Source organism: Sulfitobacter sp. SBS6, from assembly GCF_048285585.1.
GTDB classification, from domain to species: domain Bacteria; phylum Pseudomonadota; class Alphaproteobacteria; order Rhodobacterales; family Rhodobacteraceae; genus Sulfitobacter; species Sulfitobacter pontiacus.
On sequence record NZ_JBLWBA010000003.1, the window covers coordinates 1 to 57,671 of the forward strand.

Genomic DNA, 57,671 nt, shown 5'->3' on the forward strand with positions numbered 1-57,671 from the left:
TGCGGATCTGGTTCAGCTCGGTTTTGATGGTTCATATGAGCGTGTCGCGGCCTTCGTGCGGAACTGGAAGGGCGAACGACAGCGTGCTCAACATACGACTGACCGTGGTGTTTTCGTGCCGTTGGTCTTTCAGCCAGGCGAGGCGTTCCAATTCGATTGGAGCGAGGACTGGGCCTATGTCGGGGGCGAGCGCCTCAAGCTTCAGGTCGCCCATATCAAGCTGTCACACAGCCGCGCATTTCTGGTCCGGGCCTATCGGCTGCAAACGCATGAGATGCTGTTCGATGCCCACTGGCATGGCTTTCGGATGTTTGAGGGTGTTCCGGGGCGTGGCGTCTATGACAACATGAAGACAGCCGTCGACCGGATTGGCGTCGGAAAGAAGCGCGATGTAAACGCACGGTTCCTTGCGATGACCAGCCATTATGTCTTTGACCCTGAGTTCTGCAATCCCGCGGCAGGGTGGGAGAAAGGTCAGGTTGAGAAGAATGTGCGCGACGCCCGCCATCACGCCAAACGCGTGCCTGCAGCACGACGGCTTTGGCAACTCATGCCCGCCTTTCCGAACCTCAATGCGCTGAATGAATGGCTGGAGGAGCGCTGCAAGCTTCTGTGGACCGAGACACCGCATGGCAGATTGCCTGGCAATATTGCGGATGTCTGGGACGCCGAGAAGGCCGCGCTGATGCCACTGCCCAAAATGTTTGACGGCTTTGTCGAGCAGAGCAAGCGGGTATCCCCCACTTGTCTGATAGCATTCGACCGTAATCGCTACTCAGTGCCTGCCAGCTTTGCGAACCGCCCTGTCAGTCTCCGCATCTATCCTGAACGGCTGGTCATCGTCGCCGAAGGCCATGTGGTCTGCACGCATGAGCGCATTATTGAACGCTCACACCGTCAGCCAGGGCGCGTTATTTATGACTGGCACCATTATCTGGCGGTGGTTCAACGCAAACCCGGCGCGCTGCGCAACGGGGCGCCCTTCGTTGAGATGCCAGAAGGGTTCCGGAAGCTGCAGGATCATATGTTGCGTAGGCCAGGTGGTGACCGCGAGATGGACGACGTCCTGTCCTTGGTGCTCCACCATGACGAACAGGCCGTGCTTTGCGCGGTGGAAATGGCGCTGGATGCGGGCGTGCCAACAAAAACCCATGTCTTGAACCTACTTCACAGGCTGGTGGATGGCGCACCGGTAGACCAGCCCGATGTGACCCCGCCTGCGGCCCTTTCTTTGAATAAAGAGCCCGAGGCCAATGTCGCACGATATGACGGGCTACGCACTACAGGAGGAACACGTCATGCGTCATGATCCCGCCGGCGCTGCCATCGTCATTATGATGCGCAGCCTGAAGATGCCGGGCATGGCACAGGCCGTGCAGGACCTGCATGAGCAGGGATCGCCCGCTTTCGATGCAGCGATCCCCATGTTGTCGCAGCTGCTTAAGGCCGAAATAGCTGAACGTGAGGTGCGCTCCATCGCCTACCACATGAAGGCAGCACGCTTTCCGGCATACAAAGACATCTCTGGCTTCGACTTTGGTGCCAGCGAAGTCCGTGAAGCTTTGGTCCGCCAACTTCACCGATGCGAGTTCATGGAGGCGGCTGAGAATGTAGTGCTGATCGGGGGCCCTGGAACGGGAAAATCACATGTCGCTACCGCCCTCGGCATTCAAGCAATCGAGCATCATCGCAAGCGTGTGCGCTTCTTCTCCACGGTCGAGTTGGTCAATGCGTTGGAGCAGGAAAAGGCCCAAGGCAAGGCAGGAAAGATCGCAGAGGTGCTGGTGAAAGCTGATTTGGTGATCCTCGATGAGCTCGGATATCTGCCGTTCAGCGCTTCCGGTGGCGCGTTGCTGTTCCACCTTCTGAGTAAACTCTACGAGCGCACCAGCGTCGTTATCACAACCAACCTGAGCTTTAGCGAATGGGCCAGCGTGTTCGGTGATGCCAAGATGACCACCGCGCTCCTCGACCGCCTCACACATCGTTGCCACATTCTCGAGACCGGCAACGACAGCTATCGGTTCAAGGCCAGCTCGACGACAGCCAAACAAAAACGAAAGGAGAAAGCGGCATTGACGCCATCATAAAGCAAAGAACATAACAACTGGGTGGGTCAAGTCTCGGTGAAAATGCCGGGTCAGTTCTCAGTGACAATCAACAGATGAGAAACGATATTTTGTCTCTGAATCATCGGTTTACCGCATCCTGAAAGCCGCTGATCTGATTACTGCGCCTGACTATGTGGTGATCAAGGCCGCCGATGAGTTCACGGACAAGACCACCGCCATCAACCGGACGGGGCAGACTGACTTTACCTACCTCAAGATCATTGGCTGGTGTTTGTATTACCTGTCCACCATCCTCGACGACTACAGCCGCTACATCGTCGCCTGAAAGCTCTGCACGAACATGCGGGCCGAGGATGTGACCAGCACGATCGCGCTGGCGCTTCAGGCAAGAGCTGCGACCAAGCCGTGGTCCGACACAAACCCCGTCTGCTCAGCGACAACGGCTTCTGCTATATATCTGGCGATCTGGCCACGTGGCTGACCGATCAGAAAATGGACCACGTTCGCGGAGCACCATTCCACCTACAAACCCAGGGCGAAATCGCCTCTCGTTCACTGCTACGCAGTACCCTGCCGGGCAGTGGAGCGCTGGCACCAGACCATCAAGAACCGTGTTCTGCCGGCAAATTACTACCTGCCCGGTGATCTCGAGCGACAGATCCGGGCCATCGTCGACTACTACAACAAACAGCGCTACCAAGAGAGCCTGAAGAACGTCACCCCGCCGACGTCTACTTTGAACGGGACAAAGCTATTCTGATAGAAAGTGAGAAGATAAAGAAACTGACGATCCGACAGCGCCGCTTGCAAAATCAAAAACAAGCCGCATAATCAATCACGCAACCGAACCCGAGCCTCCAATGTTCAAGCCGCTCTAATATCCCATTTTGTATGACGACACACATCCTGTCCTAAAAACTGGTACCACTTCATCGCTACGGATATGAACAGATTACCTGGACGTAAGCGGTGATAATCAATAGTATATCAAAGTCTTAGAGCCATTTCGCTTCGTGGCAGTATGCCCTTAACGTCGAAAACGACCGATTCACTTTTTTTATTTCTACGTATAGTATCACCCTGACCGAATACCTCATGGGCAACTGCCACAATTACCGCGTCATACACCTCGTCATCCGTTGTTTCGATTAGCTTTACGCCATATTCGCGCTTCGCTTCAGCCACATCAACCCACGGATCATACACGTCGACCTCAATACCATATACTTCAAGTTCAAGGATAATATCAATCACGCGTGTATTCCGTAGGTCCGGGCAGTTCTCCTTGAACGCTAGCCCCATAACCAAGGCTCGCGAACCTTTTACCGGTATATCACGAGCGATCATTTCGCGGACTGTGCGGCCAACGATGTAGCAACCCATGCCGTCGTTGATGCGGCGCCCGGCGAGGACGACTTCGGGGTGGTAGCCGACGGATTGAGCTTTTTGCGTCAGATAGTAGGGGTCTACGCCTATGCAGTGACCGCCGACGAGGCCGGGCCGGAAGGGAAGGAAGTTCCATTTGGTGCCTGCCGCGTCGAGCACATCTTGGGTGTCGATGTCGAGCTTGTTAAAGATCAGGGCGAGCTCGTTAACCAGCGCGATGTTTACATCGCGTTGGGTGTTTTCAATTACTTTCGCGGCTTCTGCGACCTTGATGGACGGCGCTTTGTGCGTACCCGCAGTGATGATCGAGGCATAGAGCGCATCAACCTTATCGGCAATTTTAGGGGTGGATCCGGAGGTAACTTTTACAATATTGGGCAGGCGGCGGGTTTTGTCCGCCGGGTTGATCCGCTCGGGTGAATAACCGGCGAAGAAGTCTTGGTTGAAAGTCAGACCGGAGGTTTTCTCCAGCACGGGTACACAGTCTTCTTCGGTGGCTCCGGGATAAACCGTGGATTCATAAATCACGATATCGCCGCGTTTTAGAACTTTGCCGATCGTTTCAGATGCTTTGAGTAGGGGGGTCAGATCGGGGCGTTTATGTTCATCGATTGGCGTCGGTACGGTAACGATAAATGTAGTACATTCCTTAATATCATCCAGCTGGTCAGTATACGAGAGATGCTCGGCGTCGGCCATCTCCGCAGCATCCACCTCAAGCGTACTGTCCTTGCCAGCCCGCAGTTCGGCGATGCGTGCGGTGTTTATATCAAAGCCGACGACTTTGCGATTCTTGCCAAATTCGACCGCCAAGGGCAGGCCAACATATCCCAAGCCGATCACGGCAATGGGAGCATCATTTAAGGTCGGCATCGCAAACTCCTAGTCCAAAAAACTACTTGGCGTAATAGTCGCGGAACCAAGCTACAAATTCCCGAATACCATCCTTGATATCGGTCTGTGGTTTGTAACCCGTAAGGGTCTTTAGCAGTTCCGCATTCGCCCAAGTCGCGGGCACATCGCCCATCTGCATTGGCATGTAGTTACGGATGGCCTTTTGACCAAGCTCTTCCTCGATCGCTTCTACGAAATCGAGCAAGCGCACTTTGTCAGAATTCCCGATGTTCACGATACGGTAGGGGGCCACGGGGGACAGGCTGTCGCCCTCGGGCACCTCGCGGTTATCGGGGCGGACAGGGGGCGTATCGATCAACAGACGGATGCCGCGGACCAGATCGGTTACATAGGTAAAGTCGCGGTACATATCGCCGTGGTTGTAGATATCGATGGGGCGCCCATCGAGGATCGCGTCGACGAATTTGAACAGCGCCAGATCCGGGCGTCCGAAGGGACCGTAGACGGTGAAGAAGCGGAACATTGTCGTTGGTAGATCCCACAGATGCGCATAGGAATGTGCCATCGACTCATTCGCCTTTTTCGTCGCGGCATAGAAGGTGAGGGCAGTATCAGCCTTATCCGCCTCGGCAAAAGGCATGGCTTCATTGGCACCATAGACCGAGGAGGTCGAAGCCATTAGCAAGTGGTCGACCTTCAAGCGTCGTGCGGCTTCCATCACGTTGAATGTACCGACAAGGTTGCTGTCGAGATAGGCACGCGGATTCTCGAGAGAATAGCGAACGCCCGCCTGACCCGCGAGGTGGACAATCGCATCTGGCGCAAAGTCATCGGTGACTCGCGTGATCAGACCATCGTCCTCAAGCATTCCTTCGGTCATTGAGAAATTCGGATTCTGCATCAACATCTGATGCCGACGCTGCTTCAGCTTAACGTCATAGTAATCCGTCATGCCATCAAAGCCATGAATGCGGAACCCTTCGTCAAGCAGAAGTTGTGCAAGGTGGAAACCGATGAAACCGGCAGTGCCAGTAATGAAAACTTTTCTCACGTTAGTGTCCAATACGATAAAAGTAATTTGTTTCGCGCGCGAAACACTTTGGGGCTGATGGCTATCTCAACGAACTATTTAGGTTACTTAAATAAACACCATATTCGTTTTTTTCAAATAGTTTGGCCCGCTTTGATAAGGCGTCTGCGTCGATCCAACCTAGACCAAACGCAATTTCTTCAGGGCTCCCCGTCTGCAGCCCCTGACGTGTCTCCAGAGTTCGCACAAAGTTCCCTGCATCCAGTAGGCTCCCGTGCGTCCCGGTGTCCAGCCAAGCATACCCACGCCCCATGCGCTGAACGTTCAGCGATCCGTCATACAAATATGTCTCGAGCAGCGTCGTGATCTCCAACTCTCCCCGCGCCGATGGTTTGACCGTCTTGGCGCGCTTGCTCGCAGTGTTGTCCAAAAAATACAGCCCCGTTACTGCATAATTCGACGGCGGCACTTTGGGTTTCTCGATAATCTGACGAGCCTGGCCATTCTCGTCAAAATCCACCACGCCATAGCGTTCCGGGTCGGACACGCGGTAGCCGAAGACAGTGCCGCCGGTGGTTTGTGCATCGGCTTGGGCGAGGATCTCGGGCAGGCCGTGGCCGAAGAAGATGTTATCGCCAAGCACCATCGCGGACGGCGCTTTGTCGAGAAACTCTTCCGCCAAGATGTAGGCCTGAGCCAGTCCATTGGGGCTGGGCTGCGTGACATAGCTCAGCGAAATGCCCCATTGGCTGCCGTCTCCTAAAGCCCGCTTGAATTGGTCAGCGTCTTGAGGCGTGGTGATGATCAGTATGTCCCGGATACCGCCCAGCATCAGCACGCTTAACGGATAGTAAATCATCGGCTTATCATAGATCGGCAGCAGCTGTTTCGACACGGCAATCGTGATTGGATAAAGCCGCGTGCCGGAGCCGCCGGCGAGGATTATACCTTTGCGTTTGGGCGTCTGGGTCATGGGAAATCAGTCCTTGGGAAAATCAAGTTTGAGCAAAATATGGGTGAGGCTTTCGTGCCAATCGGGGCGGGAAATGCCAAAGGCTGTTTCGGTCGCGCTACAGTCCAGCCGAGAGTTCAGCGGACGCTTTGCGGGGGTAGGGTAGTCGGACGACGGGATATCGGTGACAGCGCAGGGGATCTTGGCGGCGTCGAAAATCGCGCGTGCAAAATCCGCCCAGCTCGTGTCGGGCACGCCCGAGAAGTGGTATATGCCGGATTTTTCAGGCTCAGACACGAGAGTTTTAGCGATCTTTATACAGGCCGGTGCGATCTCAGCAGCGCCGGTAGGGCCGCCGATCTGGTCAGCAACGATGGTTAATGCTTCGCGTTCCGCCCCAAGGCGCAACATGGTTTTGACAAAATTATTGCCATGGGCCGACACAACCCAAGAGGTGCGCAACACGGCGTAGCGCCCGCCTGCCTTTACAATTTCGACCTCTCCGTCACGTTTGGTGCGGCCGTAGACGCTTCGCGGATCGGTAGGGTCGGCGGGCACCCACGGCGTGTAGCCCGCGCCTGAAAACACGTAATCGGTCGAGATAGAGACGAAAGGGATGTCGTGCACGGCGCAGGCGCGGGCCATGGCGGCGGGGGCATCGGCGTTGATAATCTGCGCCGTTTCCGCATCGCTTTCGGCCTTATCTACGGCGGTGTAGGCGGCGGCGTTGATCACAGCGTCAGGTGCATGGGCATTGATCGCCGCGGCGCAGGCGGCGGGGTCGGTTAAGTCCGCGTCGGCGCGGACGAGGGCGGTGATCTGGACGTCATCGCCGTCCAGCGCGCGCAGTTCCGTGGCGACCTGACCGCTGTGACCGAAGACGAGGATCTTCATGCCTTGCCCAATCGCTCGCCAACGCCCTGGCGATTTTGCAGCGCGCGCCACCAATCCTTATTCTCAAGATACCAATCCACGGTGCGGGCCAGCCCTTCTTCCACCGTGACCGAGGGGCACCAGCCAAGCTCTGTCCGGATACGTGTCGGGTCGATGGCATAGCGCTGGTCATGGCCGGGGCGGTCGGCGACGAAGGTGATCAGATCCGCATGCGGCGCGCCTTCGGGGTGGCGGTCGTCCAGCAGGGTGCAGATCATCTTGACCAGCTCAATATTGCTGACCTCGTTTTCACCCCCGATATTGTAGCTGCGGCCCAATTTCCCCTTGCTGAGTACGGTCAGCAGCGCATCGGCGTGGTCTTCGACAAACAGCCAGTCACGTACGTTAGCGCCATCACCGTAGACCGGAATGGGCTCTCCGGCGAGCGCTTTGAGGATGACGACGGGCACCAGTTTTTCGGGGAAGTGGTAGGGGCCATAGTTATTGCTGCAATTTGTAAGCACTATCGGCAGGCCATAGGTCTCGCCCCACGCGCGCACCAAGTGGTCGCTAGCCGCTTTTGAAGCAGAGTAAGGGCTGCGCGGGTCATAAGGCGTATCTTCGGTGAACTGCCCCGTCGGCCCGAGCGAGCCATAAACCTCATCAGTTGAGATATGGTGAAATCGGAAACCATCGGGCTTGCCAGCCCCTTGCCAATAGGCGCGCGCGGCCTCGAGCAACGTATAGGTGCCGGTGACATTGGTCTGAATAAACGCCCCCGGCCCGTCGATGGAACGGTCCACATGACTCTCGGCCGCGAGATGCATAACCGCGTCAGGCTGATGTGTATCAAAAATCCTGTCCAACGCTTCCCGATCACAAATATCCGCATACTCGAACGCATAAAGCGGGCTGTCCGCCACGCTCGCCACGTTATCAAGACAGGCCGCATAGGTCAGCGCGTCAAGATTCACCACACTATGCCCTTGGGCAATCGCCAGCCGCACTACAGCCGAGCCAATAAATCCCGCGCCGCCTGTTACCAATAGCTTCATTTATAGACCCTCAAATGTGAATGGACTGTTAAGGTCAGCCAAAGAGGGCGCATTTGCGTCCTTGTCCGACAAAACCGGCATCATATCTCCCAAACCCCAGTCAATTCCGACCGCAGAATCGTCCCAAGCGACGGCACCTTCGGTCTCCTGCGCATAATAATCCGAACATTTGTAGATAATTTCGGTCTCTGGCGCGCGTGTCACAAACCCATGCGCGAAGCCCGCCGGCACCAGCAATTGCTTGCCGTTCTCGAAGCTCAGCTCGACCCCGAACCACTGCCCATAGGTCGGCGACCCTTTGCGGATATCAACCGCCACGTCAAAAAGCGCACCGCGCCCGCAGCGTACCAGCTTGTCTTGCGCGTGGGGCGGAGCCTGAAAATGCAGCCCGCGAATGGTACCCTCAGTCATTGATAGGGAGTGATTGTCTTGCACGAATTGGGTTGTAATCCCGTGCCGGGCGAGGGCTTTGGCGCTGTAGCTCTCCGAGAAAAATCCCCGGTGATCGCCGAAGCGCGCAGGGGTGATGACGACGACGCCGGGGAGAGAGGTTTGTTCTACAGAAACGGACAAAAAATGCCCCTATAATTAGGATTATGTTAATTAATCTATAGTGCTGGGAGTTACTCTCGGCTATCATCAATATGTCGTAGCCGCGAACCGTATACTACGCTTATATTTAAGAGTTATCGCAACGCTGTATTCACTGATGCACTCATCATAAAATTGGCCACACTTAAGCAGCGGTATGAAGATAATAGCCACCGCCGCCCTCCAAGAGCTTGCCGCCGGTGAAGTGCTTTCGGTTCAACTGGGTGACATTGGAACGGTACCTTCAGCTGCGGCACCAAACTTTGCGGCATCACGAAGTAGTAAAGTCAGCGGCCATTGTCGATAGTTGGACAACTGATCCAAGCGGGCCTAGCCGTGGGTTTGAACCGCAGCCAAATCCGATCTGCGTGCATCAAAACTTAGCGATGAAGTTCAGAAACACTCCTTCATCGTCGTAGGTCAGATCGCTTAGGTCGTCAGAGAAGCTACCACTATTGTAGCCAAGGCCTAGCTTTACGTTTGATCCAAGATGTCGGTAGATCGCGCCAACGAAAGAAGTTTCTGCTAATCCTGCATCTTGCGCCTCAAGGTGCCGACCTTCAATCAGCAGATCCCATTTATGGGTAAGATGGTAACGCGCGTTTAATACCCCAAGGAAAGCGTCGTTGTCCGCTAATGCGATAGTATCGTCGGGCGCGGATTGCCCCCAGCGTCCACCGACCTTGCCGCCGATTGTCCACGAGGTGTTATAATCGTAGTCGGCATCGAGCGACAGGATATGACTAATTTGCCGTGGACCACGCCCGTCACCTCCATCGATCTCTTGGCCGACGGTGTCCTTCAGGTAGCGATACTTGAACAGAAGGTTCAGCCGATCGTGGAGTATTGGCCGATATGCGTAGCCAACCTGCGTATCTATATATTTGCCCGACACAAAAGAACCACTTTCAGCGTCAATATCCGCATAATCGATCGAGAAGACGAGCCTATGCGCCTCGGTAAGGTCATAACGTGCGCTGCCTACGAACAAAAACGCATCCTGATCGCGGCTTGTGTCAAGGCTATCGCCCCGGTCGCGGCGGAATTCCGCGCGAGCCCTCCAACTCAGCGCACCCTCATCAGTGTAGCGCGCGCCGAGCGAGAGTGCCTTTCGGTCGAGATCTCCGTCGATATTTTCTACAGTACCGAAATCGTAGCTGGCAGACAGCGTCAGAGCGTCTGTGGAGCGATATTCAACTCCATAGGTGCTTGTCAACGCGCGGTAGGAGCCAAAAAGATCATAAGTATTTTCGGCATAGATATCGACGTCTTGGTGTAGTCGTCGTTTGCCGCCGGCGACATACTGACCCCGGTCGCGCCCCGTCGGCGTGGCACCGGTGATCTCCCGGCCAGGGTCCAGACGATAACCCAGATATACACTGTCGTATTCACCGGAGCTGTATTCCAACTGCGCCGCCCCTGCGACGCCGAGCGAACCGTCCGACAGCTCACCGGTGAATGTCCAGTTCTCGGCAAAGCCGTAACTTAGCCCTGCGCCTAGCCTGTCATTTTTTTCAAGCTCGCCTGAGCGCCCCAGCGTGGTCTGACCAAAGACATACCACGAAAAATCTGCGTTCTCTACAAGCGTCGCGCGGACCGCGGCATCGGTTCGGCTACCGGTCTTGTTAGTCGCGCTCAATGGGTCCTCGCGTGTCAGATGCTCAATCCCGAAATCTAGTTTTACCCGCTTGGAGACGACATAGCTCAGTTCGGCACCGCCCTCGCGCTTGCGGCGACCGTCGTCATTCTCAAAACTGTCGAAATAGAAGCGGTACGTCAGCCGCTCCGACGGCTCCGCGCTGAACGAAATGCCCCACAGCTCTTCGTCAGCTGTGGTCTGATAGTCAAGCGTCGAAAACCCCTGATCACGTGTTTCGTAGTAGGCGGCGAACGTGCCGGGCGTCTGCAAACCCACATCGGCGAAATCAAGCTGCATCCGCGCGGCGTAACCTTCGCCGGTGCCATCCGCTACGCCCGCTGTGGGGCGGTTGTCGATGATCAGCCCGCCATCGGTCGAAAAGCTCGAGGCAAAGCCCGGCCCTTCGGTTTCGGCATATTCGAGGCTAAGGAAACTGCGTTCGCTCAACTCCCACAGCAAGTCCACCGATTGCGCAGTCTGATCTGCAATGTCTGTCTGCTCAACGAGCCCGGTATAGCCCATCCGAAGGTTATCTGTGATCCATCCATGCGCACGACCGCCATAGCTCATACCGTCCACATCGCCCGCCACGGGTGTATATTCGTAGTTCACCACGAGCACTACGTCATAGGCCCCGCCGGGATCTGTAACCACCGTCCCCTGCCCCACGCTGCCGTTCAGCGGCGCGTTCAGGACCACCGAGCCTTGCAGGTAATTGACGCGGTAATCGCGCCCCGCCACGAGACTACGGCTTTCGACCACCCGTCCCGTGTCGCGATCGCGGATGTCGACGCTAACCACCTCGCTATCGACGGCAATATCCTGACGTTGTAGGAAATAGACCGACCCGCCGGTGCCTAGGAAACTGTCTCGCCCCGGCAGCTGCTCGGGGTTGGCGGCATAGGCTTCGAGCGTCAGCCGCGATTGCCCGCGCGAGGTCGTCTTAGGGCTGCGGTAAAGCCCTTGCGCGCCGTACAGCGTGCGTTCGTTGCGAAGGTAGTACCCGCCACCTACGCTGGCGACATAGTTACCCCACATGATGTGGCTACCGTTCCGTTCCGCGCGCAGGTAGAATTTGCCATCGGTCGGCGCGCCTTCCTCGAAGGTGCTGTCATCGCCGTAAGTGGGATAGGCGTTCTCGCGCGCCAGTCGGATCAGCACGTCCTGCGGATCTTTCTCGTCGAGATCGCGAAACAGGTCCGAAAGATCATCCTCGCCCGTATCGATAGAGCCGGTCAGCACCCAGCCCGATTGCGTCTTGCCCTTTGCATAGCCCGCGATGCGTCCGTAGCTGTAGCTGCGGTCAAGCGTGCCATCCGCATCATCAAACCGCCGTCCATAGGTCAGATCTACAATGGCGGTCGAGAACCACTCCGCGCGCGGGATCAGAATGTCACGTTCAATGTAGGTGTTCTCACCTGCGCCGCTGACCTGCACGGCCACCGCCTGATCGCCAGCGGGCAAAATGCGCTGCATCACAAAGTTGCCGCTTGCGTCGGGGCGCACCCGCTCGCCCAGCGTATCGATGAAGGCGCCTTGGCGTACGCCGCTGCCGGACACGGTCACTGCCCCGCCATAGACCGGAATGCGCCGGATGCCGCCGAGATCGACGCCGCGTTCCTCATCCGCAAAATCGCCTTCGGCGGCCGTTGCGGATGCAAGCGGCAGGGGCCGCGTTTCGTCAAAGCGGCCGTTGGCGTCATAGACGCGGTAGGTCATCACCAGCGCCTCGCCCTCTGGCACCCGCAGGCTCGCCTTGCCATTGGCGGTAATGGGCGCGGTGGCCAGAACCCGTTCGCCCCCCCGCGCGGCCACGTCGATGATGCGGATTTCACCGCGCTCGACATAGGCGGGATAGTTCATTTCGCTGCGCACCGTCAGCGTATCGCCCGCGCGCGGCGGCGCTGCGTTGGTAATCAGCACGGCAAGGCGTGGGCGCACTTCGAGCCCGTCGAACTGCACACGCAGCTTCGCCCGCTCCAGCTGTCGGTCGGCACGCGCCCGGGGCGTGGACAGACGCGGGTCCCCCGCGACTGCCTGACCGTCGATAGCGATTCTGAAACCCGCATCCTCCTGCGCGCCCGCCGCCGAGCCAAGGGCAAGCGAAGAGACCGTGGCGAGGGCAATTGCCCGTGTTCGTGTTGTTCTAGCGATCATCGTCATCATCCCCTACCGCGTCCTTGTCACGGTTTTCTCGATATCGAGCTTGTAACTTCCACGACCGCGCCAGCGTTGGCGGATCAGCCGCTCCATGGCGCGCAGCCGTTCCCGCGCCAGTGCCGACGGCTCGCCCGGTTCCAGCACATACGTCAGGTTCAGCACCGATGGCGTGTCCGCGATCTGTGTGATCAGCCCTTCGATGGCACCGGACAGACCCGGCTTCGGTTCGGCCTCACCCGCAGCAAAGGCTGCCGCCGTCAGGTCCACATCCACCACGCGCCCCAGTCGCGCACCAAAGTTCAACTTGGCGAATTTACCGGCGGTCAGGCGCACGACGCGTGGGTTCTCCGTGGTGACACGATACCCCGTGGGCAGCGTGCGCGTTTCGAGCTTCAGCATGAAGTTCGACCCGATATTGCGCGGGAGCGCCGCACATGGCACCGAATACCGCCCGTGTTCGTCCGTCGTGATCAGCAAGCCATCCGGCGTCACCAGACGCACACCGGGCAGGCCCGGCTCTGTCTGGTCTTCTCGCCGGGGCGCGCTGTCCAGTTTGCCGAATTTACCGTCCCCGATGTAGCTGTCTTCGATGATCGGGGCTGGCAGCGTGCCCGGCCCGTCCTGATAGCCATTCCCGTTGCGGTCATCAAAGACGCGCCCGATCACGTCCGAACAGTCAAAGACATGCTCAGGATCAATCCGAACCGATGCCTCCGCGATATTCGATAGGATTCGGCCAAATCGGTCCTCCACATGGGCTCGGTTGGTGCGCTCGCCGAACGCGCCCGTGCGCGCCACCCGCACCGACAGGCTCAGCACGCGGGTTTCGTTCTCGCCCAGATCGGCGCGCCATTCCAGACGGCGGCCGTTTACCTCAGGCTCTACCGCGACGCCGTCCAGACGCGCCGAGCCGGGCGTGTAGATCATCCCGACCGGAAGCCGGTCGACCAACCGCGCGGCGGGATAGGGCAGATCGGTCTGGTTGGCAAAGCTCAGCGTGTAGTTCACCGTCTCTCCAAAGACGGCCGTCTTCCGATCCGCGGTCTTGGTGGCTACCACGTCGCGCAGCTCCGCGCATTGCGTCACCGGGATATTGTTATTAATCACGACCGGATCGCCCGGCGCAAAGTTGAAACCAGTGTAGAACGGATTAGCCGCTGCGCTGAAATCTGTCAGCACGCCAGTATCGGCCGCAGGCCCCGCACCGATGACACCGGGATTGTCCGGCAAGAGCCCGGTCACGTCGATACTACCGCGGGTGACCCGTGTGGTTGAGGCGACAGTCCCGTCGGGATAGGTCAGCGTTAATGTATAGTCGCCCGCACGGGTGACGAAAAATTGGTAGTCTCCAAGCCGCCCATCACGCAAAACGGTAATCGGGCCTGTAGTGCCAGTTCCGGTCTGTGTGGCACCGTTTCCGCTTACGGTGATAGTACCACCAGTCAGCAATCGTCCGTCATCTTCGCAGTAGAAAACGCCCGTCGGGTCATAGTCGAAACGATCCGGAACGCCGTCCCCGTCGCGGTCGGCAGTTGGCGATTCCAGTCGGTCCGGGATGCCGTCGCCATCGGTATCGACGGTCGCCACCGTTACCAGTGCCTCTGTCGGTGTCGCCAACTCGCCTGATGTGACGGTCGCCGTGTTCGGCGCCCCAGGCTGGCCTGCGTAGGTCACGGTCACGTCGATACGTCCCGTTTCACCCGGCGCCAATGTCGGATCACCGCCCAGAAGTGCGGTATCCGACAAACCGTTGTAGGTGGGATTGGCCTCACCATTCTCGAAACCTTCAATAGACAGCGTTACCGGGAAATCCTCGCCCAGCAAAACCGCTGGTGACAGGAACGCCGCCAGATCATCGCGGAGATTGATACCGGTCTGGGTAATATTGCCTGTGTTGGTTACTTCGATGGTGAATACGCGCCGCTCTATTGTGGGGAAGACGAACTCAGCCTCGCCGACGACCTTGCTGATCGCAAAACTCGGCAGCGCGGCGATGGGTGCGATGGTCGGATCGTCAAACCCATCGCCGTCGTCGTCGGAAATATCGGTCAGGTCAAACCCCTGCGCTGTGGTACCCCGTGCCACGGCCACGTTGCTGAGTCCGCTGCTGTCGATGTCCGCCTGTGTCAGCGTAGCTGTCGCCGTATACGTCGCGACCTCACCCGGCACCAGCGTTCCCACCGGAGACGCGGGCGCGCCATCGGACCCGACAAAGCTGACCGTCAACTCCCTCGCGTTTTCTTCGTCAAGATCGGTGAGGCTGTCGGTCACGCCGAGATCCGTCACCGTCACATCGCCTGTATTGCGGACCGTAATGGTGAACACTGCTTCATCGCCGGGCAGGCTGCCGATTTCGTCTAGCGTCTTGATCACCTCCACCATCGGTGTGGTCGCAAACGTAATTTCCGCCGGGTCGTCCTCCACGTTACCATCATTGTCGATCTTATTGTCCGAAACGTCTGAAATACGCGCACCGTCCAGCGATATCGCAGACACAGCAGCCGTGTTGCTCAGTCCACCTGCGTCGATGTCGTCTTGCAGCAGCATATAGGGCACCTGCCAGACGGCGCTTTCCCCTGGCTGTAGCGTTTCTGGCACTGATACCGGCTGTGGCTCGACCGGCAGCTGCGTTCCATCTGCCCTCGTCAGACGATCAACCACGTCCAGACCGTTTAAAGCCTGATTACCGATGTTCAGTGCCGTGATTTCGAACAACACTGTCTCGCCCACGCGAGAGGCGGCGCTGCTGACCACCTTCGTCACATCAAGTGCCGGTGCCGCGACCACCACAAAGGCGGTCACGTCATCGATGGTATTGCCGTCGCTGTCGTTGCCATTATCGGACAGGTCGGTCACGGGCCGATCCTGCGGATCTCGTGCAGCGACCGTCACTTGGTTCAACACCCTGCCCGAATTCAGATCGGTCTGCGTCAGCGTGTGTGTCGCCGTGTAAAGCCAGACCTCGTCAAGGTCGAGCACGCCATCTGCGTTGGTATCGCTGCCCGATTGCAGGGCAAACGGCGCATCAAGTGCAATCGGCCCCCCGTTGTTGTCGGTCATCACATCCGCCACGCGCACGTCGGTCAGTCGTACGTTGCCGACGTTCGCAACCTGCAAGGTGAACGGCACGGCCGCGCCCTCAATTGACGGCGCCGCGCCGACCGTTTTTGTCGCTGCTATTGCGCCGCGGCGCTCCGGGCCCGGCACTGTCACGGAACCAGAGGCCTCCGCTTGCGTACCGTCAGGGCCCTTCCCGGCCACACGCGCGGTATTAACAATCTCGCCAGCGTCCACGTCGTCTTGCCTCACCTCTACCGTCAGCGCGCAGCTGCGGTCGGCGTCGCCGGGTGCTAAGCTGGCGATCTCGCAGGTGAACCCATCTACCATCGCGTCGGTCACCATCAGATCGCTCAGGGTGACGTTGCCTGTATTGCGCACCTCGAAGAGGAACCCCAGCGTATTGCCCGCAGCCCCAAAAGGCGAGGCTGTCGGCGCTTTGACCAGCTCAAGCGCTGGCGCAGCTGTGGGCGTCGCGACCCGCAACGAGGCGGCACCGACGATTTCGTCGCCCTGCGGGCTAATCCCCACCACATCGGCAGCGTTGTCGATCCCGCCCGTATCGAAATCTTCCTGGGTGACCGTATAGGTGCCTTCGCAAGTCAGCGCCGCCCCCACGCGAAGCGTTTCCTGTGTGCAGTCGAACCCGTTCAGCATCGGATCGCTGACACGAATGCCTCGCAGCGTCTGATTGCCGACGTTGGTCGCCGTGAGTGTATAGGTCAGCACTTGCCCTACCTCGCGCACGGGCAAAGTCGCGGCCGTTTTCTCCAACGTCAGCGCTGGCGACGTGTCGGCCGCCACCGTTGCAACGCTCGGCTCCGAAGTGATCTGTGCCCGGTCACGCCCGAAAATGGTTTGCGCAAAAGCTTCATTGACCACGCGACCCCGGTCCACATCCGCCTGCGTCACCGTATAGTCCCCTTGGCAGGACACTGTTTCACCGGCGCGCAGATCGGGGTCAGTTGCGGTCGGCGTGAAGCAGGTAACCTCTCCGATCAGCGCGTCGCTTACCGTGACCGGGGCGGCGAAGGCGCGAGTTCCAGTGTTTGTAACGGTGAAGAAGAAAGGCACAATGTCACCCGCAGCGGCAAATGTCGCCCCGTCCTGGACTCCTTTAACCAGTGATAGGGCGGGCACGCCGGTTTGCGGCACCGTGGCGGACGTGAGGGCCGAGGTCGTCTCTCCGTCAGTCGCGCTGGCAAGGTTCACTACGCTGCCCAGATCGACATCTGTCGCCGTAACCGTATAGGGTGCGCGGCAGGTAGTGCTTTCGCCCGGCAGCAACCCTTCATCGGGAAAAACATCGCAACTGATCGCTTCTGGCGCGATAAGGCTGTCGCTTACCGTGATCGGAGCGGAGATCGTTGTATTGCCTGTGTTTGTCGTCACATAGCTGTACTGTACAATCAGCCCCGTCACGAAATCCTCCGGCGCGACTGTGTCTGCTGTCTTAACTAGCGACAGCGACGGTTCCTGCTGTGCTAGGATCGTGATAGCCGACGGTGCGGAGGTCACGCCCTGTGAGGTAGCAGTTGCGATGTTCTCGATACGGCCCGCGTCGACATCTGCCTGTGAGGTCGAAAGCGTACCGGAGCAAAGCAACGCCGCACCGGGGGAAAGCCCGCCTTCTGGCAGCGGCGGACAGGTCAGCGTTCCGCCGGCATCCGTCAGGCGCGCGTCCACGATCTCGATTGGCTCAGTGATGCTCACGTTCCCGGTGTTCGTAACCTCGAACGTATAGCCAATGGTCTGCCCGACTGCGTCGAAGGTATCGACGGTGCCTTTGGCTAGAGATTTGACTAGCGCGAGCGCAGGTGCCGCCTCGATGATCAGCTCGGTCGGATCATTCAGGACATTGCCATCGCCATCGTCGCCGTCATCAGATACATCCGTGAACGGTGCGCCTTGCGGCGGTCCGCCGCTCACGCGGACGCTGTTGCGGATCCCACCGGCATCCAGATCATCTTGCGTCAGCGTATAGGCGACACGGTAGCGCGAAATTTCACCGGGCAGCAACGTTCCTTCGGAAGAGCGAAGCGAGCTGCCTTGGAAGATTGGCGCTGCATCCAGCCCTAGCGTCGTCCCATCAGCGCGTTCGAGGTTCTCTTCCAGGATCGAGACATCCGACAGCGTCACGTTTCCGGCGTTCTCGACAGTGATTTCAAAGATCGCTGTTTCACCCGGCAGGGCAGCGGGCTCCACTACGGTCTTCATCACGTCGAGCGCGAAGGTTTGCGCGATGGGTGTCACAGTCGGGTTGTCCTCGCCGTTGCTTGCAACGCCGTCGTCCGATTGATCGATGACCAACGCGGATTGAGGCGTAGTTGCTCGGGCCTGCGCGGTATTAGCCAGCCCGCCGGCATCCACATCCGCCTGCGTGATCACGACATCAAGCCGGTAGGTCCAAGTTTCACCCACCTCCAGAACATCCGGCTGGCCACCGTCACCACCCGTGCGCCGGGGGCGTTGGGTCAAGGCGACGGGCGTGTTGTCGAGCCGGCGCAGGCTGTCTGTCAACGCCACATCGCGCAGGCTCTGATTGCCAGTGTTGGCCACGACGATGGTGTAAGGAAGCGTTTCGCCCACGACCGGCGGATCGGAAACATCAGCGAGATCAACCGTCTTAATCACGGTCAGTTCCGCAGTAGGAGAGGCGGGCGTGACCTCAAGCGTATCTTCCCCGCTCAGGCTGGTTCCGTCGGGCAGCTGAGCGTTCGCGGTTGCGCGGTTCGTGATCGCGCCCTGCGCATCTACATCGGCCTGGGTGATCTCGTAGGTCGCGGTAAAGCCGGCGCTGTCGTCCGGTGCCAGACGGCTCCACACTGCATCATTCTGCGTGGTATCAATGCTGTCCCCGACCGGGGCCGCATCGGTGGCAAGCGTGTCGCCCGCAACATCCAGCGCGACGGTGCCACTTGAGGAACTGTGTTGGTCGCTGACAGCCACATTCGAAAGCGTGACATTGCCCGCGTTGGTGACCCGGTATCTGTAGGTTACAATCTGTCCAGCGACGACATCCTGCACCGCATCAGCGGTTTTTTCTACAACCAGCGCCGGCGCGGCATTTGAAGGAATTGTCAATTGCGCGGTTTCGGCACCCGGCATTGCCGGCAGCGGCACCTCTTCAGAAGCAACCGAGGCGATATTGGTGACGCCACCACCATCGATATCTGCCTGCGTGACCACATATGGCGCAGAACAGCTCAATTCATCGCCAGGAGCGAGCCCCGTGCCGGGGATGGGCGCGCAGTTGACGTTTGCAATCCGGTCATCGGTTACAATCGGCTGAGAGGTCAGCGTGATGTTGCCCGTATTGGTCACAAGATAGGTATAGATCACCTCGTCGCCCGCAGCCGTGATCTCTGGCACATCTGCAGATTTCACCAGGCTGAAGGCAGGTGCCGGGGCGGGCCCACGCACGAACAGATCGCCACGGCCGTCAACAGGCTCGGCACCCGGGGTCGCTGCCGTGGCGGTACCCGTTGCAACGTTCACGAAACCGGCAAAAGCATCGCCTGCAGCTACCGCATCCACATCAGCCTGCGTCACGGTGTAGGCGACAAGACAGCTTCCGTCCACCTGCCCCGGTTTTAGTGTTTCGACCGCACAGGTCGCAGGCACCGTGGCAAGCGTGTCCGATAATGCGATATCGCGCAACGTCACATTGCCGGCATTGCGCGCGGTCAGCCGGAACTTTAGGACTTCGCCGGGCTGTGTATAGGCCGCAGTGCCATCGGCGGGCACCGGCTCCAGCGTCTTGACGATCTCAAGCGCCGGGGCTGCTTGCTCGATCGGCGCCGCGACCTGCGCGGTTGCCTCGACCGCGTCACCTTGTGGCGTTTGGGCAGCTACTTCTGCGGTATTGAAAAACACACCCGCGTCAACATCCGACTGCTGCACCTTGTAGGAGCCTTCGCAAACTAGGGCGGCACCGGGGTCCAGAACTACACTTCCGACGACAGCGGTCCCGTCGTCGAAACAGCTCAGTCCAGCAATCAGTGGATCGCGAACCGCCACCGCGGACAGGGTCTGGTTGCCGTCATTTCTGGCCGTGATGCGGTAGGTTAGCACATCGTCCAAGCCAACGGTCGCCGGGGCATCGACGAGCTCTTTGCTAAGCGAGACAGCCGGGGTCAACGTGGCATCAACGGTTTCGGTGACAGGCGGCGACAGAACCGCGACCTCATTTAGGGTGCCCGGCGCGAATGTCGTGCTTGCAACCGCCTCATTGGTGACGGAACCGGCATCGAGATCGTTCTGCGTTACCTTATACGTCGCCTCGCAAATCGCAGTTTGTCCGGTTCCGAACACCCCTTCCTCGGACGCATCAAAACAAATGATCGGCGCACCGATGCGGTTGTCGTTTACGACGATATCCTCGGTTAGACCGACGTTCGCGGCATTTTCTACCGTAAACCGATACGTGATGACGTCGTCTACCTGCGCAAATGTGACATCGTCCGGCGTGGCCACTTTTGTCAGAGACAGAGCAGGGGTTGCTCCGACCGGATAGACGGCTTCGTCACTTCCCGAGATGACGGCAGCGTCGTCGAAGGTGCCGCTTGCACTGGCCACATTGGTCGTGGACCCCAGGGCGATATCGCCCGCGCGCAAAGTGTAGCTTCCGCTACACACGTGTTCTGACCCGGGGAGCAAAACCCCATCGGACAGTCCGGAGCAGCTGGCGTTCGTGGCGAGCGTATCATCGATCAGAAGCGGCCCGTCCACGGTCACATTCCCAGTGTTCCTCACGGTAAACCGGTATTCTAGCACCGAGCCCACGTCGAAGGCGTCCGGCGTTGCGCTGACCAGCTCCTTGGTGAAGCCAAGCGAGACGGTCTGTAGCGCCGGGGCCGTCAGGCTCGCCGGGTCTGAGCGGACCTCGTTACCGTCAAAACCGGTCACGGCCGTGGCGGTGTTGGTCACGCCGCCTGCATCAATATCTGCCTGTTCGGCCACCCATGGGTAATCACAGGTCGCTTCCGCGCCCACGCTAAGCGGCCCTGTCACGCAGGCAAGGCCCGTACCGATCCGGTCATCGTCAATGGTTATCGGACCCGGCAAGGTCACATTGCCGATGTTCGTCACGGCAAAGCGGTAGGAGATGGTATCGCCCGCCGCATTGAAGTTTTCCTTCGATCCAGGCGCAAAATCTTTCGTGACTTGCACAGCGGGGGCACGCGTGACCGGAACGCTAACAACGCTGGGGTCGGAGACGAGTGTTACGCTCTCAGGGTCGCCCGGGTTCAATGGCGCGACCGGTTGTACGATCTGCGCGGTCGCGATATTGTCGAAGCTGCCATTGTCAATATCGTCTTGGGTAACGGCATAGCTGCCGGTACAGACAATCTGCGCGCCCGGTGCCAGCGGCGGCGCGGGGCAGCTCACGCTGCCACGGCCCTGCGCATCAATTATCGGATCCCTGACGCTGATCGTTTCGGTCAGCGTCAGGTTCCCTGTATTGGTCACGACAAAGTCGAACGGCACCAGCTGGTCTGGCGTGTCGATCACCATCGGAGCGTCTGCGCTCAACTGCTTGGCGAGGGTGAAAGCAGGAGCCCCCGCCACATTCACAGCGGTCGGATCGTCGCGGTCATTGCCATCGGTATCGTCGCCATTGTCAGAGGCATCCTCGACCGGCGTGCCAGCTGGGGTTTGCGCGCGCACCGTTGCCTGGTTGCGGACTCCGCCTGCGTCGACATCAGCCTGAACCAGCGTATAGCTTGCCGTGTAGGTCCAGGTTTCGCCGACGTCTAGCGTTCCGGCGACACCACCGTCCCCACTGGCTAGTGTCGGCGCAAGGACGAGCGGCGTACCGTCGCGACGCGTAAACTCATCCTCCGGTAAGACCGACGCGAGAGAGACGTTGCCGGTGTTTCTGGCTGCGATTGTGAAGTTGATGGTATCTCCCGCCCGCGCGGGCGTGCTCAGCCCGCTGGTGTCGGCTGTCTTAGTTACATCCAGACCGGGCGACTCTGGAAGGCGAAGCGTCGTGGGATCGTCCGCCTCGTCACCGGCCGTGGCCTCATCCGACAGGTCGCTCACCGACGCGCCATCCGGTGCTACGGAATCGACACGAGCGGCATTGTCGAGCGTTCCGGCATCTACATCGGCCTGAGTCAACGTGTAATCGGCGGCAAAGATCATCGGCACCGATCCGACAGGCAGATCGGCGGTGGGCCCACCGCCCAGATCCGCGCCACCACTTTGCAAGGCGGGGGTTGGCGCAGGGCCGTTCCCGGTGAAATCCGTCTCTACGATTGCGATGTCGTATAGGCTCACATTGCCAAGGTTAGTGACGATATAAGTGTAGCGCACCGTATCACCGACGCTGGCTATTCCATCCACGCCAGCATCGAGCGCCGCTGTCTTGACGAGGCCGATCGCAGGCGCACGCGGCAGTGTGGTGGTAGAGGGATCACTGTCACCAGCCGCATCAGCGCTATCGTCGGACACATCGCTGATAGGCGTGCCCAGTGGATCATTCGCCGTGCCCGTCGCGGTGTTGGACACCCCCCCCGCGTCGATTGCCTGCTGGGTCAAATTGAACCCGGCCGCATAGGTCCAGACCTCGCCTATATCTAGCTGGCTATCACCGTTCAAATCGCCACCGCTAAAGACCGGCGCGTCGGTCAGAGTCAGTGCCCCACCGTCTGCATCGGTCAGTGTGTCCGCAACCCTTGGATTGCGCATCGTGACGTTGCCGATATTGCGCAGTTCAATGGTGTAATTGATGCGGTCGCCCACGGCGACCGGGCTTGACAGCGATGGAGTAGCCCGTTTCACGGTTTGCAAAACAGGTGTGCGGTTCAGCAAAATCGGCGTCGGGTTGTCGGCACCCGTGTTTACCGGATCTGACAGATCACTCAACGTTGCAACGTCAGGGTCGGTCACACTTGCCTGCGCCTGATTGCTGACGCCTCCCGAGTCGATATCCGCCTGCGTCAGTTGGTAGGTTGCGGTGAAGACCACGGTCCCGCTGCCCGCAGGCAGATCGATTGTCCCCGCATCGCCCCCCAAGAAAGCGCCACCGCCCTGGTATGCGGGCACCGGCGCGGATCCCGTACCGGTAAAGCTTGTCTCGGCCAGCGTCACGTCATAGAGGGTCTGCGATCCGGTATTCGAAACGGTGAAGACATAGGTCAGCGTATCTCCGGCGTCGGCCCTTCCATCGCCCCCGTCGTCTAGCGTCACGGACTTGAGAATTGCAACTCCCGGATTGACCGCGAGCGGCACAACCGTCGGGTCGTTCGCCAGGTCTCCATCCGCATTGCCATCGCTGCCGCCCGCATCGTCGTCCGAGGTATCGCTCAGCGGCGTGTTGTCGGGCGTTGTCGTTTGCGCCAGAACAGAGTTCGACACCGCCTCGCTGTCGATCGCCTGTTGATCTAGCGTGAACTGCGCTAAGTAGGTGAAGGCCTCGCCCACATCAAGCGCGCCATCGCCATTTGCGTCCCCGCCCGAAAAGCTTGGGCCGGAGGAAAGGACTAGCGCTGCCCCATCGCCGTCCAGCAACGTGTCGGTTATCACGGGCGCAGAGAGCGTCACATTTCCGGTATTGGCGACCGTGATGGTGTAGGCGATGGTCTCGCCCACCTGCGGCAACGCCGAGAGACCCGAAACATCAGCCCGCTTTTCTACCACCAACCCCGGTGCGGCACCCAGTGGAGTCACCGTCGGATCGTCGGCCCCTGGTGCGATGCTTTCATCGTCCGACACATCCTCAGCGGAGATGCCGGCTGGGCTGGCCCCGGTTGCTGTCGCCTGATTGCTGATCGCGCCGGCGTCAATATCGGCCTGGGTCAGTGTATAGGTCGCTGAATAGATCAACGCCCCTGCCCCAACTGGCAGATCGGGAAGGCTCGACGCACCGCCGATCTCCACACCACCACCGGTCAGGGTAGGCACGGGGGTCGACCCGCTCCCGCCAAAGGCAGTTTCGGAAAGCGTTACATCCCACACCGTCACGTTGCCGGTGTTCGACACGGTGTAAGTGTAGCCGATCGTATCTCCCGCATCGAGGGTGCCGTCGCCACCGTCATCGGTCACTGCGGTCTTGACGACCGCAATGGTTGGCGTGTTGTCGATAGTAACCGGCGCAATGACATCACTGTCCGTTAGGGTCTGCCCCTGCGGATCGAAGGCTTCGACAGTGACACTATTATTGAAACCGCCCGCATCGATCGCCTGCTGAGTCAAATCGTAGCTGGCGACATAGGTCCAGACTTCGCCCACGTCGATGCGACTATTGCTATTGGCATCCCCGCTGTCCAGATCAGGCCCCGCCAGCAAGGTCAGCGTCGCGCCCTCCGCGTCGGTAAAGCTGTCGTCAATGCTAGGCGCACTCAACGACTGATTACCGGTGTTCGTGACAACAATGGTGAACGACACCCCTTGCCCGATCACCGCTGGCGCGGTGATGGCACTGGTATCAGCGGTCTTTGTCACCGCGAGACCCGGCATCTTCTTCGCTACGGCTACGGCGGCATTGTCTTGGGCAACGGGGGCTGTTTGCCCCGCAGGCGGGGTGGCCGTCACGGTTGCGAGGTTGCTCAACGTGACCTGCTGGTCGATATCGTCGGCATTGACGGTATACGTCGCTGTAAAGGTGATTTGGTCGCCCGGTGCCAATGTGCTCCAGACGCCCGGTCCGGCGGTATCGGTGGAATCGCCCGCAGTGTTGACATCATCGGTAAGCGTGTCGTCATCAATGGGAAGATTTATCAATCCCGAAGCTGACTGGTGCCGGTCCACTAAAGTGACGTCCGTTAGAGTGAAATTGCCGATGTTGCGGACGACATAGGTATAAGTCACGTCCTGCCCGGCAGCCAATCCGCTGGTGGCCGAGGGCGTCTTGACAAGACTCAGCGCAGGGTCGCCGCCCGAAGGAATGGTCAAAGTTGCTGTATGTGCGGGTTTGGGTGGCACTTCGGAGCTGGTGGCAGTCGCGACATTGGTCACACCACCGGAATCGATGTCGGCTTGCGTGACCGTATCAGTCGCGCGGCAGGTAAAGCTGGCTTGCGGGGCCAGCCCGCCCGCCGGCAACGGCCCGCAGCTGAAAATGCCGATCCGGTCGTCATCGATCTGCGGTGCTTCGGTCAGGCTCACGTTGCCAGCATTCACGATCCGGAAGCTGTAGGTTATGGTCTGCCCGTCGATACTGATCTGGCTTGAGTCGGCAGATTTCGACAGCAGGAAGTCAGGTTCGCGCAGCGGACCGCGCACGAAGACATCGCCGCTTTCGGTGATCGTGCCCACATCCGGGTTCGCTGGCGTCGCAATGGCGGTCGCGACATTGGTGAAACCGCCAAAAGTATCGCTGCCTACAATGTTGACCGTATCTACATCGGCCTGCGTGGTGACATAGGTAAAGCGGCAGCTGTCATCGGTCGCGCCCGGTGCGATCGGGCCAACGGTACAAGTTGCCGGGCGCACGTCGCGCGCATCGGTGATCTTTGCTTCGGCAAGGGTAATGTTGCCGGTGTTCTCGATCGAAACGGCAAAAATAATCTCTTGTCCCGCCACGACAAAATCGTCGGTAGGGCCGACCTCACGCAGGACACGTTTGGCCACGGTCATGGCCGGCGCGGGCGTCGCCAATGGTGCGGCAACATCATCCGTGCCGCGTAGCGTGTCCCCCTGCGGATCGGTCCCAGTCGCAGTGGCCGTGTTGGTCAGCGTCTGACTGTCGAAATCGGCCTGCGTAACCTCGTAGCTGCCGGTACACATTAACGCGGCACCCGGAGCCAGTGTCACGTTCGCCGGTGCCGCGGCCCCGCCGGGGGTCACGGTACAGCTCAGATCGGGAATCAGCGGATCGGCAATGCCCACGCCGCGCAACGTCTGGTTTCCGTCATTGCTAGCGGTGATACGGTAGTCCAGTGTCTGACCCGCGACAGCACCGCTGGGCACTGCGGTGGTCAGTTCCTTCAGCACGTTGAGCGCAGGGACTTCGTCCAGCGACACAGTGGCATCGGCATTTCGCGACGACACAGTGGTCGGCATGGAGCCACCGCTGGCGTAGGTCGTGCGCGCGGTGGCGTTATTGGTGACAAAGCCACGGTCCAAATCAGCCTGCGTGATCTCGTAGGGGAATTCGCAAACAAAGACGTTGTTGGGGACAGAGGTGCTCAGCGGCGGCACGCCTGCGCCGGCAGCAGGTTTGCATGCCAGCGTACCCATGCGGTCATCCTCGATCGTAATTGGATCGACTAGGCCCACATTGCCGGTATTGGTCACGGTAAAGCGGTAGGTGATCACATCGTTCACCTCCGACAGCATGGCTGGATCGCTCAGCGCTTCCTTTGTCAATGTGATCGCAGGCAGCGCATCTACCGGATATATCGCATCATCCGCAGGCGACACCACCGGTTGCCCGCCAAAGCTGCCGCGCGCGGTTACAACATTCGTCGCAGCCCCGAGGTCGAGATCATTCTGCGTGACCGTGTAGCTGGCTATACAGGTATAGCTGCCACCTGGGTCTAGCACACCGCCCGCCAGCGTATCGCAGGTGAACGCGCTCGGGAAACTGATCAACGTATCGTCAAGACTGATCGGCCCGTCGATCGACACATTACCGGGGTTCGTTACGACATAGGAATACGATAGCACATCGCCGACGTCGAAAAAACCGGGCCGTGAGGTGCCGGTAAATGTCTTCTCGATCATCAGCTTCGGGTTTTGCACCGCGTTGATCGTAACGCTGTCGGGATCCGACGTTTCCTCGGAACCATCAAAGACAGTCGACGCGGTGGCAATATTGGTCACTTCGCCATTGTTCAGCGCAATCTGATCGGCCTCATAGTCCTGTTCGCAGGTGACGCTACCCCCAGGAACTAGCGGCGCGGCGGTGCAGGTCAGAATACCTGGGATCTTATCGTCGCTAACGGTGATCGGCGCCGTCGTTGTCACATTGCCAGTATTCGTGACGACGTATTCGAAGGTCACCAAATCATCGACCGCCGCGATGCTGGTCGCCGAGCCGGTCTTGATCCGTTTCAGGATCGACAGCTCCGGTTCTTGGTCCGCGTCAATGCGCAACGTATCCGCGGGTGACGTCGCAGTGATCGAAGTCGGCCCGCCTACCGTCTGTGGGATCACCGACTGCGTGACCGACGCTGTTGCAGTATTCTCAACAAACCCGTCGTCTAGATTCTGCTGTGTCACCATGGTCGAGGCAGTACAATCGATGAATCCACCGGGCGCAATACCTGCCGTCGGAATGGTCGGGCAGAACACGTTCTGGATCCGGTTATCGTTGACAGTAATCGGGTTGGTCAGCGTAATGTTGGCCCGGTTGAAGACCCGATAACCGTAGGAAACGCTTTCTCCGACCGCCGAAATCAAACCGCCAAAGTTCGAGGTCTTGTCAATCTGTAGCGCAACGGTCTGCGTCGGGCCGTTCACGGTCGCGCTGTCACTGTTGCTAACCGGAGTGCCGCCTACAAGGCTTTCACCGGACACAGTTGCAACGTTGGTATAACCACCGCGATCCACATCCCCCTGGTCAAATACCCTGGTCGCGGACAGGGCAGAGCCGTCGTCACATTGCGTCGTCTGCGCGCCGGGCGCGAGATCTGACAGAGTGCAGGTGAACCCCAGGTCCGTGTCTGTCACCGTCAGGTTGGTCAGCGAGACATTACCGGTATTGCGCACGATAAAACTATACACCTCACTGTCGTCGACCGAGGTAAAGGCCCCGTCTGTACTGTCTTTGGTGATCGTGACGGCGGGCGCGGCATCCGGGCCATCCACCGTTACCGAGGCGGTCTGGGTCGCAGGCGGTGTGACCCCCTCAGGCGCGCCCACGTCAGCCGAGGCGCTATTGATGATCCCGCCGCGATCCACATCGGCCTGATCCGTTCGGTAGGTCGCGCTGCAACTGCGATCAGCGGCACTAGGAGCGAGCGTGGCAATCGTGCAGGTGAAGGTCGGATCAAAGAACGTATCGGTGATGACCACATTGCTCAAAGTCACATTGCCGGTATTGCGTACAAGAAAATCAAACGTCACGTCCTGCCCCGCCGCCGCGAATGCGGCCGGCGCTGATTTTTCAAAAATGAACGCTGCGTTTCGTGCCGGACCGTTCACAGTTTCGCTGTCGGTCTGCGCGGTAATCTCTGAGCTATCAACAGTGGCGCTGTTAGAGATCGAGCCCCGGTCTATATCTTCCTGAGTCACCCTTACTTGGAAGGTGCAGCTTCTGTCGATCACACCCGGCGCAAGGCGCGGAATTGTGCAGTTGAACGATGAGTCGAGCGTATCGCTCACAGCAAGGTTGGTAAGGGTCTGCGTACCAGCATTCTCTACTGCGAGCGTGAATGTTATCTCTTCACCTACAATCGAGAACGCGGCGCGATCCGCAGTCTTGTCGAGGCTGGCGATCTTAGTCCCCGTGCCCGATGCCAGCGTTGCTGACGACTGCCCAGTATCGCTTTGCTGTGCCCCCAAAGCAGGTTGGGCATTGACTTGGGCCGTGTTGGTAAAAGCTTCGTCATCGACGTTTTGCTGAGTGACTGTATATTGGCCAGTGCACTCTTGGAAGGCACCCGGTGCGATGTCCGACAACGTACAGTTCAGCGCCGGGATCAGCGGATCCCTTACCGTCGCGCTGCGCAACGTCACGTTGCCGGTGTTGGTCACACGGAAAGTATAGGCTAGAGTTTCGCCGGGGGCGTAGCTCGATGGCCCCACCTTGGTCAGCGTGACGGCGGGGTTGCCCACAACGGGCACGCTAGCCGTTGATGCATTGGATGTCACCCGCGTGGTCACACCACCGTTGAGGAAGTCAAACCGCGCTGTTGCCTCGTTGTCGATGCTGCCGCTGTCGAATTCAGTCTGCGTCACCCCATTGCGCGACCCCGTACAGGTGAAGGTTTGATTGGGGGCAACCGGGGATGGTTGATTACAAACCGCAGGCGCGCTCAGCAGCGGGTCATCGATCGTGATCGGAGAGAAGATGTTGGTGTTGCCCGTGTTCCGGACTTCGAAGCTGTAGGAAATAGGGTCGTTGATTGAAGAGATCGACGCGGTCGTCGCTGTCTTGGTTAAGGAAATGCTCGGGTCAAAGGTCGGCGCGATGATCGCGGACACCTGCTCAGATGTGAAGGTGCCAATATCGGACGTGCCGGTGCCTTCTGCCGTCGCGGTGTTCACCACCACCCCGGCCGTGACATCATCCGCCGTCAGCGTGTAATCGCGGTTACAGCTGCGGGTCTGGCCGCGCGTCAGGTCGCCGGTGAAGCAGGTGAACTGACCAATCTTGTCATCGTCGATGATGATCTCTGCGACACCGATATTGGCGCCGATCCGAACATTGCCGATATTGCGCACCTCAAAGGTGTAGCTAACGACCCGGCCCGCGGTATAATCCTCCGCAGGAACGTTCGGCGCAGTCTTGTTTAGTTCAATTTCGGGACGCTGAAGTGCCGGAACGGTCACACTGTCGGAATTGGAGACAACAGGTGATCCGGTCACGGCCTCGGTAGCGTTGGCGGTGGCCGTGTTTGTGATGCCGCCGTTGTTCACGTTTCCCTGCCTCGTGGAATAGATCGCTGAAGAGCAGGTAGTGGTGTTACCGGGTGCCAGCGTCGACACCGGGCAGTTGACTGCCACGCGGTTATCGATGACCGAGATGTTCTCTAGCGTGACGTTGCCGGTATTGGTCAGCAGGTAGTCGTACTCAAGGCCAATGCCCGCAGCGTCAAATTGGCTAGGTGATGCGGGATCCAGTGACTTGTCGAGACTCAGCCCCGGCGTCCGGGTGGCCGTCACCGTTGCGCTGTCATTTTCCGTGTCGGTCTGCCCCGCCACAGTGATAGTACCACTTGCGGTATTGGTAAAACTGCCATTGTCGATATCGTTCTGCGTAACGCTGTAACTGGCGGTACAAGTTGTGGAATTGCCAGGCCGGATGGCCCCCGCCGGGCAGCTGACCGTGCCCGCTTCAGGGTCGGTCACTGTCGGCGGGGCCGGGAAGGTGACATTGCCCGCGTTGCGCAACGTGATCTGGTAGTTCAGCGTATCACCTTCGGCGGCATAGCTTGTCTCGATCGCAGTTTTCGTCAGCTCCAGGTCCACCACCGGCGCGGGGCCAGGCAAATCGAGCGTATCGGTCTCGCTGATCCGTCCGTCGCGAGGCGTGTCAGCACTCACAACAACGGTGTTGCTCAACTGGTCGGCGTTGTCATCAATGTAGTCATCCACATCCGATTGAAGCACCGTGTAGCTGCCCGAACACTGGAAATCATCACCAGGTGCCAGATCGGGTACATTGCAGACCAGGGTCGGGATCAGACTGTCGCTGACTGTGAAATTGCTCAGCGTAACATTACCGTCGTTGCGAATGAGGAAGCTGTAGGGAACGCTCGTTCCTGCGTTGCCAAAATTGCTCAGCGTGCTGGTTTTTTCAATAAAGAGCTCGGGCGAGGCATCTGGCCCCCTCAAGGATAGCGTGTCTGTCAGTTCACCAAGGGTGCCATAGTCCGGCACCCCGATCGCGTTAGCGACGTTTGTCACCTCGCCCGCATCAATATCCTCTTGAGTGATCAGGTAGGGCGCCTGGCAAGTGGCAAAATCGGCGGTGCCGCCCGGATCGGTGTCTAGGATTACGGATTTGTCGCAGCTCACACTACCGATCTTGTCATCCCCGACCGATAGCTGACGGATCGGTACCGAGCCGATGTTAGTCACTATATAAGAATAGGTGACGGTCTCCCCTACCGCAGCGAAAGCTGGTCGGTCCGCGCTTTTCTCAATGGTGTAGCCGGGCGCTACCGTTACGATATCTTGGTTACTCAGGTTGTTACCAATCCGGAAATCCCAGTAGTTATCGTTGGGATCTCGGTCAAAAACCTGCGTGGTTGTCTGCCCCGTCGACAGGATATTGGCTAGCAACGCGGGGTTCGTCGATGTAAACCAGCCGGTGTTAAGTGTCTGGTTCCCGAAACCTTGCACTTGCCCGAAACCGTTTAGCCCGGATTCGTCGGTAATCTCCGTGGTGATGGCGCTCCAATTGCCTACGTCGAAACCATTGAGCCTAAGGGAAATATCGTTCTGATCGAAACCGCCGACCTGCGTATCCCCGTCGTAGGCGGTAAAGCGGATATAGGCGGTCTGGATCGCTCCACCGAAATAGACTGAACAGTCGGAAAACCCGCAGTTCAGCGAAATCGGATCGTTAATTATAAACGGGTTGCCCCGAAACCGCGCGGGGTCGCCGCTATTCTGAAATCCGCGAAAGGCACCCTGCGGGTTAGAGAACTGGTAGTAGACATTGCCGTTCACACCGATGAGCACTGTGGCTACGCCACCCGCTTCAGGATAATCGCTCGGCAGTGTCAGGTTGGTGGCTGGAACTGAGCGCGTGAATTGTGTCGTGTGCCCCTGATGCGGGAAAATTGTGATTAAGCCTACAAAAAGAGCGCAAAAAGCCAGAAGTCTTCGAAACTGCATAGAACCCCTTTTGCCATTCGGCAACAGGTGACATTCACCTGTTTACCAATTGAGATAGACTAACTATCCAAAAAAATTTAGTTGGATATTGGTTTCACTAACTCAGTAGGCGGAAGTGTTGCCCTTTACCAACACCGGCCGGAAGATATTAAGGGTATCTGCAACTCGTCTGGTGCAACCTGGAAGGACCTGCGGGACCGTTTAAGGGTTGCTGTAGCTTGTCTCTGAGAGCTTCGTAAGGGGTTTGCCCATTGTGGGTACCGTGCGGACTGGCGGAGTCTTAAAAACCCTTTCCAAGCGTCGAGTTTGAGCTTGAGATCAACGTCACCTTTGTAGATGAGAAATTGGTAAAATTCATGCTTATCGGATTGATGTGTGGGCTCCACTTTGCCGTTGAGCTAAGGAGTGCCGCGTTTGATGTAGGCGTGTCTGATGCCGAGGTTTCCGACATGTCAATTTAATTTAACTTGGAACTCGCGGCCGCTATTTTTCCAAATTTAACGGATGCGAGACGAGAACTTTTCGATAATGTAAACAATGAAGTCGACCGCGCTTGCCTGCGTGTGTTTCTCATAAATCTTGAGAGCACGAACTCGGGTTGCGTCATCGATGGCAGTGAATTGACATAGGCGCAAGTTGTCGCCGCTTTTTTTCTTCGAGGTCAGAAACTTAACGTCCATTTGGTTATGATGTCCGGTCACCTGCTACCGATAGTGCTTGGTGTGTAGCTTACGCATTTGCGTGCCTCTGGGCAGCCGAATGAGGCCATTGCGCTCGAGAGTACGGTAGCCCCTCGGATCCGAGATTTTGAACTAGACCTGTCACGCTGTTGTGCCGCTCCATGTGTTCGTCTAAGCCACCTTCCCTTCGAATGCGACGGGGCTTTTTGCAGCCCAATGCAGAGTGGCGGCGCCGCGGATTATAGAACCAATTGATGTATTCAAAGATCGCTACCTCAACCTGCCGTCCTGTTTCCCATAACCGTCGCCAGATCAGTTCGGCCTTGATGGTTTTGAAGAGCGTCTCGACATCAGCATTGATGCTCCTAAATTCGTCAAGTGGCGATTTAAGCCGTTTTCGGCGCTAAGAGCTGGCTGTAGAATTCCCGAACGAAATAACGCTTCAAACAACTGTTAACCGCGAGGTTTTTCAATACTTTACTCGCGCGGTGAAGGCGCTTCAGTTTTACCGACCGATCACGCTTAGGTTTCCTCGGAACGGTCTGTCGCGGGCGTTGGTTTGGGACTCATCTGCGAAATCTCCTCGTAAATCCCTACTGACAGGTCGAAAGTCAACGCATCCAGCGACGGCTGCAGCTGTCCCACATTCCGGCCTGAAATGAGTGTTGAGGTTACAGCCGAATTCCGGGCCACCCAAGCAACGGCGAGCGTTGTTGGCGCAATCTCCATACGCTGCGAAAGCGCTGCCAAATCACGGGCGGTCTCATGCATCCATGGCTGCCCATAGCGGGTGGCATAGACCTTGTCCTCCTGCAAACGACCCTCGGCGCCGCTGGCGTATTTGCCTGTAAGTAAGCCGCCCCCCAAGGGCGAGAAAGGACAGACGGAAATATCTTGGTCCTCACAGGCCGGGAGAATCTCTACCTCTACCTGCCGCTTCACAAGGTTATACATCGGCTGGCAGGCATCAATCTGGGTGTCGATGACCTTACACACCGCTTGCGCCTTCATGATCTGCCAAGACGCAAAATTTGACACGCCGATGTAGCGGATCGCTCCTTGCGACTGCATCTCGGCCAGGGTGCCAAATGTCTCTTCAAAAGGCGTCTCTGCGTCGAAGCGGTGCAAGTAGTAGATGTCTACTGCATCAATCCCCAACCGTTTGCGGCTTTCGTTTAAGGCGGCGCGCAGGTTGTCCGCAGTGGCGGGCCGGTCATTCGGTGCTTTGGTCCCGATGATCAGATCATCGCCCCTCGCCCTTAAGATCTGCCCCAACATATGCTCAGACGAGCCACCGTTATAACTAAAAGCTGTATCGAAGTGATTGATCCCCGCCGCGACGCAGGCCTCGAACATCTCTTGCGCGCTGCGGGCATCCGCCGTGCGACCAAATTGCATGGTGCCAAATCCCAAGCGGGAGATAGGGGTTCCATTCTTGGTTTGAATGCGGCTCATCAACATACTTTCATTTGGCAGAAGGCTAGGCTTTCTTAATCACACCGGCGGCAGGTTCGGCCCGCGATCCAGCCGCACAATGTGATCAGCCTTGTCACGCGGGAAGGACGACATAATCAATGGGTCATGTCCGGGCACGATCAACTCAGGCTGACTGGCGAGCCGCTCAATCGTTGTGAACCCTTCCAGCATGTCCTGCATATCGACCACGATGGGAAAGGGCTTGCGCCTTTGGAAGTTCTCATAAAAATGCGCCGCATCAGAGGCTAGTACGAGCCAGCCCGCCGATGTGAGCACCCGCACCGCTTGCAGCCCCCGGCTATGCCCGCCGATGCGGTGAACTGTTACTCCATCCGCGACCTCGGCATCACCGTCATGGAAGATCACCTTGCCGGAATAAAGTCGTTTCACCGTCTCGCAAATATGACCTGCCGAAAAGGGCATACGAAGCATATCATGGCACATGCAAGGCCCGGTGGCGTAGGCCATCTCAGCCGCTTGAATATGCAATTTCGCGTTGGGGAAAAGATGCAGCCCGCCGGCGTGGTCATAATGAAGATGGGTGACGATAACGGTCTCGACCGCTTCAGGAGCGACTCCCAAAGGTGCCAAGGCGCGGCGCGGATCAAGCCGGATCGGCCGTCCACGCGCGTCAGCTTCAGCCTCGTCATAGCCCGTATCTACAAGGATCACCCGCTCTCCTTGGCGCAAGACCCAGATGAAATAGTCCATCGGGTGAGCCACATCGTGGCGGCCATCAAAAACGAAACTATCGCCTCTTACACGCGCGTTGCGATCGGCGTATTTGACCGCGTGAACCTCCCATTCGCTCATGATGCTACAGTGCTCCAACTTGTGACCTCTTTGCCCGCCACCATATCAGCGGTGGCCGCACTAAACGCTTTGAATTGGGCGCTGTCGCAATGGGCGTCAAAAGCTGCGCTGTCTGCATAGAGTTCATAGAGAAACACCTGACCAGGCTTATTTGCATCTGTAAGCACATCAAAACGATGGCAACCTGCTTCCAGGCTTTTGGATGCCGCAGCATTTTCGAGCATCAGGGGCATGAATGCCTCCATCTGATCGGTTTTGATGCGAAAGGTGACGCAGATAGCAAACATTATCTTTTCCTCATTTTTGCGAATGCCCGGCGGACCACGGGCATCTGCCCGGCAATCAGCGCCACGTTCAGCGCCAGCAGAACCGCCGCGGTTGGACGCGTGAAAAAGCCTGACAGGTCGCCATCGCTCAAGAGCAAAGAGCGGCGGAAGGTTTCATCAAATAGTCCGCCCAGAATGACGCCGATGACCAGCGGCGCAATGGGATATCGCATCAGGTTCATAAAGTAAGCCAGCGCACCTACCCCCAGCATGAGATAGAGATCGTTGATCCCGCCTCCCACGCTGAAACTACCAATGGTGGTCAAGATTAGTACGACAGGCAGAAAGACGGTCTGCGGCAGGCGCAGGATCTGGATGAATACGCGCGCTGTGAACAAGCCCATGATGAACATGGTAAGCGACGCCAGCACCATGATTGCGCAGACCCGGAGGATGATCGAAGGGTCAATCGTCGGACCTGGAATGATATTGTTGAGTTTGAACGCACCCATCAGTGCCGCTGCGGGAGGCGAGCCAGGAATGCCTAAGACCAGCAAGGGGATCAGCGCGCCACCGATGCAGGCATTGTTTGCCGTCTCGGACGACAGCAACCCTTCGATTGATCCCTTTCCGAAATTTTTGCCATCGTAGCTGGCCGATTTGCCAACGCCGTAGCTGACCCAGCCTGCCACATCCTCGCCCACGCCTGGCAGCGCGCCAACGCCCGTACCGATCACGCCTGAACGCGCAATGGTGGGCATATGCCGCCGAATGGCTGCAAAGTTAGGCAAGATGCGCCCGGTGAGCGCGATAACTTTGCCCGTATCAACTTGGCGCAGCCCGTCGATAATCTGCGGAATCGCAAAGGCGCCCATCAGCACCGGCACGACTTGGAAGCCCGACATCAGATAGGACCAACCAAATGTATAGCGTGGCTCACTCAGCAGCGGGTCCAGCCCGACCATCGCCATTGCCAATCCAGCAAGTCCCGAGATCCAGCCTTTAACCACGAGATCTTCGGACATTAGCGTCCCGGATAGCAAGATGCCGAAAAGCGCCAGCAGCGCCTTTTCAGGACTGGCGATGGATTGAGAGATCAGCAAAAGCGCCCAAACAAAGACCAATAGGGCAGCCGTCCCGATGAGCGTGCCGATAAAACTTCCCGTGGTGGTCAGACCCAAGGCCTCGGCCCCCCGCCCCTGTTTAGCAAGTGGATGGCCATCCATCGCCGTGGCCGCGCTGGCTGCCGTGCCGGGAATATTAAGCAGGATCGAAGGGTAAGACCCACCGTAGATTGCGCCGACATAGGCGCCCAACAGGGCAATCAGCGCATAATCAAGCGGAATCTTATTACCGAAAAAGCCTGTGAGGATCGTAACTGCCAAGGTCGCCGTCAATCCCGGCAATGCGCCAAAGACAATGCCCAGGAAAACCGAAATTATAATATAGGGATAGGTAATCGGATCCGTGACGAGAGCAGAAAAAGCCCCTCCGAACCCTTGCAGTTGCGACAGGAAGAATTCCATCAGTCTCTCCAAAGCGGACGAAGGGTGACGTAGTAGTGATACTCAATCTGTGAAAACAACAGCCCGCCCCGGTTCGGCACATTTTGCCGAAAGCCAAAAGCCATTGCGGTCACGAGTATCAAAGGTGTCAACAACGCAATCCAAGGGGTAGCCCTTGCAATGCGGCTGCGATCGTGGGCTAACATCCAGATGGTCAGCAGCATCCATGCTGCCAACACGACCCAATCGTCGTCATGAGGTTTGTTCCACTCCGCTTGCGGAAAATGCATAAAAATCGCGTATATCCCGGGCAATGTCACAGCACCTGCCGCCTGCAACATTCGCCCGACGCGCCCTGCGTGGAACCCGTAGATCAGCGCATTAATCACCAGACCACCGGCAAGAATGAAATCGACACGTGGTACGAGAGCAAAAATGAACATGCCCATGATCACCGCAATTGAACCGATGCGGATAGCCTCTTGCCGGTTCCAGCCAAGACCCACGGCGGACAATGCTCGCTCAGCGCCCCCTGCTTTGATTGCTATGCGCAGCAGCACCAATCCGAGCAAAAGCATGGCCAGCCAGATGCCAAAGGGAACGATCGCGGCGGAGTTGTACCACTCTGCGCCACTCACCCCGGCGCGGTTCTCTCCTAGAAAGGGGATGAAGCTAGTGCGCCAAAGGAAGAAAACCGCACAGCTGATCAGCGCCAAAGCCCCCCAAAAATCGCGGGCACGGAGCATCTCTAAGTCTTTGTTGAGTTCTGCCTGTAGTTTTTCGATATCCATTTCGCTCCCCCCATTCGGCAAAGCGGGGCGCAGAAGTGCGCCCCGTCTACTTTTGTTATTAGTGGCCTTTAAGGCTTTTCGATACCAAGGCTTTCCGGGTCGACTGTGGTCGAGCCGAGCTCTTTCAGCGTATAGGCAAAGGTGCTCTCCAGCTTGGAGAAAATTTCCTGTGCTTCCTCGCCGGATTGGCCGCCGATGTCATAGTAGTTTACAGCGGCCCATTCAGCCACGGTATCCGACGCCATCGCTTTGTCGAACGCTTCGGTTAAAGTGGCTTTCACCTCGTCAGGGGCCGAATTGGCTACACCGAAACCGATGGATTGCTTGAGCGGAAGGTAGGCTTCAAGCCCGTCATACATGTCGAATGCGGACGGGATCGTGGTTTCTCCCAACTTGCCTTCTTCGGGGGTCAGCATCGCCAGCGGACGCAGCTTACCACCTTCGATCAAAGGCGCCTGCTCCGCCAATGATGTTACGACCAAAGCCACTTCGCCTGCCATAGCCGCTTCTTGCCCCGCGGCGGAACCTTCATAGGGGATGAATTTGAACGAGACATCCGCACCTTTCTCAATGGCGAGCAGGTTTAGGTGGTGGATCGACCCCGCCCCGGATGCCGCAGCAGGGATTGAGCCAGGCTTTTCGTTTGCGGCGTCAACAAGTTCTTGCAGTGTGTCATAGGGGCTATCCACGGGAACTGAGATCAGATCGGGCGAACCACCGATGATGAAGGGGTACCAGAAATCAAACTTCTGATCCCAGCCTCCTTGAACGGCAGCCGTCACATTGGATTCTGAAATGCCCGCCAGCGTATAACCGTCGTCGGCTTGGTTCTGGACAAAGACCATACCATTGGAACCAGCCACGCCACCTGTTTGGTTGGTGACGTTGATCGACACTGGAAGATGTTTCTCCATCTCGGCCATGATCATCCGGTTGATGCTGTCGGTACCGCCGCCCGCGCCCCAAACGACAACGTCTGTGATATCGCGGAATGGGTATTCTTGCGCCTGCGCCTGAACGGACAGTCCGGCGCCTAGCGTCGCGGCAAGCGCGACCAGTGCAAATTTGGTTTTCATCTCATCCTCCCAATGGATATGGTGCCTATTGCATTTATCTGCGTATGCATTAACTCATGTGTTGTCAACTCACACGTCGGTTCATAGGGGCGTTTCTATCCGCTGCCCCCGTCCTAGACAGGCCGCAAGAGTTGCTGGAGAACAGGGGTGTTGGTGCAACAGAGGGTATAGAGCAAGCAGTACCCGCGGGGCGCGCGAGGAAAGAAAAAAGGAATGAAGATATGACTTTACGGATCGCCTGCTTGGGAGCCGGCTATTTCAGCCAGTTTCACATCGATGGATGGCAGCGTATAGAGGGGGTGAGCCTTGTTGGCGTTGCTGATCGCTCTTGGGAGAAAGCAAAAGCTTTTGGCGCCCCTGCCTTCGACAATATCGATGCCCTGCTGGCGACCAACCCCGATATCGTCGATATCATCTTACCGCCTGTTGGGCACGCAGAAGCCATTCGCAAGGCACTTGGCCAAAGCCCGCAAGCGATCATCTGTCAAAAGCCTTTCTGTACTTCTTTGCAAGAAGCTCGCGAAATTACCCAACTGGCCGAGGATGCCGGTGTGCCGCTCGTCGTGCATGAAAACTTCCGCTTCCAACCTTGGTACCGCAAGATCAAGGCCGCGCTTCAAGCGGGTCAGATCGGCACCACGCTACAGGCCAGCTTTCGGCTGCGCCCGGGCGATGGTCAGGGGCCGGCCGCCTACCTCGCCCGCCAGCCGTACTTTCAAAAGATGGAGCGCTTCTTGATCCATGAGACCGGCGTTCACTGGGTCGACACCTTCCGCTATCTTTTTGGTGAACCGAGCCACGTCTACGCTGATCTGCGACGGGTGAACCCTGTAATCGCGGGTGAAGATGCGGGCTATGTTACTTTCGACCACCCAGGTGGAGTAAGGGCTCTGCTTGATGCCAACCGCAGCCTGGGCCACGCCGCTGATAACCCCCGCCGCACGATGGGCGAGGCGCTGATTGAAGGAACCGATGGCACGCTCACGCTCTATGGAGACGGATCAATATGGCTTCGCCCCTTCGGCACGCTGGAGGCAGAAGAGATTGCGCCCCCAGACCAGCATGAGGGCTTCGGCGGGGATTGCACCAAAGCCTTGCAAGAACATGTCGTGTCGGCCCTGCTGAATGGCTCCGCATTAGAGAATGAGGCGCGCGATTATCTACGCGTGATCGAGATCGAGCATGCAATCTATCGCTCTGCCGACGAAGGCCGCAAACTAGCGGTCTAAGCGCGCCACAGCTCAGGCGATACGCCTCTTCGGCGCAACGCTTTTTTCAAAACCGCGAGAGGTTGTTCTGCTCTAACAAAGAGATCAGTAGGGTTTTGGCCTCCACCCGATGTTCATGGTGCAGGTCGCGGGCGCGCTCTGGCTCAGCGTTTCGGATCGCATTATAAAGTGCTCGGTGGTTTTCGTTCGATGCATGAGGCAATGGGCGCATGTAGAGGGTCAGCAAGCGAACGCGATGCACCTGAGTGCTGTACATCGCAATCACCTCTTCCAGACGCCGGCTCCCTGACAAGGACACCAGCCCCTGATGGAACCGATCATCCGCCGCCGCCCATTCTTTACGGTCCTCGCGCTTCAGCGCAGTTTCCATCTGCGTGAGGCTCTCATCCAACCCACGCAGGTCCTTTTCCGGATACGCGCGCTCCGCGGCCTTAAAGGCGGCCAGCGGCTCAAGCTCAATCAGGATGTCATAGATCTCGACCATGTCAGCGATGGTCAGCGGCAAAACGCGAATACCATGCCGAGGCCGAATTTCGACCAAGCCACGAGAGGCCAAAATCACCGCGGCTTCTCGAATGGGCGTGCGCGAAACACCCAGCATCTCTCCGAGTTCGGCTTCAAGGTAGTTAGAACCTGGGGGCAGTTCGTTATTCGTGATCATCCCTTGGAGGATGCCGGCCACACGAGCGGCTTGAGAGATTGGCCTCTCGAACTCCGCCGACTTTACCTTGCCAGAATTCATTCAGACGGCTCCCTCTCATTCTGCACCAATGAAAGATAGCCCGAAAGCCATTGACTATCAATGCACCAACGCATACGCAGATATATACGTGAAGAGGTAAAAACGCCCGTACGGATGACTGAAGGGGAGCATTTCAGCATGTTTTGTCGACCCAGAGCAGCCCAACGAAGTGCAAGTATCGTTCCTCGGCTGTGGTGCCCATCAGCGGGATACGCGCCTCCCTTTAGGCAGCCTTCGACCCTAGTGAAATGTTGAGATCAAGGAAAATGACATGGCTTCTGGTTTGAAAATCGCCCTTATCCGTGGGGATGGGATCGGTATCGATGTGGCAGACGCGACCATCGAAGTCGTCAACGCAGCCTGCGAGATTTGCAGCGCCCCTGCCCTAACCTATGACGAAATCAACGCGGGTGCGGGCTACTACGCTGAAACCGGCCAAGACATCGAGCCCGACGGCGAAGAACGCGCAGGCACGGCAGATGCGATTTTTCTAGGCGCGATCGGGCTGCCGTCAATCCGCCATCAGGACGGCACCGAAATCTCGCCTCACCTGCGCTTGCGCGACCGCTTTGGCCTTTACGCTGGTATTCGCCCCATCAAGGCTTACCCCAACGCGCCGCAACGTTTGGCCGATCCTCGCGCAGCGCAGATCGATATGATCATCCTGCGTGAGTCCACCGAGGGGCTGTTCTATTCCGCCGCTGCCCATAAACGCAGCGAAGTGATCGGTGACACCGAGGTTCGCGACACCCTTCGCATTACCCGCGCGACCACAGAGAAACTTCATGATTTCGCGTTTAAACTGGCTCAGAAACGCAAAGAGCGCGGAAAGCCCGGTCGGGTGACATGTGTCGATAAGGCCAATGTTTTCACGTCGATGGCTTTCTTCCGCAAGATTTTCGACGAGATCAGACCGAACTACCCCGACATCGAGGCAAATTATAACTACGTCGATGCCCAAGCGCTCGATCTGGTGCGGCGACCGTGGGATTTCGATGTCATGGTAATGGAGAACATGTTCGGCGATATCCTGTCTGATCTGGGCGGTGGTCTGGTCGGCGGCATGGGCATGGCTGCCTGCGCCGAAATTGGTGATAAAAACGGTCTTTTTCAGCCCGCCCATGGCAGCGCTCCTGATATCATGGGACAAGACAAGGCGAACCCCCTTGCCGCAATCCTGAGCGGAGCACTGATGCTGGACTACCTTGGCGAACGCTCTGGGGACAGTCGGTATACCGACGCGGCCGCTTTGATCGAAGCTTCCGTCGATAAGGGCTTTTCCGCCAATGCGCTGCGCCCGATGGAATTTGGCGGTGATATGGGTACCATCGCCACAACACGCGAAGTCGTGGCCGGCCTTAAGGGGTAACCGATGCGGATCGCACTGGTTGCTCATGATTGCTGCAAGGACGCTTTAATTGCGTGGTCTACCCGCCATAGGGCGGTATTGGCTCAGCAAACACTCTATGCCACCGGAACGACGGGCAAACGTATCGCTCTGGAAACGAAGCTCAAGGTCACCCGGCTGCTAAGCGGACCGCTTGGGGGCGACCAACAGCTTGGCGCGATGATCGCAGAAGGCCGAATTGATGCCTTGGTCTTTTTTTCGATCCGCTTTCAGCGGTACCCCACGATGTGGACGTCAAAGCCCTGCTGCGGGTCTCAGCGCTGTATCAGGCAATTGTCGCAACCAACCGTGCAACCGCAAATCTACTTATCGCGGCTCTCGAACGCGATATCGATCTGAAAGGATACTGAAATGCCCATCGTTCTTGGCGCTATCGCCGATGATTTCACCGGCGCCACAGATCTTGCCAATACGTTGGTCGGTGAAGGGATGCGGGTCGTTCAGGTCATCGGAGTCCCCAGCCCTGAAGCGACTTATGGCGATGCGGATGCGGTTGTTGTGGCGCTGAAATCACGAACGGCGCCAGTGGAGGATGCAATTGCCGAGTCCTTGGCTGCGTTGAAGTGGCTCCAGTCGGAAGGCGCTGAACAAATCCTATTCAAATACTGCTCAACATTCGATTCGACACCGAAAGGAAACATCGGACCAGTCGCTGATGCGCTGCGCGAAGCGCTGAGTTGCGAACTCACATTGATCTGCCCTGCTTTTCCTAAGAATGGCCGCACGATCTACAACGGCGTGCTCTTCGTCGGAGAGTTGCCCTTGGCGGAAAGCTCGATGAAGGATCACCCGATAACGCCAATGCGCGATTCAAATCTTATGCGTCTGATGGAGGCGCAATCCACCGGCAAGGTAGGGCTCATTCCCGCACCAATTGTTCAACAAGGTGTGCCAGCAATCCGCGGAAGAATGGAAGCGCTGATAGCCGAAGGCGTTTCATACGCCGTCATCGACGCGCTCAACGAAGCCGACCTACGAACCATTTGCAAAGCTGCGGCAGATCACAAGCTGATCACCGGCGGCTCGGGTATCGCGCTTGGGTTGCCAGACATTCTCCGCGGGCGAGGCCAAATAGCCCCGGGGCGAGATATCAATTTTCTGCCAACCGAAGGCCGCGCGCTGATTTTGGCGGGCAGTTGCTCGGCCGCCACGCGCGCACAGCTCACAAAGGCCAAGGCAATATGGCCTCACGCAAAGGTCGACATCGATAAAATCGCAGCTGGTAAGGACATGGTGACTGAATTGGCGGAATGGGCAAAAGCCCAGCCTACTGACAGTCCAGTGATTATCTACGGATCGGCAGATCCGGAAGAAGTGGCCGGTATCCAGAAACGCTACGGCGTGGCCGCCGCTGGGCAAATGATGGAAGACACCCTAAGCGCCCTTGCTTTGCGCCTTACCGAGGCGGGTTTTCATCGGGTGCTGGTTGCAGGAGGAGAAACTTCCGGCGCGGTTGTCTCGGCCCTTCAAATCAGAACGCTCGAAATTGGTCCCGAGATCGCGCCAGGCGTGCCGTGGACCCAAGCATTGGACCGGCCCTTAACATTGGCGCTGAAGTCTGGAAATTTTGGTCAACCCAGCTTTTTCGAAGATGCCTTAAAGGTGCTGCCATGAGTGATGCGAAAATCCGAGAAGACATCGTGCGCCGTGCAGCGTCGCTTTATAACCGGGGGCTCAGTTTCGGTTCCTCTGGCAACATCAGCGTGCGGGTCGACGACGGCTGGTTGATGACCCCAACCGGTTCCTCCATGGGAGACCTCGATCCAGCGCGCCTGTCATTGCTGGACCCCGAAGGCCGCCACATCTCAGGCGATGCCCCCACCAAAGAAGCATTCCTACATATGGCGATGTATGCCAATCGGTCCGGCGCATCGGCCATCGTACATTTACACTCGACCCATTCTGTCGCCGTAAGCTGCCTGAAATGCATTAACCACAAAGATGTTCTGCCGCCGCTAACGGCCTACTACGTCATGCGTGTTGGCAAGCTCCCCCTCATTCCCTATTTCGCTCCGGGAGATATCGAATTGGCCAAGGCCGTCGGTGAAATGGCCTCGGACCACCACGCAGTTCTGTTGGCGAACCACGGGCCGGTTGTATCGGCGAAATCGCTATCCGACGCGGTCTATGCGACCGAGGAGTTAGAGGAGACCGCAAAACTGTTCCTCGCGCTCCAAGCGATGGAAACGCGGCCCCTCACAGCTGAACAGGTTGCGGATCTACGGCGGCGGTTCCCCACGCAAACCTGATGCCGCTATCGAGCAGTGCTCCGATCGCATCTCTTGCGAAGTTAAGTACAATAAGCGGGGGCGCAGAGCAGCATAAACTTGGCCAACGGTCCGAACGATGCCCCACCGTGAGCCCATTTCACCAAAATGAAGTACAAATTCCTGCTGAAGCGACGATAACTGCACGCACACATACTTTCCGTTGATACATATCTGGTTTCTGAAATCAGGATAGGTGCGAGCTGTTGCGAGAGACAAAATTGTCGCAGCCACTAAAGATCATCCTCTGGCCGGGGCGGCGAAATGTCGCCCCAGACTTTTCTGCGAATGCCGCAACCTCTGTTCCAACTGCAGTACCACTTTGGGAGTGTAGACGGGGCGCAGAAGATGCAGGGACTGGTTCGGCTCGAAGCGCCGCGACGGTCAAAGCGTGAAACCGGAAAGCATGACGCGAGGCCACGAATGAGCGCGCAGATCCTTGTGATGGGGAGGACATCAGGCATCGGCGCCTTGATCTAGGTCAAACTCACGGTTTCCGTCGGGATAAATTAGGTGGTGAGTGGGTCCGCACGACTTGCAAAGCGTCATAGCCATGCTGATGAATTCTAATTGCGTATCCGTCCTGCAACGCCAATCGCTTTAACGTTCAATTTTCTTGCCAACTCAGGCCAAGCTGTGCATATTTTAACTTTAAGCGTAAATTTTTAGTCCACTCCATTGTTCATTTTGAACTGTGGCTTTTTTTCCGGACATCACTTTATTGAGTTGGGGTAACGGATGTTAAAATATTTAGTATGCTTTTCGCTGATTTCTGGCGCGGCCTCAGCTAATGGTTTGACCGAGGCAAGACCGTGGCAATTTAGATCGCCATCAGAGCGTCAGATCTTGCTCTCTGGAGAGCAAACTCGGTTAAATTTCAAAATATTCGAGCGTTCTCAAGCCGCCGCTGGTGCCGCTGCAGGCGGGCAAACGGGGAACTCTCTTTCAATCACGATTAATGGTGATGGCGACAACACCATCGATACAGGGCAAGACAATAACGGCAATCAAACCATTCAAGAGGCAAGCGGTACTGCTTCGAATACAATTAGTGATGATACATCAGCAGCAGTAGATGATGCAGCGGCTCGGCTGCTTAGTATACAAGGCTCGGGAAATTGAAACACCGTCGCCTTGTAGTCGGAGCCTTGCTCACCTCCATTGTGGCTGGTTGCGAAAGTATGCCGCCGCAGTTGTCACAACCCAAAGCGCCTTATAATGGCGCAATCCCAATCACGATCGATACCCCCGCGGACCAAGCGCTGGAATGCCTCGCGCGATCCCCACAAGTAACACGAAGCAACCGTGTATTCGCGGTCCATACCATTTCAGATTTATCCCAAAAGTTCGAAGTCGACGAAGCTGGTCCTTATGTGCCGCGCGACACGGCTGGCATGTTGGTGACTGCGCTTTCTAAGGCGGGCGTGAAGCAGGTTAACCGCGTCAATACTGTGGTTACCGAATTCGAAATCGCCCGCGCCCGCGAACAGATACTTGGCGATGGCCGAGACGCGATTGTCGAAGGGGAAAGGCTTCCCTATCGTCCGCTTGAACGCGGAGCGCTGCGGGGATCCGATCTGGTTATCGACGGCGCGGTTACGCAGCTTGACTTCAATACCTATTCGGGCGGGACCGAAGGCTCGCTATTTGGGGTCGGCGGTGGCAAACGCAAGTTCGCTTTGACCGTGGGTGCCGACCTAAGGGTCACCGATACGCGATCCACCGAGCTCGTGATGGCAGAGGCATATTCCAAGCAAGCAGTGGGCGTCGAAGTTTATGGATCGATATTTCGGTTTTTTGATAGTGAATTATTTGACGTAAAGATCGGAACGAAAAGCCAAGAAGGGCTGCATTCAGGTATCAGATGGATGCTCGCCGAAGCCGCCTATGATATCGTCTCGACGACCCTCAAACATGATGGCAGCTGTGATCGCCTACTTCCCAAGAACGCGGTCGGGGCAGGCCAATGACCGTTTCAAACTGCCTTTTAGGGTCTTGCTTCGCGGTGTTGGCTTTTGCGACCAGCACCGTGGCGCAGGAAACTGCTGCCGTGGCGAATGATGTTGAAGTCTACGACCCCAAAGTCTTCCTTGAATCTATGGTCAGCTACCGGTCTTTAGCATTGACCTGTGAAGATGTCATTCCTGGGTCACCCATGGCGGATTCAAGCGAGATTTTGAACTTTTTCAATGCGTTAGGAATGGTCGAGCCGTTGGCAATCGATCAAAGGATGCAGCGCATTACGAAACGATTGGTCCGATCTCAAAGCGCTTCAATCTGCACCGAGCGGCTGAAAGATCGTGCGCTTAATTATGGGAAGCTGGCTATCGAATACACCACGAAAAAGCCAAAAGCTTGGCCCGCCGCACCCAGGATTCTATCAGGCCCTTGGTGCCGGACAGCGTCCTGCTCGGAATTATCCTTCTGAGCGTTCTTCCCAAGACCTAATTTATCGTGAGATCGTTGCAGAGTTGCCGATTTGAGAATGGGTGCCGTTGCTGCTTTGAACCCGTTGGGGTTGGTTGGCCGTCTGTGTCGCACTTACAGTTGTATTCTTGATAACAACATGGTCGGCTGAGGCGGGTTCATTGACTTCAAGCAAGTTTACGACGTTGGTGCTAGAATAGCTGTGACTTGTCACACGGGTCGTAATCCCGGCCAATGAATGGTCATCGCCCGAGTTTTCGACAACTTGTGTGCCGTCTGACACCTGCGACAGGCCGTCGACTCTTGTGGCGCTTACAAAGTTTGCAATGTTCAAACCTGTCTGGGTGAGGCTAAGCGGTATGTTCCCTTCCGGGTAGGTCACTATGTTCCGGACAGTCTGGCTGCCGCTGAACACGCGGGTAACATCTTTGACCTCTTCTGCGACCAGAACGTTGCCGATGTTTACGCCGGATTGAACGACGTCAAATGCGCCCCCTATCGGGTTCGAGACTTCAACGATGTTTTCAATCAGCTGCGACGTGTCACGAGGAAAAAATTGCCCGCCAGACCCGATCGAGAGTTCGGCCGTTGCAACGTTTGCGGTGTTCCGACCGGTTTGGGTGACAGTATCAAGCGTCGCCCCTGCGCTGCGCATATCGTTCAGGATATTCTGCGATGCGCCGGGTCCAAAGGATTGCGTGACGTTATCAATGCGGTTCGCGATCACAATGTTTGCGAGGTTTTCACCTGTCTGGGCAGATACGAGTGGCTTATCCAAACTGTGGTTCTCAGCAATATTGCTAGCGGTTTGATTGCCTTGCATGGATTGGTGAATGCTGTTCACGTCATTCCCCGTCGCCAAAAGAATATTCGTTGCATTCAAGATAGATTGATTAAGTTCTTGAAGAGTGACGGTAGCTGGGACCGGTTGGAAGATAGCATCAATCCCCAAGGCATGATTTGTTGTCGTTCCTGTCGGGCTCCCGTTCAGTATAGATGACCGTCGATTGTTTAAATAATTCAAAGAGGTCTGGTTGCCGGTCATACTTTGGCTTGCGATCAGGTTCGGATCGAGCTCTGCCTGAGCATGGGCGGCCGGCGAGATACTGAAAAAGGCCAAGACGGATAAGTATTTGCGCGTGAAGCGTACCATATTCTTATCACCTGATTGGCCGAATTGATGTAGTCCAGAGCGGCAAGATCCCTGCCGCCCCAGTTGCAATATCGGTTCGACCTTACAGCCCGCTAACCGAGTTGATGACGTTGGTCGCGGCTTGCGTGACGGATGTCAGGTCATCCGCACCGAACATGCCGTTTTGGGCCAGTTGATCCCCTGCGAACGTCTGAGTCACTTCAGTCATGCTTACGAGATCAGGCAGAGCCCCTGCCGAGAGAATGTTGCCGACGTTTGTAGCGCTCTGATCGAAATTGGTCAGATCTGCATTCACGCCCACACCGATACCCTGAGCCAGGTTCAGTGATTGTTGGTCAACATCGACGGCACTTTGAGAGATTGTCCACCCAACGTTGGTGACGGTCGCCAAGTTGATCGCGTTCAGCGCTGACTGGTCAATGATAATTTCACCATCGCCATCGACGGCCGGTCCAGTTACGCCACCAGTGCTGAACTGAACGTAGTTGTCAGCAAGTTGGCCGCCTGAAACACCTTCGTACACTTGACCGATGGCTGCGAACTCAAGCGAACCACCATCCGTCGTTGCGCCGCCAACATCGAGGCTGTTCGCAATGTTAACCGCACTTTGGACCAAACTATTGATAGAGGCCCCAACGGTTGTATCAGAAGCCTCGTTGGTCGCGGTTTGGGTGCTGTCTTGTACGTACTGGAATGAATCGCCCTTGAGGTCATCTTCAACTTCGGCCAGGTTCATAACGTTGACGGCATTCTGCGAGATGTCATCGACGCCCAGGTCGATATCGAATTCGTTGCCAGCGACCTGGCTGCTATCGTCGATTTGCTGCTGAAGATCATTAAGCGCGCTGTCTTCAAGCATATCGTCCATTGCAGCCATGTTCATGACGTTGGTTGCGCCTTGATCGATGCCAATGCTGGACCCATTCAGAATATCGATGTCGTTGGTCGCTGTTTGATCCGCATTGTCGATTTCCTGAACAAGCCGGTTCAGGTCGAAGCCTTGGCCACCTTCAACTGTCAGGTCGATGCTATTGAGAACGTTGGTTCCTGATTGGCTAACGTCAGTGAGGATTGCGTTGTTGCCTATAGTACCCTGAGTCTCGAAGTCATTGATCGCGTCTTGGATCATCCCGTTCTCAGAAAACTGGTCTACGTCATCAAGCGACCCAAAATCGATCGAGATAATGTTTGCGGCGTTGATTCCTGCTTGAGACACATTTGTCGCGTCATCACTGATATCAATTGTATTCAGCGCTTCTTGCAGAGCATCTACCGTTTGCGAAATGTCAGTTTGCTCTGCCATGGCTGGCAATGCGAGAATTGTAACGAGTGCTGTTGATGTAAGGAACTTAGTCATAGTGGCCTCCGTTTCCGTTGGACCCCATTGCGGGGCGATCTAGTTGGACATGCACCAGGGGCTCCTGGACAGTGTCATTCCTTTGATGAAGCTTGTGAGTTTCTGAGCTTGATGAAACGAACCACGCGTCGGTACCGGTCGCCCCTGAATATAATGTCGTAAAGGCTTGGTAAGCGGTGTGTGATTAGATTCGGCTAAAAAAGTCTTCATACGGAATACGAAGCAGCATGAGATACGAAACTAATTTCTAAAAGTCGGGGAAAAACCTACAAGAGAAACCTTCCGAATTTTGCATATTTTTATATTGTAATCAGAGTCTTACATTTAAAATTTACGCGCGAAAAGGTTACGCTTAACATAAATTCTTGAATATTTGGTTAATTTTGCTAATGTAACGGCACATTTTTGACATATTTCGACGAGTCGTGAGAAAAACGTCCGCCGTTTTTGTATATGGTTATTTGGTAACCACGAACGAGCAGGTTAACCTTATTTAGTAGAAATACAGGCATTGAACATCTCTATTTTTGAGAGGTACTATTATGCCCAATAGCTTTAACGAACTACCCAAGATCACATTTCGAAAATTCAGACTAAGTACTTTTTTATTCACCAACAATGACCTAATCAGAACGCGTGTATCCCAAGCGGTTACTATTCTAGATAGTATGATAAACAAGAAAACATATAGCCAACTTTCCCCAACGGGATCGCGGGAAGAAAAGGAATTGTATGTCGTAGACCCCAGCATCATTAAGAAAAAGGAGAGTGATATTGGTGCACTTCTAAACAGCGATAAGTTTCTTGTTCTCTTATACGGTGGCCCAGCTGACCATTTGATTACGGCACAGTCTGTAAGGCATGTCGTAAATAGCGAAATTGAGCCCGATGAACTTGCTTCGATAATCGGAGATCTCGCAGGCATTAAAAATATGGACCGCGCTCCAAGGCTGAGCCAGAGAGAAAAAGAAATCCTGCAGTATTATGGTCGCGGCTATACGCTTAAAGCCATCGGGTACGAGCTTGGTATCAGTCCCAAGTCAGCAGAGACCTATAAGTCACGCGCCTGCCGAAAGCTCGGCTTGACCGGGCGAGCTGCCGTTTTGAGGTTTATTGACCCTTCGGTAGCGAGGCAGAACACGCTGCATTAGCGCAGTGAAGAGCGACAATGTCCTGTGTCCGGATGCACGCATTTGGACACAGCTAAATCGCCTTAGCTTATCATAGTATAATGGGCCTCTTGGCCATTATTTTATGACGCACTGGGCCGGAAAACTATGTAGAAACACCCCAGATTGATATGCCGGAAGCTGAAAGGCTTCGAACGAAGGCATGTCAAACCTCTCATCTACGGCGTCGACCGCCCGCTTATACATTCCCTCATACGCCGCCAACATCCTCTCCAGCGTAAACAACCTCTCAACCCTCTCCCGTGCAGCCCAGCGCGGGATGTTGATCGCTTTCCTCAAAGCCTCGGCCAGCTCCCCAGCATCCGCCTCGGCATACCGCGCCACGTCACCTGCCACCTCACGGATCGCCCCATTCTCAACCGCTGCAATCGGCAGACCACAAGCCATCGCCTCGATCGCGGCAAGTCCGAAGGGTTCGTCCCAAAGGGGGGTGAACAGCAGAACAGATGCGCGGGCGATGGCTTCAGTCAGGTCCGCGCCTTGTAGGTGGCCGCCGTATTGCACACCCTCACCTAACAGCGGTGCAATTTCGGTGTCGAAATAGCTCTGATCCTCAATCGTGCCGTAAATTCTAAGCGGGATGCCAGCACTCTTAGCCGCCTGAGCGGCCAAATGCGTCCCTTTGGTCGGCGTGATGCGGCCCATCCACACCGCAGTGCCATCGGCTTCCGGGCGGAACGGCCAGTCCGCAAGATTAATGCCATTCGGTACGACACGGGCGAAGGGAGCTTCTGCGTCATCAAACCACGCTCCCAATTGCCGCTGCGAACAGGTGGTAAACAGAGACCACGGCGCCCCGCCATCGGCAACGGCACGCTTCAATACATCGAACGGCGGCACATGTAGGGAGGTCACCATCGGGATCCGGTGCCGCGCGGCGAAGCGCGGGGGGAAGCGGTGCAGTGAATTGTTATGCACCACGTCGAAACCGCCCTCGGCAATGCGCGGTAGGAGACGTTCGAACGCGGCATCCAGATGCCCTGTCAACTCCGGCGTGCCGTGCCACTTATGCCAAGGGAACTCTCGGTCATAATGAACGTCCACGACCGGCTCGACCTTACCACCCCAGTCGCTGTCACCTGCGGCGAAAAGGGTCACGTCATGACCCCGCGCCCGCAGGCCACGGCAGAGGTGCCAACAATGTGCCTCCATCCCACCCATGAACGGGCGCGCGATGGGAAAACGCACATGTCCGATGACAGCGATCTTCATTATGTCACTCCGCCGCGATGGCAGAGATACGGTCCTCGCCCGTTTGGGCGGCGGCGCGGCGCTCTTCCTCGGTGTCCAGATCGCGCAACAGCTTGTCCATCACCCGGCGGCTGTTGGCATAGGGCATATCGCCGGTCTGGCGACACATTTCGAAATCCGCCTCATCCGGAGCGCGCAGGATGGTCAGCGCATCGTCGCTATTGTCGATCAGCCCCATCAGATGGAAGGCGTGCAGCCAATGGCCCATGGTGCGATGCCCCCAGCGGGTGGCGAAATACTCGGCGTTGCGCACCACGGCTTCTACATGGTGGATCGGCGGCATGCAGTGGTCGTGATATTGGTGATAGACCTTGGCCCCCTTCATCCACCAGATGTCGATCCCGCGGGCGTCGAGCACACGACCAAAATCCGTATCCTCGCCACCATAGCCGAAATAGCCTTCGTCAAAGCCACCGCTGTGCGCCCAATCGGCGCGGTGCATAGCGAAGTTGAGCGACCAGAAACAGCGGTAATCCTCGCAATAACGCAGACCCTCCGCCGGTGGTCCCTGCCGGTCGGAGTGTTTGACGCCGATCTTGTCGAAATGATCGAAATCGAGGCCAGCTTCCGTCACCTCTTTGGGCAGATAGGCGACCTCTCCCATCACCAGCCCGCGGCCATCGTGGCATGCTTCCGCTACATCGGCGACAAGCGCAGGATGCGGGATGCAATCGACATCGACAAAGGCCAGAACGGCACCGCTTGCCTTGGCCGCCACCGCATTGCGCGCGGCTGCAAGGGGAAGCTCCCCATCGGGGCGGGTGACCTGGATTTGATGGATGGGAAAGGGTGCGTCGGGCAGCCCGTCGTAGAGCTCATCCTGCATGGCGGCGATCACCAGCTCGCGCGGGGGCACGGTTTGCGCGGCCAGGCCACGAATAACATTGTGCAAATGCGCCTCGCGGCCGCGGGCGATGGTAAGAACGGATACGTCACGCATGGTGAACCTCCTTTAGAGATTTTGAAATTTCGGGGCGGTCCCATAGGCGGTCCGCCAGATTGCCGAGCCACTGAGCGGTACGGGTCGCCGCATCAGTACCCCCTGCCAAGGCACGTTGCCGCACAGGATCATGCTGGCTCTGCGCTTGCGCAATCGCGGCTCGCCAAGCATGGGCAGAGCTCGGCATATGCGGCAAATGCAACGCGGCGCCGGCTTGACCCAAGGCGCGCGCTTTCTCGACTTGCTCGTCGAAATAGCGCCACTCCGGCACCACGATCCACGGCTTCGCAGCGGTGAGCACTTGGGCGCAGGTCGTATTGCCCGTGGAAGAAATCACCAGATCCGCCGCGGCGATATAGTCGGGCGCGTTGTCGACCCAGCCCTTATGCATCAGGTTCGGCGGCAAGGTCGCGTGCCAGTCGCGCTGCACTTCACCGATGGTGATCCAGTCCATCTGCGGATAACTGCGCGCGGCGACGCCCAAGGCGGCCTCGGAAATCCCGTTGCCGCCACCGCCACAGACCACCAGCGCCATGGGGTGTTTGCCGAGCTTCAGCGTCGTGCGGGCCACTTCGGTCTTGGGCAGTGATACATTCACCCCCAGCCCCGGAGCGTAGTAGGTTTTCTCCGCCCACGCGGCCCAACTCTCCTGCGCCAAATCCGCATGGAACGGGGCGAGCAACCCCGCGGCGCCGTCATAAGCCGCACAATGCCCTGCATCGCTACGGTCGCCATGCTGGAGGATTTTGACATGCGGCACCGAACAGAGCCGCGCCAGCTGCGCTACCTCGGCCGAGACATCGACGATCATCAGCTCCGGCGCCTCGGCGGCAAAGAACTGCGCCATCGCGGCCATCGCCTCGCGAATGCCGGACCAGCCAACTGGCGCGCAATGGGTCGTGTCGGGTGTATCGAGCAAGGCGCTGCCATGCGGCTCATCCCCCCGCGCTTCAAACAGAGAGGGCAGCTTTTGCACCGTCACGTTGTCACGCAAAGTCGGGAAAATATCGTCGCGCGCACAGAAAATCCGCACCGGTCGCGCCTCGGGCAGCGCGTTAACAACGGCGGCGCAGCGTTCCGCATGGCCCCGCCCCTGGTGATGCACAAAATAGCCGAAGGGCCGCAGGGGAACGTCAGGGAAATCACGCATGATTATTCGCCCGCCATCAGCATCGGCTGCGGTGTGCGGTAATATTGCACCCCATCCAAAACCCCCGCCGCATGTTTCAGCGAAGACCGATAGACCGAGGCCAGACCATCCAGCTCCGCCAGCGCATTTGCGGGCAGCACAGCGTTCTCGAAGCGCGAGAGCATATCCATATCATTGCCGCTATCCCCCGCCACGATCACGCTGTCGTCCGACATGCCACGCCGCGCCGCCTCGAACCGGATCGCGGCGGCCTTGCCGGCCTGCACGGGGATGATGTCGATGAATTTCTCATGGGACGGAATGATGCGGGCCAAGACACCAGCATGATGCAACTGCGCCTCGATCGCAGGCACATCGCTGATGGTGCCAAACAGGCTGACCTTCCACCGGCGCTGGTCATAGACCGGCTGGAAACGCACATTAGTGTCTTCCAGCGCCGTACGCACTGCCGCCGCATCCCACTCCTGCGAGATCAGCGCTGCATACTCCTTACATAGAGTAAAACCACTGCCGGAACGGCGCCAAATCTCTGTGCCCGTAGAGCTGATGATGGTATCCGGCGTGGGCAAATCCCATTCTGCTAGCACCCGCTGCGCCTCCGCGATGGAGCGTCCGGTGGCGACAGTAAAAGCATAGCGCTCCCCCTCGCGCCCAAGCCACTGGGCAAAAGCCCGCGCGCCATTGCGACAACCGGTCAGCGTATTGTCGATGTCGCAGGCGAGCAGGTGCTCATGTTGCTGAACATCCACGGTTTGATCCTGCGGCCAGCGGACTACCCCATCCATCACCGCTTGCGTCCGCTTCGCCCAAGCCGTCCAATCATAGGTCTGCCGCGCAATATGCTGCGCCCGTCGCGCCGACAGTTCCCGCTCCGGTGCCATCAGCACGTCGCGCAACCCGCGCGCCAGGCTCGCCGTATCATAGGGGTCGATCAAAGCACCAAAACCAAGCTCCGGCAGAATATCCAACGGCCCGCCCGATTGCGTCGCGACCAAAGGCACACCCGCCTGCGCGGCCTCGATCAGGGTCAGCCCAAAGGGTTCGTGAAACGCAGGATTGCAGAACAGGCCACCCTCGGCCGCTAGCGCATAAAGGTCGCTGATATCCTGCGCGGAGTGTTGCCGTGGCAGCGCCACTTTGCCCCAAAGATCATGTCGGTCGACCCCGTCAAACAGATCCGCAATCACCGCATCACGCTCACTGCACCCCTGCCCCAAGCCGTCCCGCAGCCCCGCGATAACCACAAGGTTCGCACGCTCTTGCAGTGTACGATCAGACGCATAGGCATCGACCAACCGCCGCAGGTTCTTCTTCCGAATGGGCCGCGCAATGGCGAGGATAATAGGCTTGCTCACATCCCGCAGAAACCCACCCAGCATCTCCCGCGCCCGAGCCGCATTACCCTGCGTTTCTACGCAAACCCCCGGCCCAATCCGATGCGCGCGCCCTTCCGCAGTTGGCACCAACTTCGGTATTTGCCGCTCCACCTCATCACGGGAGGAGGCGATAATTGCATCCGACTCTGTCAACGCACGCGTCTCCCGCGCGATCCGTGCCTTCAACTCGGCCGAAGGATCCTCGCCCGGCCTCAACTTCTCCGCCCCCAGCGAATGCGCGGTATAAAGCACCGGAATCCCGAACCTCTCCCGCGCCGCCAGCGCCAGCTTTGCCGCGTCCGCGAAATGCGCATGGATCACATCCGGCCGCGCCGCACCCATCTCTTCAAGCGTCGCTAACAAAGCGTTTTGCAGCGAGGGAAGCTCCACCACCAAATCACCCTTTTCCAAATACTCAACCCGATCCGACGCAAGACGCATCACCCGACACTTGGGCGCAATCCTTTCCTCGGCCTGCGCAAAAACAGCCCCCAACTCCGCCGCATCAAACAGCCGCGTCACAATCGTGACCTCTTCAACCTCAGGGAGTTTTGCCTGCGCCATCGCAGCGCCAAGAACATAGGCGATATGCCCACCGGTATCTTCCGTCATGCCGTACTTAACGGGCGGAGCGGATAGACATCCACCCAGCGAAATATGCATGATGCGCATATCAGCCTCCAAAAATTTTCAATTTATTCAGAGCTCAGATTGCAAGCTTCACAAAGATAACAGTAAAGTTACCTTATGGTTCCCATCGGGATTGAGATTTGTTTTGGGTGAGTTTGAAAGCGCTTGTGCAGTGGGATTGATCGCGCCCCTTCGCAACGGGTTCTTCCACCTAGCATCTATCTCTTCACGAAAAAAATTACGGCAAGGCCTTAGCCACCGATAATGTCCCAAGTAGGCTCAAATCGTTTGGATGCTATGCAAATCTCGTCGTTAATAATCGAATTTGTCCACCGAATGCTGGCAATAGGCTTCTCTGATGCGCGACATGAATGCACCTTGTTGAAGACCCATTTCTTCGCATGTTCTTTGAAACCATTCTGCGTCCTCAGGTAGGACCCTTAAATGTAACTGCCTTGTGTAAATCGATCTCGGCCTACCTCTCGGCCTAGATGGATGATTGGATGGGCCTGCGGTATCATGATTTTGGGTGTCTTCAAGCTCCTGCATGACCAGTTTTGCGACTTTTGCCATCAACGAACTCAACTGTTCCTCAGTACAAACAAATCTGGCCATAAACACAGCTTTCTCCAAAATGTCGTTATCAAATTTATATATCGCCATTGGATTATTCACAGTTTACTTCATAGCCGCAACCAAAGATTTACTCCCTATGTCCAGAAATGGATACTCCACATATTGACCCCTTGTTGACTGCACTAGCCTCGGTTCTAAGAATGCATCGCCGTGCGTTGAATATTTCCCAAGAGGAGCTGGCCCATAGGGCCGGGAGAAGTATGCGCTATGTATCCCTGCTCGAGCGAGGGAAGCATCAGCCAACGCTGGATACATTACGGCGTATGAGCGATGTCTTTGATATGCCCCTTAGCCAGCTCATTCTAGAAGCAGAAACGCAGATCACGCAGGCGGATACTTAGCCCCCACAGCTTTTACACCTTAGAATATCCAGCGTTGAGTATCAGTTTACCCTATTTGAGTAGTTCAAATAGGGTAAAGCCATAACAATGACGGCGCTCGGAAGAAGGCCCACAGCCCATCAGCACTTTTTTAACTAACAAATTGCTGCGGGTTAATGCGAATGAAAATCTCCGACTAGGGCGGCCAACTTACTGGACAATCCATCAAAGGCGAACTCACGTAAAATTGCCCGATCCCGTAACGCACTATAATCTGCCGGCGTCAAATCCACGTCTCGGGCCATCTCATCAAACAGATCGCGGATCGCCTCGACCTGACGAAGGATAATCGTTTTAGCCCGCTCCTGATCCAACCCGAAGCTACCGGCCGCATCCAACGCCAAAGAAAGGTTCGCGCGGTGATCTGTCCCCCGTACCGCCATGGCCTGATTGGCCTCATATGACGCCCGCGGGCGCGGGTCGATGTCGTAGGCCGGTGTCAACTGAAGCTGTTCCCCCGTCCAGAACCCCGCATGATTGCGGGCGTGGTCATCGGTATTCCCGATGAGAATGTTGAAACACATACGCGCGAATAATTCTTGCAGATCCGCGCTTGGCGCGATGCTCGCTCTGCGCAGATGGGTGGCAAGGTCCTCGTAGCTGGCGTAGCGCCCCTGAAGCTCGCTGAGCCCCAGAATGGTCAACGCAGATACCATCGCGCGCCGTGTCCAGCCTTGGCCCGTATTGATCCGGTCGAACCGCTCGATCAGCAACACATCCTTGCCCATGATCTGGCGAAGCTCGACCGGGGCGACGTTCATACCGCAGGCCTGCGCAATCTTCATCGCGATATATTCGCCCTTTACCACGGAATGCTGGTCGTTGGAGGCGCTGAATTTCGCGATCATCTTGCGATTGCCATCCGTGACCTGCGCCTTGGGCCGTGCCCCGCCGATAGACGTCCCGTGGCGCAAGGCTTCGTCCAGTTCCAGCGGCAGTGGCACGCCACGTTCCACAAGATCCGCAGCCTCTATAAGGGTCGAAAGCGCAACCTCCCCCGCCAGTCGCGGCACGTATTCTGTCGCAGAGCTCTGGAAGTCCAGTGCGCCAATCCGGTCGGAGCCGGACTGCAGCATATAGTTCATCTCGTCGAGCGCATCGAGATCCATGGCGATGCCCTTCGCACCCGTCAACCGGTTGATAATAACCCGGCGCCCCCAGAAATCAGGGGCCCCGTCGCGCAGGCAACCTGCTATCTGTAGGGGGGCGGCGGGCACGTGAATTTGCTCGTCCAAGGGCAGCTCCGGCAGGAAAATCGGAATCGCATCAGGATTGCGCAGATAGCTTTTACCGTAAGTGAACTGATGCAGCTGACCCACAAGATCGACGCGGCCAGCGACCACAGGGTCGGTTGCACCGGGCAGAAAGATCCAGACATAGAGGGTCTTGGTCGGTTTCAACAGCTCAGAAGTCATTGTCTATCTTCCCGCGGCTGGCCTGGAAGGCACGCTGACGCAACAGCGCATTTGCCCGCCGTTCGGTCGCGAGCCGCGTGGTCAGCCGTTCGTCATCTTCCTCAAATAGCGGAACGCCAAGGATGGTGGCGATTTCGAAAACGGCACCAAGGGATACGGTCATGTCCCCCTTTTCCACCCGTGACAACAGCGGGCGAGAGACCCCTGCCCGTTCCGCCAGTTCCTGCGCGGTCATATTCCGCTCCAACCGCGCGGCGCGGATCATCAGCCCTAAAATCTCTGCAGCTTTCCGGGAGGTTGGCGAATAGGGGCGTGTTGCTTTGGTCATCGGTATCCGGAACAGTTTGCAATATGTAGATTACATAATGCGTTATAATGATACTT

At 57.3% G+C, this 57,671-nt stretch carries 35 protein-coding genes and 3 pseudogenes; 13 read left to right on the top strand and 25 right to left on the bottom strand.

Annotation, left to right across the window (positions count from 1 at the left end):
• The 3 genes and pseudogenes from istA to ACNQ62_RS00920 form a co-directional block, all read left to right on the top strand.
• On the top strand, positions 1–1,309 hold a 1,309-nt coding region (gene istA, locus ACNQ62_RS00910; RefSeq protein WP_418093964.1), incomplete at its 5' end, for an IS21 family transposase.
• Positions 1,299–2,090 carry an IS21-like element helper ATPase IstB gene (istB, locus tag ACNQ62_RS00915; protein WP_168592911.1) on the top strand — a complete coding sequence of 264 codons (792 nt, stop codon included), beginning with the start codon at positions 1,299–1,301 and terminating at the stop codon, positions 2,088–2,090. The genes istA and istB, both read left to right, overlap by 11 nt.
• Before the next feature lie 70 nt (positions 2,091–2,160).
• Positions 2,161–2,903: pseudogene (locus ACNQ62_RS00920) on the top strand (transposase); the annotation flags it as partial.
• Between the two features lie 156 nt (positions 2,904–3,059).
• Here ACNQ62_RS00920 and tviB read toward each other — a convergent pair.
• The 16 genes and pseudogenes from tviB to ACNQ62_RS01000 all read right to left on the bottom strand — a co-directional run bounded on the left by tviB (position 3,060) and on the right by ACNQ62_RS01000 (position 37,736).
• Entirely contained in the window at positions 3,060–4,331 is a 1,272-nt protein-coding gene (tviB, locus tag ACNQ62_RS00925) for a Vi polysaccharide biosynthesis UDP-N-acetylglucosamine C-6 dehydrogenase TviB (RefSeq protein WP_418093965.1), read from the bottom strand.
• Positions 4,332–4,353: 22 nt separating this feature from the next.
• On the bottom strand, positions 4,354–5,364 hold the full coding sequence (locus ACNQ62_RS00930; protein ID WP_418093966.1) for an NAD-dependent epimerase/dehydratase family protein: 1,011 nt from the start codon (positions 5,362–5,364) through the stop codon (positions 4,354–4,356).
• A 61-nt stretch (positions 5,365–5,425) separates the two neighbouring features.
• Entirely contained in the window at positions 5,426–6,316 is an 891-nt protein-coding gene (gene rfbA / locus ACNQ62_RS00935) for a glucose-1-phosphate thymidylyltransferase RfbA (RefSeq protein ID WP_418093967.1), read from the bottom strand.
• Between the two features lie 6 nt (positions 6,317–6,322).
• Entirely contained in the window at positions 6,323–7,189 is an 867-nt protein-coding gene (gene rfbD / locus ACNQ62_RS00940) for a dTDP-4-dehydrorhamnose reductase (RefSeq protein ID WP_418093968.1), read from the bottom strand.
• Positions 7,186–8,223 carry a dTDP-glucose 4,6-dehydratase gene (gene rfbB / locus ACNQ62_RS00945; protein WP_418093969.1) on the bottom strand — a complete coding sequence of 346 codons (1,038 nt, stop codon included), beginning with the start codon at positions 8,221–8,223 and terminating at the stop codon, positions 7,186–7,188. Before rfbB ends, rfbD begins: the two co-directional genes overlap by 4 nt.
• The gene (rfbC, locus tag ACNQ62_RS00950) at positions 8,224–8,796 is read right to left on the bottom strand and encodes a dTDP-4-dehydrorhamnose 3,5-epimerase (protein WP_418093970.1); all 573 of its coding nucleotides are present in this window, start codon (positions 8,794–8,796) and stop codon (positions 8,224–8,226) included.
• Between the two features lie 391 nt (positions 8,797–9,187).
• Positions 9,188–12,610 carry a hypothetical protein gene (locus ACNQ62_RS00955; protein WP_418093971.1) on the bottom strand — a complete coding sequence of 1,141 codons (3,423 nt, stop codon included), beginning with the start codon at positions 12,608–12,610 and terminating at the stop codon, positions 9,188–9,190.
• A gap of 12 nt (positions 12,611–12,622) precedes the next feature.
• A complete protein-coding gene (locus tag ACNQ62_RS00960) occupies positions 12,623–30,973 on the bottom strand; it encodes a hypothetical protein (protein WP_418093972.1) in 18,351 nt (6,116 codons plus the stop codon).
• Positions 30,974–31,340: 367 nt separating this feature from the next.
• Positions 31,341–31,938 (bottom strand): annotated as a pseudogene (locus tag ACNQ62_RS00965) (IS481 family transposase); the annotation flags it as partial.
• A gap of 42 nt (positions 31,939–31,980) precedes the next feature.
• A pseudogene (locus ACNQ62_RS00970) lies at positions 31,981–32,167 on the bottom strand (IS3 family transposase); the annotation flags it as partial.
• A 164-nt stretch (positions 32,168–32,331) separates the two neighbouring features.
• Positions 32,332–33,264: an aldo/keto reductase gene (locus ACNQ62_RS00975; RefSeq protein WP_418093973.1), complete on the bottom strand. Its 933-nt coding sequence runs from the start codon at positions 33,262–33,264 to the stop codon at positions 32,332–32,334.
• 39 nt (positions 33,265–33,303) lie between these two features.
• A complete protein-coding gene (locus tag ACNQ62_RS00980) occupies positions 33,304–34,098 on the bottom strand; it encodes an N-acyl homoserine lactonase family protein (protein WP_418093974.1) in 795 nt (264 codons plus the stop codon).
• On the bottom strand, positions 34,095–34,385 hold the full coding sequence (locus tag ACNQ62_RS00985; protein WP_418093975.1) for a putative quinol monooxygenase: 291 nt from the start codon (positions 34,383–34,385) through the stop codon (positions 34,095–34,097). Before ACNQ62_RS00985 ends, ACNQ62_RS00980 begins: the two co-directional genes overlap by 4 nt.
• Positions 34,385–35,890, bottom strand: a complete 1,506-nt coding sequence (locus ACNQ62_RS00990) for a tripartite tricarboxylate transporter permease (RefSeq protein WP_418093976.1) — start codon at positions 35,888–35,890, stop codon at positions 34,385–34,387. The genes ACNQ62_RS00985 and ACNQ62_RS00990 overlap by 1 nt, the downstream gene beginning before the upstream one ends.
• Complete coding sequence (locus ACNQ62_RS00995) at positions 35,890–36,660, bottom strand: hypothetical protein (RefSeq protein ID WP_418093977.1); 771 nt, start codon at positions 36,658–36,660, stop codon at positions 35,890–35,892. Before ACNQ62_RS00995 ends, ACNQ62_RS00990 begins: the two co-directional genes overlap by 1 nt.
• Before the next feature lie 68 nt (positions 36,661–36,728).
• Positions 36,729–37,736: a Bug family tripartite tricarboxylate transporter substrate binding protein gene (locus ACNQ62_RS01000; RefSeq protein ID WP_418093978.1), complete on the bottom strand. Its 1,008-nt coding sequence runs from the start codon at positions 37,734–37,736 to the stop codon at positions 36,729–36,731.
• 221 nt (positions 37,737–37,957) lie between these two features.
• Between ACNQ62_RS01000 and ACNQ62_RS01005 the strand changes: the two genes are divergently transcribed.
• Positions 37,958–38,965 carry a Gfo/Idh/MocA family protein gene (locus ACNQ62_RS01005; RefSeq protein ID WP_418093979.1) on the top strand — a complete coding sequence of 336 codons (1,008 nt, stop codon included), beginning with the start codon at positions 37,958–37,960 and terminating at the stop codon, positions 38,963–38,965.
• A 46-nt stretch (positions 38,966–39,011) separates the two neighbouring features.
• Here the strand turns inward: ACNQ62_RS01005 and ACNQ62_RS01010 are convergent, their stop codons facing one another.
• A complete protein-coding gene (locus ACNQ62_RS01010; RefSeq protein WP_418093980.1) occupies positions 39,012–39,707 on the bottom strand; it encodes a GntR family transcriptional regulator in 696 nt (231 codons plus the stop codon).
• Between the two features lie 271 nt (positions 39,708–39,978).
• On the opposite strand from ACNQ62_RS01010, the gene ACNQ62_RS01015 reads away from it, so the two are divergent.
• The 7 genes from ACNQ62_RS01015 to ACNQ62_RS01045 all read left to right on the top strand — a co-directional run bounded on the left by ACNQ62_RS01015 (position 39,979) and on the right by ACNQ62_RS01045 (position 45,810).
• Positions 39,979–41,076: an isocitrate/isopropylmalate dehydrogenase family protein gene (locus ACNQ62_RS01015; RefSeq protein ID WP_418093981.1), complete on the top strand. Its 1,098-nt coding sequence runs from the start codon at positions 39,979–39,981 to the stop codon at positions 41,074–41,076.
• A gap of 3 nt (positions 41,077–41,079) precedes the next feature.
• On the top strand, positions 41,080–41,454 hold the full coding sequence (locus ACNQ62_RS01020) for a methylglyoxal synthase (RefSeq protein WP_418093982.1): 375 nt from the start codon (positions 41,080–41,082) through the stop codon (positions 41,452–41,454).
• 12 nt (positions 41,455–41,466) lie between these two features.
• Entirely contained in the window at positions 41,467–42,729 is a 1,263-nt protein-coding gene (otnK, locus tag ACNQ62_RS01025; protein WP_418093983.1) for a 3-oxo-tetronate kinase, read from the top strand.
• Complete coding sequence (otnC, locus tag ACNQ62_RS01030; protein ID WP_418093984.1) at positions 42,726–43,364, top strand: 3-oxo-tetronate 4-phosphate decarboxylase; 639 nt, start codon at positions 42,726–42,728, stop codon at positions 43,362–43,364. The genes otnK and otnC overlap by 4 nt, the downstream gene beginning before the upstream one ends.
• Positions 43,365–44,120: 756 nt before the next feature.
• Positions 44,121–44,504 (top strand): hypothetical protein, encoded by a 384-nt coding sequence (locus ACNQ62_RS01035; protein ID WP_340249710.1) that lies wholly within the window; start codon positions 44,121–44,123, stop codon positions 44,502–44,504.
• The gene (locus ACNQ62_RS01040; RefSeq protein ID WP_418093985.1) at positions 44,501–45,352 is read left to right on the top strand and encodes a CsgG/HfaB family protein; all 852 of its coding nucleotides are present in this window, start codon (positions 44,501–44,503) and stop codon (positions 45,350–45,352) included. The genes ACNQ62_RS01035 and ACNQ62_RS01040 overlap by 4 nt, the downstream gene beginning before the upstream one ends.
• Positions 45,349–45,810: a hypothetical protein gene (locus ACNQ62_RS01045; RefSeq protein WP_418093986.1), complete on the top strand. Its 462-nt coding sequence runs from the start codon at positions 45,349–45,351 to the stop codon at positions 45,808–45,810. Before ACNQ62_RS01040 ends, ACNQ62_RS01045 begins: the two co-directional genes overlap by 4 nt.
• Positions 45,811–45,831: 21 nt before the next feature.
• Here ACNQ62_RS01045 and ACNQ62_RS01050 read toward each other — a convergent pair whose 3' ends face one another.
• Positions 45,832–46,962, bottom strand: a complete 1,131-nt coding sequence (locus tag ACNQ62_RS01050) for a hypothetical protein (protein WP_418093987.1) — start codon at positions 46,960–46,962, stop codon at positions 45,832–45,834.
• Between the two features lie 82 nt (positions 46,963–47,044).
• Positions 47,045–48,319, bottom strand: coding sequence for a hypothetical protein (locus ACNQ62_RS01055; protein WP_418093988.1), 1,275 nt, complete (start codon positions 48,317–48,319; stop codon positions 47,045–47,047).
• A 542-nt stretch (positions 48,320–48,861) separates the two neighbouring features.
• Between ACNQ62_RS01055 and ACNQ62_RS01060 the strand changes: the two genes are divergently transcribed.
• Positions 48,862–49,470 carry a helix-turn-helix transcriptional regulator gene (locus tag ACNQ62_RS01060; RefSeq protein WP_418093989.1) on the top strand — a complete coding sequence of 203 codons (609 nt, stop codon included), beginning with the start codon at positions 48,862–48,864 and terminating at the stop codon, positions 49,468–49,470.
• A 96-nt stretch (positions 49,471–49,566) separates the two neighbouring features.
• On the opposite strand, the gene ACNQ62_RS01065 is transcribed toward ACNQ62_RS01060, so the two are convergent.
• The 4 genes from ACNQ62_RS01065 to ACNQ62_RS01080 are packed head-to-tail and all read right to left on the bottom strand — an operon-like array spanning position 49,567 to position 54,838.
• Positions 49,567–50,721 (bottom strand): glycosyltransferase, encoded by a 1,155-nt coding sequence (locus ACNQ62_RS01065; protein WP_418093990.1) that lies wholly within the window; start codon positions 50,719–50,721, stop codon positions 49,567–49,569.
• Positions 50,722–50,725: 4 nt separating this feature from the next.
• Positions 50,726–51,700: a glycosyltransferase family 2 protein gene (locus ACNQ62_RS01070; protein ID WP_418093991.1), complete on the bottom strand. Its 975-nt coding sequence runs from the start codon at positions 51,698–51,700 to the stop codon at positions 50,726–50,728.
• Positions 51,693–52,850 carry a glycosyltransferase gene (locus ACNQ62_RS01075; RefSeq protein ID WP_418093992.1) on the bottom strand — a complete coding sequence of 386 codons (1,158 nt, stop codon included), beginning with the start codon at positions 52,848–52,850 and terminating at the stop codon, positions 51,693–51,695. Before ACNQ62_RS01075 ends, ACNQ62_RS01070 begins: the two co-directional genes overlap by 8 nt.
• 2 nt (positions 52,851–52,852) lie before the next feature.
• On the bottom strand, positions 52,853–54,838 hold the full coding sequence (locus ACNQ62_RS01080) for an HAD-IIB family hydrolase (protein WP_418093993.1): 1,986 nt from the start codon (positions 54,836–54,838) through the stop codon (positions 52,853–52,855).
• Positions 54,839–55,578: 740 nt separating this feature from the next.
• Between ACNQ62_RS01080 and ACNQ62_RS01085 the strand changes: the two genes are divergently transcribed.
• On the top strand, positions 55,579–55,833 hold the full coding sequence (locus tag ACNQ62_RS01085) for a helix-turn-helix domain-containing protein (RefSeq protein ID WP_418093994.1): 255 nt from the start codon (positions 55,579–55,581) through the stop codon (positions 55,831–55,833).
• A gap of 152 nt (positions 55,834–55,985) precedes the next feature.
• Here the strand turns inward: ACNQ62_RS01085 and ACNQ62_RS01090 are convergent, their stop codons facing one another.
• A complete protein-coding gene (locus tag ACNQ62_RS01090; RefSeq protein WP_418093995.1) occupies positions 55,986–57,287 on the bottom strand; it encodes a type II toxin-antitoxin system HipA family toxin in 1,302 nt (433 codons plus the stop codon).
• On the bottom strand, positions 57,277–57,615 hold the full coding sequence (locus ACNQ62_RS01095; protein WP_418093996.1) for a helix-turn-helix domain-containing protein: 339 nt from the start codon (positions 57,613–57,615) through the stop codon (positions 57,277–57,279). Before ACNQ62_RS01095 ends, ACNQ62_RS01090 begins: the two co-directional genes overlap by 11 nt.
• Between the last annotated feature and the right edge of the window lie 56 nt (positions 57,616–57,671).

Bases quoted from the DNA above. Each gene is read 5' to 3' on its own strand.
- istB (WP_168592911.1), top strand. From the start codon at position 1,299: ATGCGTCATGATCCCGCCGGCGCTGCCATCGTCATTATGATGCGCAGC.
- tviB (WP_418093965.1), bottom strand. From the start codon at position 4,331: ATGCCGACCTTAAATGATGCTCCCATTGCCGTGATCGGCTTGGGATAT.
- rfbA (WP_418093967.1), bottom strand. From the start codon at position 6,316: ATGACCCAGACGCCCAAACGCAAAGGTATAATCCTCGCCGGCGGCTCC.
- rfbD (WP_418093968.1), bottom strand. From the start codon at position 7,189: ATGAAGATCCTCGTCTTCGGTCACAGCGGTCAGGTCGCCACGGAACTG.
- rfbB (WP_418093969.1), bottom strand. From the start codon at position 8,223: ATGAAGCTATTGGTAACAGGCGGCGCGGGATTTATTGGCTCGGCTGTA.
- ACNQ62_RS00955 (WP_418093971.1), bottom strand. From the start codon at position 12,610: ATGATCGCTAGAACAACACGAACACGGGCAATTGCCCTCGCCACGGTC.
- ACNQ62_RS00975 (WP_418093973.1), bottom strand. From the start codon at position 33,264: ATGAGCCGCATTCAAACCAAGAATGGAACCCCTATCTCCCGCTTGGGA.
- ACNQ62_RS00980 (WP_418093974.1), bottom strand. From the start codon at position 34,098: ATGAGCGAATGGGAGGTTCACGCGGTCAAATACGCCGATCGCAACGCG.
- ACNQ62_RS00985 (WP_418093975.1), bottom strand. From the start codon at position 34,385: ATGTTTGCTATCTGCGTCACCTTTCGCATCAAAACCGATCAGATGGAG.
- ACNQ62_RS00990 (WP_418093976.1), bottom strand. From the start codon at position 35,890: ATGGAATTCTTCCTGTCGCAACTGCAAGGGTTCGGAGGGGCTTTTTCT.
- ACNQ62_RS00995 (WP_418093977.1), bottom strand. From the start codon at position 36,660: ATGGATATCGAAAAACTACAGGCAGAACTCAACAAAGACTTAGAGATG.
- ACNQ62_RS01000 (WP_418093978.1), bottom strand. From the start codon at position 37,736: ATGAAAACCAAATTTGCACTGGTCGCGCTTGCCGCGACGCTAGGCGCC.
- ACNQ62_RS01005 (WP_418093979.1), top strand. From the start codon at position 37,958: ATGACTTTACGGATCGCCTGCTTGGGAGCCGGCTATTTCAGCCAGTTT.
- ACNQ62_RS01010 (WP_418093980.1), bottom strand. From the start codon at position 39,707: ATGAATTCTGGCAAGGTAAAGTCGGCGGAGTTCGAGAGGCCAATCTCT.
- ACNQ62_RS01015 (WP_418093981.1), top strand. From the start codon at position 39,979: ATGGCTTCTGGTTTGAAAATCGCCCTTATCCGTGGGGATGGGATCGGT.
- ACNQ62_RS01020 (WP_418093982.1), top strand. From the start codon at position 41,080: ATGCGGATCGCACTGGTTGCTCATGATTGCTGCAAGGACGCTTTAATT.
- otnK (WP_418093983.1), top strand. From the start codon at position 41,467: ATGCCCATCGTTCTTGGCGCTATCGCCGATGATTTCACCGGCGCCACA.
- otnC (WP_418093984.1), top strand. From the start codon at position 42,726: ATGAGTGATGCGAAAATCCGAGAAGACATCGTGCGCCGTGCAGCGTCG.
- ACNQ62_RS01035 (WP_340249710.1), top strand. From the start codon at position 44,121: ATGTTAAAATATTTAGTATGCTTTTCGCTGATTTCTGGCGCGGCCTCA.
- ACNQ62_RS01045 (WP_418093986.1), top strand. From the start codon at position 45,349: ATGACCGTTTCAAACTGCCTTTTAGGGTCTTGCTTCGCGGTGTTGGCT.
- ACNQ62_RS01050 (WP_418093987.1), bottom strand. From the start codon at position 46,962: ATGGTACGCTTCACGCGCAAATACTTATCCGTCTTGGCCTTTTTCAGT.
- ACNQ62_RS01055 (WP_418093988.1), bottom strand. From the start codon at position 48,319: ATGACTAAGTTCCTTACATCAACAGCACTCGTTACAATTCTCGCATTG.
- ACNQ62_RS01060 (WP_418093989.1), top strand. From the start codon at position 48,862: ATGCCCAATAGCTTTAACGAACTACCCAAGATCACATTTCGAAAATTC.
- ACNQ62_RS01065 (WP_418093990.1), bottom strand. From the start codon at position 50,721: ATGAAGATCGCTGTCATCGGACATGTGCGTTTTCCCATCGCGCGCCCG.
- ACNQ62_RS01070 (WP_418093991.1), bottom strand. From the start codon at position 51,700: ATGCGTGACGTATCCGTTCTTACCATCGCCCGCGGCCGCGAGGCGCAT.
- ACNQ62_RS01075 (WP_418093992.1), bottom strand. From the start codon at position 52,850: ATGCGTGATTTCCCTGACGTTCCCCTGCGGCCCTTCGGCTATTTTGTG.
- ACNQ62_RS01080 (WP_418093993.1), bottom strand. From the start codon at position 54,838: ATGACGGAAGATACCGGTGGGCATATCGCCTATGTTCTTGGCGCTGCG.
- ACNQ62_RS01085 (WP_418093994.1), top strand. From the start codon at position 55,579: ATGGATACTCCACATATTGACCCCTTGTTGACTGCACTAGCCTCGGTT.
- ACNQ62_RS01090 (WP_418093995.1), bottom strand. From the start codon at position 57,287: ATGACTTCTGAGCTGTTGAAACCGACCAAGACCCTCTATGTCTGGATC.
- ACNQ62_RS01095 (WP_418093996.1), bottom strand. From the start codon at position 57,615: ATGACCAAAGCAACACGCCCCTATTCGCCAACCTCCCGGAAAGCTGCA.